Origin of the sequence: Erwinia sp. OLFS4 (assembly GCF_002752165.1) — a bacterium.
Classification (GTDB): Bacteria; Pseudomonadota; Gammaproteobacteria; order Enterobacterales; family Enterobacteriaceae; genus Izhakiella.
On sequence record NZ_MOMB01000001.1, the window covers coordinates 115,344 to 173,014 of the forward strand.

A 57,671-nucleotide genomic window follows, 5' to 3' on the forward strand; every position below is an offset into this window, starting at 1 on the left:
AGCAGGGTGGCGAGACGCGGTAAAGGTTCTGCGGTTTCTGGCGCAATGCGCATATTCAGCTTGGCGGCAAAGCGGATTACGCGCAGCATCCGCACCGGATCTTCCCGGTAGCGGGTTTCCGGATCGCCTATCATGCGTATGATGCCCTGCTGTAAATCCTGCAGGCCGCCAACATAGTCGCGTACCGTAAAGTCCGCCACGCTGTAGTAGAGGCTGTTAATGGTCAGATCGCGGCGCTGGGCATCGTCTTCAATCGAGCCAAAGATATTGTCACGCAGCAACATGCCATTCTGGCCGCGCGATGCGCTAACCGTTTGCTGCTCGGCTTCGTGGTGGCCGCGAAACGTTGCTACTTCAATGATCTCCGGGCCAAACATCACGTGAGCGAGACGAAAACGACGCCCGACCAGACGGCAGTTGCGAAACAGCTTGCGCATTTCTTCCGGCGTCGCGTTAGTGGTGACGTCAAAATCTTTGGGTTTTTTGTTCAGCAATAAATCACGCACGCCGCCGCCGACCAGATAAGCTTCAAAGCCGGCTTTATTCAGTCGGTAGAGTACCTTGAGGGCATTTTCACTGATATCTTTGCGCGAAATGTTGTGGCGATCGCGGGGAATAACCGTCATCGGTGAGATGAAGGGTTTGCCCGCGGATACCGCGTCATTGCGATTCAGAACCTTACGGCAAAAATTGGCAACTCGGGTAAAAATGGGACACCTCGACAGTGACTAAGTAACCTTGCGGTAAAAAACAGCGGCTAATCATAGCTCAGTGTGCATCATTTGAGAATGCTGTTGTCACTGAGCGGGATTTTCATGATATCCCATTGCGCCACCGCTGCGTGCAGCAGGGCATCAACCGTCATATCTTCAGCGCCTTCCGGGAGCCGCTGACCTAAAAAAAGCAGTGCCTGACACAGCGTGTTACGCGGGTCGTCATGGGTTAACGCCGGTGCATGGTTTTGTTTTGACAGCTTACTGCCTGCGTGATTCAGCGCCAGCGGCAGATGTAACCAGCGTGGTGGCGACCAGCCCGCCTGTTGATACAGCGCAATCTGGCGCACAGTGGGGACGATTAGATCGGCGCCGCGCACCACTTCCGTCACGCCCTGATAATGGTCATCGACCACCACCGCCAGATTATAAGCAAACAAGCCGTCGCGCCGATGGATGATAAAATCTTCTTCTGCCAGCGCCCGGTCACCAACAATAGTGCCGCGCCGTTGGTCGATAAACTGCCGTACCGGCTGGTCAACGCGCAGCCGGATTGCCGCCTGCTGCGCCGTACGCTGACGGTTACGGCAGTAACCATCGTAATATCCGCCAATCTGCTGGATGCGGCGACGGCTACAGTTGCAGTAGTAGCTGTGGCCATCGCGCATCAGCTGCTGGAGTATTTCGCGATATGCTTCGTGGCGCTGCGATTGCCAGAGTACCTCACCGTCCCAGTGCAAACCGTAATGTTCCAGCTGGCTAAGGATCTGATACGCTGCGCCGGGCACTTCCCTTGGCGGGTCGATATCTTCAATTCGCACCAGCCAGCGGCCCTGGCAGGCTCGTGCCTGCAGAAAGCTACCCAGCGCAGCGATCAGCGATCCAAAATGGAGGTGGCCGGAAGGAGAGGGAGCGAAACGACCGGTATAGCGGGACATTATTTGCTGTGTATGGTGTTCCGCAGCAAAGGGTTTTGCTGCGGAACCTGAGGCAGATTAACCAGCCATCTGCTTTTCGCGGATTTCGGCAAGAGTTTTACAATCGATGCATAAATCGGCGGTCGGACGCGCTTCAAGGCGACGGATACCAATTTCAACACCGCAGGATTCACAAAAGCCAAAATCATCATCTTCCACTTTTTTCAGCGTCTTCTCGATCTTTTTGATCAGTTTACGCTCCCGGTCACGGTTGCGCAGTTCAAGGCTGAACTCCTCTTCCTGCGCAGCACGGTCAACGGGATCGGGGAAGTTGGCTGCTTCATCCTGCATGTGAGATACCGTGCGATCCACTTCATCACGCAGCTGGTTGCGCCAGGCTTCAAGAATTTTCTTAAAGTGGCTCAGCTGGGCCTCGTTCATATACTCTTCGCCCGGTTTCTCCTGATACGGCTCCACCCCAGCGATGGCGAGAATACTCAGGGACGACGTTTTACGGTTTTGCCCTTCTTGCATGTTGTTTCTCCTGGATAACACGCACAATCGATCCCCAAAGGGGAAAAAACAGGCCGCTATAAATAGCAGAAGCAGATAAAGATGGCAATTATTCCTGAACAAAGCTTGACAAGCCTGTGAGTAAACGCGTATTGCGCGCAATTGCCAGATTATCTTATAACAGTAAAGTGCCTGATATATTACAACGTTACCGTAACAGAGGATGTAAGTCTGATCTCTGAACGGGAAAGCAACGCTTTATATGCCAGCACTTCAACACCCTGTTGCTGAGCCTGTACCAGTAGTTCTGCGTAGCGCCCATCAATATGGCGGGCGGGGGAAACGTCCTCAATTCCCGAGTGCATGACGGCAAATAACAGTACCGCCCGATGGCCTTCTGCCGCGACGCTTATCAGTTCGCGCAGATGTTTCTGGCCACGTGCAGTCACCGCATCCGGAAAATACCCTTTACCCTGCTGTAACAGCGTCACGGATTTGACTTCAATATAGCAGTTAACCCGATCTTCTGCCTGTAACAGGAAATCGATACGACTGCGCTCACTGCCATAACTGACTTCGCCTTTCAGCGTAGAGTATCCGGCCAGTTCCGCAAGTTGCCCGGCCTGCAGTGCTTCTCTGACCAGCGTATTCGCCCGCAGAGTATTGACGTTAATCCAGTGTCCCTCGCGGGTTTGCGTCAGTTCCCAGCTGTGGGGATATTTACGCGTGTCGCGCATGCTGGTGGAGTACCAGACGGTATCACCAGGGGTGGCGCAGCCGGTCATTGCACCGGTATTGGCACAATGTAACGTCAGCTTTTCCCCTTCTGCGGTGATCACGTCGGCAAGAAAGCGTTTATAGCGGGCGATAAGCGTCGCCGGTCGCAGGGCAGGGGAAAACTCCATAGATTAATCCAGTGTCCAGTGTTGTAAGGCCTGATAACGGGTCCGTCCCTGACTGAAGCCGGCGCTATACAGGGTGAAATGTGTCACGGCAAATTGCCAGCTAAAACCCGGTGCAGGAAGGGAAATTTTTGTCTGTACCTGGCGTAGCAGTGTGATATGTGGATGAAAAGGCTGTGGGCTTTGCGGACACCCTGCGCGCGCGCACCGGGCGCGTAGCAGGGCCGCCAGCTGCAGCAGGCCGCGCGGTGCCCGTGCCGGGCCAAGCCATACCACACCTGAGCGCAGCCAGTGACCGGCATCATCCAGCGTCAGCTGAAATCGGGGCTGGCGGATGCGGCTGGCCTGGGCGATGAGTGCCGCCTGTTTTTTACCGCTGACCTCGCCGGAAAACGCCAGCGTCAGGTGCAGGTTCGCTGCGGCAACCGGGCGTCCGATGTCGGCGCTGAACTGGCTGGCCCGCCAGTTGACCAGCGTTTGCTGTAACGCGGCCGGCGGGGTCAGGGCGAAAAACAGACGGGTACTATCGGACATTTTCAGGCTCCGGCTCGCAGTCATAAAACCAGATGCTACAATGCCCGCCAGATTGAGGCCAGTCCAGGGAGTCACCAGGTGAGCGTATTACCCGTTAGCGAAGTGTTGTCCGACGTGCTGCAGGCGCTGGAACAGCATAATCAGGTTTTACTGGCAGCGCCGACCGGCGCCGGGAAATCGACCTGGTTGCCGCTGCAGTTATTACAACAGGCAACGTTAGCGGGACGCATTATTATGCTGGAGCCTCGCCGGCTGGCGGCTCGCAACGTCGCTCAGCGGCTGGCGGAACAGCTGGGGCAATCGCCTGGTGGCACGGTTGGATACCGTATGCGCGGCGAGCGGGCCATTGGCGCGACAACCCGCCTGGAAGTGGTGACGGAGGGGATTCTTACACGGATGTTGCAACGTGACCCGATGCTGGAGGGCGTTTCGCTGGTTATTCTTGATGAATTTCATGAACGTAGTCTGCAAGCTGACATGGCGCTGGCGCTGTTGCTGGATGTCCAGCGGGGTCTGCGTGACGATCTAAAAATTTTGCTGATGTCCGCCACGCTTGATAACAGTCGCCTTCAGGCGATGTTGCCTGAGGCGCCGCTGATTGTGTCAGCAGGGCGTAGCTGGCCGGTAGCGCGTCGTTATGTGCCGCTTGATCCTGGCCAGAGTTTTGAGCAAAACGTCACGCGACAGGCCTGTCAGCTGCTTAATGATGAACCCGGTTCGTTACTGCTGTTTTTACCCGGGGTGGCGGAAATCCGCCGCGTGGAACGGGCGCTGCAAACCCGTCTGGGCCAGGCGGTGGATATCTGCCCTTTATACGGTGCTTTGCCGCTGGCCGAACAGCGTAAAGCTATTGTTGCGGCGCCGGCCGGGCGGCGCAAGGTGGTGCTGGCCACTAATATTGCCGAAACCAGCCTGACGATTGAAGGTATCCGGCTGGTGCTGGATAGCGCACAGGAGCGGGTGGCGCTGTTTGAGCCTCGCAGCGGGCTGACCCGTCTGCAAACCCAGCGCATCAGCCAGGCGTCAATGACCCAGCGTGCCGGCCGGGCCGGGCGCTTATCGCCGGGCGTTTGTGTGCATCTGATTAGTGCAGAACAGGCCGAACGTGCTGCCGGGCACAATGAGCCTGAAATTTTGCACAGTGACCTGAGCGCTTTCTGGCTGGAACTGCTGCAATGGGGGTGTCACAGGGTGCAGGATTTATGCTGGCTGGATACGCCACCAGAGAACAATCTGCAAGCAGCCCGTCAGCTATTGCGACAACTGGCGGCCACCGATGAACATCATCATCTGAGCCATAAGGGGCGTCGTATGGCACTGCCCGGCACCGAACCACGACTGGCCGCGCTGCTGGTCACCGCCGCTGAGCAGTCAGCAGAAGTACGGATGACGGCGGCGCTGCTGGTAGCCATTCTGGAAGATCCGCCGCGCAGCACCCGCGGCGATCTGCTGGATGCATTCTGTCATCCACAGCCACACTGGCAGCGGCGGGCGCGTCAGCTGGCCGGAGATGCGGCAGGGGCTTCAGTGGATGTGGGGGCCATTGCTCCTTTGCTGGCGACGGCATTTGCTGACCGTCTCGCCCGGCGGCGGGCAAACGACGGACGCTATTTGCTGGCTAATGGCAGCGGGGCTGCACTGGAACCTGATGCGCCATTGGGACGCTATGAATGGCTGTTTGCGCTGGGGTTGTTGTTGCATGATGGTCAGCCTGATGCACGGCTGTTGCTGGGGTTTGGTGTTGATATTGATCGGCTAATTGCACAGCAACCGGATCTTTTGCAAACGCAGACCCAAGTGGAATGGGATGACGCGCGTGCCACGCTGCGCGCCTGGCAACGGCAGCAGATTGGTCAGCTGGTATTAAGATCGCGCCCGCTACCGCAACCAGAACCGGCGCTGTTACATCAGGCCATATTGCGCTGGATTGAGCGTCGCGGACTGGCGGTGTTGCCGTGGAGCAGCGCGGCGCAGCAACTGCGCATCCGTTTACTTTGTGCCCATCGTTGGTTGCCGGAGCAAAACTGGCCGTCAATGACCGATGCTGATTTACTGGCTAGCCTGCAACACTGGCTGCTGCCTTCAATGACCGGCGTTAAGGATATGAAAGGGTTGCTGGCTTTGGATCTGCACCAGGCACTCTTACACTTGTTAACATGGCAGCAGCGTCAACAGCTGGATACTCTGCTACCAACTCATTACACTGTGCCGACGGGCAGCCGGCTGCCGATTGAATATGATGCGGACAAACCGCCGTTGCTGGCGGTGCGAATACAGGAGATGTTTGGCGAAGCGAACACCCCCAGTATTGCGCAGGGGCGTGTCCCCCTGGTCCTGTCTTTACTGTCACCTGCACGGCGTCCGTTACAAATTACCCGCGATCTGTCTGCTTTCTGGAAAGGGGCATACGCTGAGGTACAAAAGGAAATGAAGGGGCGTTATCCGAAACATCCCTGGCCGGACGATCCGGCCAGTGCGCTGCCAACGCGGCGCACAAAAAAACACCCGCCGGCGCGATAAGCGGGGAAGAAATTCAGACGGTTCCACTTCTGTCTGATAGTAAACCGTTAGAGAGTATGCCGGCCCGATTACAGGCCAGCCCTGGAGAAAAGTAAGTTATGTCCGGGAACGATCGCCAACCCATCGGCCGCAAGGGAAAACAACCCAGACCGCCGCGTAAGCGTGCACAGCACGGGCGCCAGACGGAAGATGAATATGATGATATCGATGATGAACAGGAAGAGGAGGTAACATCCGTGCCGCGTAAAGGTAGAGGCGGACCGCCGGGGAGAAAACGTCGCTGGCTGGGGCTGTTTATCAAACTTTTTTTGATTTTCATCGTGGTGATTGTTGCCTATGGCGCATGGCTGGATTCAGAAATCCGCAGCCGTATTGATGGCAAAGTCTGGCAGCTGCCAGCCGCCGTTTATGGCCGGATGGTCAGCCTTGAGCCTGGTATGTCCTACAGCAAGAAAGAGATGGTTGCTTTGCTGGAAGGGACGCAGTATCGCGAAGTATCGCGTATTACCCGGCCCGGGGAGTTTACGGTACGCGGCAATACTATTGATATGCTGCGGCGTCCGTTTGACTTCCCTGACGGTAAAGAGGGACAGATCAATGCGCAGCTGAGTTTTAGCGGCGACACGCTGACAGAGATTAAAAATCTCGATAACGGTCGTAGCTTTGGCTATTTTCGTCTCGATCCGCGTCTGATCACCATGCTGCAGTCGCCAAATGGTGAGCAGCGCTTGTTTGTTCCGCGTGCCGGGTTTCCCGATTTGCTGGTAGATACCCTGATTGCCACTGAAGACCGCCATTTTTACCAGCATGACGGCATCAGTCTTTACTCTATTGGCCGCGCTTTTCTGGCAAATATCACCGCCGGGCGCGCGGTGCAGGGCGGCAGTACCTTGACCCAGCAGCTGGTCAAAAACCTGTTTCTGACCAACGAACGTTCATTATGGCGTAAAGCTAACGAAGCCTATATGGCACTGATCATGGATGCGCGCTACAGCAAAGACCGTATCCTGGAGCTTTATCTCAATGAGGTTTATCTCGGTCAGGCCGGTAGCGATCAAATCCGCGGTTTTCCGTTAGCCAGCCTCTATTATTTTGGTCGTCCGGTTGATGAACTGAGTCTGGATCAGCAGGCGCTGCTGGTGGGGATGGTGAAAGGCGCGTCATTATATAACCCCTGGCGTAATCCGAAGCTGGCGCTGGAGCGGCGTAACCTGGTATTACGCTTATTACAACAGCAGAATTATATCGATCAGGATCTCTACGATATGCTTTCTGCCCGCCCGCTCGGTGTGCAGCCCAAAGGCGGCATTCTGACTCCTCAGCCTGCGTTTATGCAGATGGTGCGTAATGAACTGCAGGCAAAACTGGGTGATAAGGTTCAGGATCTATCCGGCGTGAAGATTTTTACCACGCTTGACCCGGTGTCACAGGATGCGGCAGAAAAAGCGGTGGTTGATGGCATTGCCACCCTGCGTAAACAGCGGGGTCTGAATGATCTTGAAACTGCAATGGTGATTGTTGACCGCTTCACCGGTGAAGTGCGGGCAATGGTTGGCGGCGCAGACCCCCAGTTTGCCGGTTATAACCGCGCCTTGCAGGCGCGCCGTTCCATTGGCTCGCTGGCCAAACCGGCTACCTATCTTACCGCGCTCAGCCAGCCGGATAAATATCGGTTGAGTACCTGGCTGGGTGATAACCCGGTGGCCCTCAAGCTGCCAAACGGTCAGGTATGGCGACCACAAAATGACGATCGCCGTTTCAGTGGCCAGGTAATGCTGGTGGATGCCCTTACCAATTCGATGAACGTGCCGACGGTTAATCTGGGCATGACGCTGGGACTGGATTCGGTGGTGAAAACCTGGACGCAGCTGGGCGCACCGAAAGATCAGTTGCAACCGGTTCCTGCCATGCTGCTCGGTGCCCTTAATCTGACGCCGGTGGAAGTGGCGCAGGCGTTTCAGACCATTGCCAGCGGTGGAAACCGGGCAACCCTGTCGGCGTTGCGTTCGGTGATTGCTGAAGATGGTCAGGTGCTTTATCAGAGCTACCCGCAATCGGAGCGTGCAGTGCCGGCTCAGGCGGCTTATCTCACCATGTATTCGCTGCAGCAGGTTGCCCTGCGTGGTACTGCCCGGGCGCTGGGTGCGCGTTTCCCTAATGCACATCTGGCGGGCAAAACCGGTACCACGAATAATCTGGTGGATAGCTGGTTTGCCGGCATTGATGGTAAAGAAGTGGCGGTGACCTGGATTGGTCGTGACAATAATCAGCCGACAAAACTGTATGGTGCCAGTGGGGCGATGCAGCTTTACCGTCACTATCTGGATAACCAGATGCCGTTACCGTTAGTACTGACGCCCCCGGAAGATATCGCCACAATGAATGTGGATCAGAACGGTAATTTTATCTGTGATGCCAGCAGTAGCGGTGGGCGTACGTTGCCGGTATGGACCATTGATGCCAACGCGCTTTGTCAGCAACAACAGCAGCAGATTCAGCAGCAACAACAACAACAACATATGTTGCCGGATCAGCAGCAGAATGAGAAAAAAGACGGTGATGGTGTTGCCGGCTGGATTAAAGATATGTTCGGTAGCAAGTAAGCGTTTTTTTGCTTATCAGCCAGGCGTGAAAGCGCCTGGCTTTTTTTTACATAAGGTAACAAGTTGTTGAATTTTTAGGAAAATATGCAGAGAATTGTTGATCATAGATCACGAATTCGGCCTGGTGGTTTTGTTACTATGCGAACGCTTTATTATCTCAATAAGGAATTAAGGATGAAAAAATCAGCGTTAGGTGTGGCACTGATCGCCGCCTGCGGACTGTTCGCTGCTGCGTCGACCTCCGCCGCCGAATCCACCGGGACAAAAGATGAAGCTTCATGGCATAAAGTCACCGGCCCGACCTTCCACGATGCGGCACAGGCGTTCAGTAGTAAGGTTTATTTGCCGCCGCCACCGAAAAAAAACGATCCGCTATTTGCGCTGGATATTGCCGAATATAAGGCAGGCTATGCGCTGAAAGGGACACCGCGCTGGAAACAGGCCACGGTTGATGCTGATATGAGCACGCCAAATGTTGCCCGGATTTTCTCTAAACCTTTGGGTATTACCATTTCGCCAGAAACCACACCGGAACTGTATCGTATTATCGATTTCCTTAACGTTGATGGTGGCGATTACGCGCCGGAAACGGCGAAAGTGTTCTACCATCGCGAACGGCCATTCGTTTACTTCAAGCATCACAGCTGCCAGTCACCGGCTGAAGAAGAGTCTCTGCGCAGCAATGGTTCTTATCCTTCCGGCCATACTACCTACGCCACCGCCATTGCGCTGATACTTTCCCAGCTGCGGCCGGACCACGGCGATCAACTGATTAAACGGGCCTGGGAATTTGGCCAGAGTCGTGTAATTTGTGGTGCCCACTGGCAAAGCGATGTTAATGCCGGTCGTGTGGTCGGTGCCGCCGAGTATTCCCGTCTGCAAAGTCTGCCTAAGTTCCAGCAGGCGATGAAACAGGCGCAGGAAGAAGTCGACAAGCAGATCAAAGAAACCAGCAAATCATAATCCCTCCGCTGGTTCAGCATTGCTGGGCCAGCGTGCGTTTTCCTTACTTCCCCCGATCTTTGTGTATAACGCTTGCAGGAAAGATACTGTTCTCATATTATCCAACCATTCTAATAATCATTCGCGTTTACGTTTGCAATAACTTACATCAGAGAACAAAAAAAAATGGCTAAGTGGCATACACAAACTCCTTGTTTTACACCCAATACCGCTAAAAAACCGCTAACATTCCTGATTGCGCTGGCAACCGGCAGTCTGGTGCTGAGTGGCCAGACGTCGGCTGCTGAACAGACCATGACTGTACAGGCGACGGCGAACGATGCGGCGGCTGAAAACGCCTGGGGACCGGCCGCGACCATTGCTGCCAAGCGCACTGCCACCGCAACCAAAACCGATACGCCGATTGAAAAAACACCGCAGTCGGTATCTGTGGTGACCCGTCAGGAAATGGAGCTGCATAATATCAATACGGTAAAAGACGCGTTTAACTACACGCCCGGCGTGGCGAGTAATCGCGGTAGTTCCGATGTTATCGATGCCCTTTCAATACGTGGTTTTAATGATATTAATACCAATCAGTACCTTGATGGACTGAAGCTGCAGAGCGATAACTACTCTGAGTTCGCCATTGATCCTTATTTCCTTGAACGTGCTGAAGTTTTGCGCGGACCGGCCTCAGTGCTGTACGGTAAAAGTAACCCCGGTGGTGTGGTTTCGCTGGTCAGCAAGCGTCCGACGCTGGAAACGCTGCGCGAGGTGCGCTTCCAGATGGGTACCGACAACCTGTTTTCCACCGGCTTTGATTTTGGTGGTGCGCTGGATGATAACGGCGAATTCTCATATCGCCTGACCGGCCTGGCTCGCGACGCTGAGGCTCAGCAGAAAGCCAATAAAGAAAAACGCTATACCATTGCCCCTTCCTTCAGCTGGCGCCCGGATGAAAACACCACTTTCACTTTCCTCAGCTATTTCCAGAACGAACCTGAGACCGGCTATTATGGCTGGCTGCCACGTGAAGGTACCGTGGTGCCATTTGTTGATGCCAACGGTAACCAGCATAAGCTGTCAACCGACTTTGATGATGGTGACGGTAACAAAATCTCCCGTAATACCAAAATGGTGGGTTACAACTTCGAGCATAACTTTAACGATACCTGGACCGTGCGCCAGAATCTGCGTTATGCCGATCTGAAAACGGATTATTTCACTATCTATGGTAATGGCTTTAATGCGGCAACCAGTGAAATCCTGCGCGGTTATGCCAAATCACAAGAGGAACTCAACGAGTTTGCCGTTGACACCCAGGCCCAGGCCAGGTTTTCTACCGCTGCGCTTGATCATACGCTGTTGATGGGGGTCGATTATCAGCGCACCCGCAACGATATTAATGCGATTTTTGGCACCGCTACGCCGCTTAGCGCTATCGACCCGCATTATGGCAATAATCAGATGGTAGGAAGTGGCTTTCCTTATCGTTATCTGAATAAACAAGAGCAAACCGGCCTGTATACTCAGGATCAGATGGAGTGGAATCGCTGGGTGCTGACGCTGGGTGGTCGCTATGACTATGCCATGACTTCAGCGCTGAACCGTACCAGTGAAAGCGAAACGAAAAACCATGATCAGGCTTTTACCTGGCGCGGTGGTTTGAATTACGTGTTTGATAACGGTATCGCGCCTTACTTCAGCTATAGCGAGTCCTTTATTCCAACGCCGGGTACCACGGCTGCCGGTCAGCCCTTTGACCCTTCACGGGCTAAACAGTATGAAGCCGGGGTAAAATATGTGCCGAAAGATCGTCCGATTGTTATCACCGGGGCACTGTTTCAGCTGACTAAAGATAAGAACCTGACCACCGATCCGGCGAATTCCGGCTTTAACGTGCAGAGCGGTGAAATTCGCTCGCGGGGCATTGAGCTGGAAGCCAAAGCGGCATTAACCGCGAACGTTAACATGGTGGCGTCTTATACCTATACCGATGCGGTTTATACGCATGATACGAAGTATCAGGATCGCACGCCGGTGCAGGTGCCTAAACATATGGCCTCGTTGTGGACAGATTACACCTTTCATGAAACCGCGCTGTCTGGCCTGACCTTTGGGGCAGGGGTGCGCTATGTTGGTGAAAGTCAGGGGCTGTATCAGTTCCAGAGCGGCGCTGAGCAGAATCAGAACTTTGCCGTCGCCGGCTATACCACCGTCGATGCGCTGGTTAAATATGATCTCGGCCGTTTTGGTCTGCCTGGCTCGTCAATTGGTGTTAATGTCAATAACCTGCTGAACCGTGAATATGTTGCCAGCTGCTATCATGAGTATGATTGCTACTGGGGACACGATCGTCAGATTATTGGTACCGCGACTTTCCGTTTCTGATGTAAAACCGGGCGCGCAGTGGTGCGCCCGTCGACAGATGATAACCATGCCACAACAATGTGTTCAGGACACCACTTTTACCCTCGATCGGGCCGGTTTCAGTGTACCCGGTCGTATCTTGCTGCATCCGCTGTCTGTTACTTTTCTCGCCGGGCAGGTATGTGGACTGATTGGACATAACGGATCGGGCAAATCAACGCTGCTGAAAATGCTCGGTCGCCACCATGCGGCCACCTGCGGGGAAATCCGGCTAAATCAGACGCCGCTCAGTGCCTGGCGCAGTAAGGCGTTTGCCCGTGAGGTTGCTTATCTGCCGCAGCAATTGCCTGCGGCAGAAGGGATGACGGTACGTGAGCTGGTAGCTATCGGGCGCTACCCCTGGCATGGTGCGCTCGGACGCTATAGCCTGGACGATCGCCAGCACGTAGAGGAAGCAATTGCACTGGTGGGATTGCAACCGCTGGCGCAACGGCTGGTCGACAGTCTGTCCGGTGGCGAACGTCAGCGCGCCTGGCTGGCTATGCTGGTCGCGCAGAACAGCCGTTGCCTGCTGCTGGATGAACCGACCTCGGCGCTCGACATTGCCCATCAGGTGGAGGTGCTGGCGCTGATACAGCGTCTGAGTCATCAGCGCGGATTAACGGTTATTGTGGTGCTACACGATATTAATATGGCGGCCCGTTATTGTGATCAGCTGTTGGCGTTGCGCGGCGGTAACCTGATCGCCCAGGGCCCGCCGGGTGACATTATGACCACCGGGGTGCTGGGTGAAATTTACGGCATCCCTATGGGTATATTGCCGCATCCTAATCAGGGTGCCCCCGTCAGTTTTGTTTACTGAGTGACAGGATGTTGTGATGCCGGATTCATTTCGCCGCCGTTTTATCACCGCGCTGGCTTGTTCTCCTCTGTTATATCACTTGCCACTGGACGCGGCAGCCACGCCGCCGACGGTTGATATCAGCCGCATTGTGGCGCTGGAATGGCTGCCGGTGGAGCTGTTGCTGACGCTGGGTGTCACACCTTATGCCGTGGCCGAAATGGCTGGCTACCGCGCCTGGGTTGCCGACCCGGTTATCCCGCAAGGATGCATTGAGGTTGGTTTGCGTACCGAACCTAATATGGAGCTGATTACCGAACTGCAACCCTCGCTGATTTTGCATTCACAGGGGTACGGTCCGGCAAAATCGATGCTGACGCCGATTGCGCCCTCTCTGGCTTTTCCTTTTAATGATGGTCGCGGCAAGCCACTCTTAACCGCACGGACTTCATTGATGACGCTGGCCGGGTACATTGGCCGGGAATCTCAGGCACAACAGCATCTTGCGGCGCTGGATACCCTGCTCAGCCAGTTACGCCACAAGCTGGCCGGTCGGGTAACGCGACCGCTATTGTTAATGTCGTTACTTGACGATCAGCATGCACTGGTTTTCGGGCGTGGCAGCCTGTTTCTTGACGTAATGCAGGCGCTGGAACTGCCTAACGCCTGGCAGGGCGAAACCAACTTCTGGGGCAGTGCGGTGATTGGCATTGAGCGTCTGGCTGACCTGCCGGAGGTTGACGCACTGTGCTTTGCCCATGCCGACGACGCGACAATGCAACGCCTCAGCCAGACGCCGTTATGGCAGGCGATGCCTTTTGTACGGGCCGGGCGCTTTAAGCGCATTCCTGCCGTGTGGTTTTATGGCGCAACCTGGTCTGCGATGCGTTTTTGTCACTTGCTGAATCAGGCGCTGGAGGCGGCATGAAAGGTGATTACCGCACCGGCTTACTGACACTGCTGCTGTTGCTGATGCTGGCGCTGTGGTTAACAATATATAACTTTCACGTCCATTTACCCTTTAGTCAGTGGCGCCAGGCAGTTAGCCAGCCCGATAACCAGCAGATTAGCCAGATGGTATTTCATTTTAGTTTGTTACCACGGCTGGCCATGTCGCTACTGGTGGGGGCGGGACTGGGTCTGGCTGGGTTGCTGTTTCAGCAGGTGTTACGTAATCCGCTGGCGGAGCCGACTACCCTCGGGGTCTCTGCCGGCGCTCAGCTGGGTCTGACGGTGGCGACATTGTGGGGCGGTGGGCTGATTGCGCCCTCAATCGCAGCGTTACTGGGGGCACTGTTACTCGGCGCGCTGGTATTTGGCGTCGCCTGGGGAAAACGCCTGTCGCCGGTGACATTAATTCTTGCCGGGCTGGTGCTTTCTCTATATTGCGGGGCGGTTAACCAGCTGATTGGTCTGTTTTATCATGAACGTTTGCAAAGCGTGCTGTTGTGGGGAACCGGTACCCTGAACCAGATGGACTGGCAGGGGGTGAACTCGCTGTGGCCCCGGGTAGTTATTTGCTTTGTGCTGGCATTGTTACTGCGACGGCCGCTGATGTTGATGAGTCTGGATGACGGCGTGGCAAAAAATCTCGGCCTGGCTTTGTCGCTGGTGCGCATCATGACGCTGACGCTGGCGATTGTACTGAGTGCCCAACTGGTTAATGCCGTCGGTATTATCGGATTTATTGCTCTGTTTGCCCCGTTACTGGCAAAATTGCTCGGTGGCCGGCGCCTGCTGAGCCGTATGTTACTGACGCCGCTGATTGGTGCGATTATCTTATGGCTGGCCGACCAGTGTGTCATCTGGCTGACAGATAACTGGCGGGAACTGTCCACCGGTACGTTGACAGCGATTATTGGCGCGCCGCTATTGCTGTGGCTGTTACCCCGTTTGCACAGCGGTATGGCTCCGCCCCCGCTGGATCAGCACAATAGCATGATGCCTGAGCGTCACGCGCTAGTGCGCTGGGCAGGGGTGATGCTGATACTACTGATTATCATGCTGGTGGTCGCCCTCAGTGTTGGTCGTGGTGCACAGGGCTGGCTGTGGGCCAGCGGTGAACTCTGGCAGCAGCTGCTGCCCTGGCGGTTTCCACGTACCCTGGCGGCGCTTTCTGCCGGTGCCATGCTGGCGGTAGCCAGTTGCATGGTTCAGCGTCTGACCGCGAATCCGATGGCCAGCCCGGAAGTGCTGGGGATCAGTTCTGGGGCGACCTTTGGCGTGGTTGTTATGCTGTTTCTGGTGCCTGGCGATGCTTTTGTCTGGTTGTTCAGCGCGGGCAGTCTGGGGGCGGCTGTTACGCTGTTTATTATCCTGCTGGTGGCGGCGCGGGGTGAATTTTCGCCAACCCGGATGCTGCTAGCCGGCATGGGCCTGAGTACCGCATTCAGCACCCTGCTGGTGTTATTTCTGGCAAGCGGCGATCCGCGGATGGCGGTGCTGATGACCTGGATTGCTGGTTCCACTTATAGCGTCACGCTGTCGCAGGCGCTGCATACCGCCGCGGTTGCCCTGATCCTGATCGCCCTGGCGCCGTTATGTCGCCGCTGGTTAATGATACTGCCACTTGGCAGCGTCACGGCCCGGGCGCTTGGTATTGCGCTGACACCAAGCCGGATAACAATTTTATTGCTGGTGGCGATGCTCACCGCCGCGGCAACCCTGACGGTCGGTCCCTTAAGCTTTATTGGTCTGATGGCTCCACATATGGCGCGGATGATGGGATTCCGCCGCACTCTGCCGCAGCTGGTGATCGCAACCTTACTGGGTTGCGGGCTGATGATTCTGGCTGACTGGTGTGGACGTATGGTGATTTTTCCGGCGCAGGTCCCGGCCGGTCTGCTGGCAACCTTTATCGGCGCGCCTTATTTTGTCTGGTTATTGCGCCGATCCTGAATCTGCTGGCCGATGGATGCGGATTTAGCGGCGGGCATAAGCAAGACTCCGGGAGAGCAGCGCATAACCGACGGCTTCCCCGGTGCCGTCAGGCCGCTATTTTAGACGGGAAAATACCCGGCGGGCGGCATCAATGGTGTGATTAATGTCCTGCGCGCTGTGCGCCACCGACATGAAACCGGCTTCATAGGCTGATGGCGCAAAATACACCCCTTCTTCCAGCATCAGATGGAAGAAACGTTTAAAGCGCTCCTGGTCACAGCGGGTGACGTCTGCATAGCAGGTGACGCGTGGCGCATCGGTGAAAAACAGACCGAACATGCCGCCCACATTGTTCACCACTAACGGAATAGCCTGCTCTTTTGCCGCATCCAGCAGGCCTTGTGCCAGCTGATTAGTCAGTGCTGTCAGGGTTTCATGCACGCCGGTGCGGGCAATTTCGCTCAGGCAGGCGTGGCCGGCCGCCATGGCGATCGGATTACCGGAAAGGGTTCCCGCCTGATAGACCGGACCGGTGGGCGCCAGCGCCATCATGACATCACGCCGGCCGCCAAAGGCTCCGACCGGCATGCCGCCGCCAATGATTTTGCCAAGGCAGGTCAGGTCGGGAATGACATCATAGTAAGCCTGAGCCCCGCCAAGGGCGACGCGAAAACCGGTCATGACTTCATCAATAATCAGCAGTGCACCGAATTCGTCACACAGGCTGCGCAGGCCGGGTAAAAAAGTCGGTTCGGGCAGGATACAATTCATGTTGCCGGCAACCGGTTCGACGATAATACAGGCAATGTCCTGCGGATAGCGCGCAAAGGCGGCCCGAACCGAATCCAGATCGTTATAGGTACAGGTCAGCGTATGTTTGGCGAAATCTGCTGGCACGCCGGGCGAGTCAGGCTGGCCAAGTGTCAGGGCGCCGGAGCCAGCCTTCACCAGCAGATGATCGGCATGGCCGTGGTAGCAGCCTTCAAATTTAATCAGCTTATCCCGTCCGGTAAAGCCGCGCGCCAGACGGATAGCGCTCATGGTGGCCTCGGTCCCTGAGTTAACCATACGCACCATATCCATGCTGGTTATCAGTCCGGTCACCAGATCGGCCATGGCAACTTCAATGGCCGTCGGGGCACCAAAACTCAGGCCGTTTTCGGCGGCTTTAATGACCGCATTGCGGATGGCAGGGTGATTATGGCCCAGCACCATCGGACCCCAGGAGCCAACATAGTCGATGTAAGCTTTGCCGTCGACATCATACAGATAAGCGCCGTCCGCCCGTTCAATAAACAGCGGCGTGCCGCCAACGCCGGTGAAAGCACGCACCGGTGAGTTGACGCCGCCGGGAATGAGTTGTTGCGCCTGGGCGAACAGGTTTTCTGACTTACTCATGGAATCACTCCTGAATCCGAAAAGGAATATGTGGTTTATTCTAAGAAAAGTCGCGGGGTGGGGGAAGGTTTGCCGCAATAACGGCACGTTTTAATAAAGATTGTGCTGAACTTTTGCCCTTTTCATCGTTATGATGCCGGGAGTAAAGTCATTAGCCGCTTAATTATGAATCCTGAAAAACAAGCAGAAGAGAGCCAGCAGGCAGCGCTACGGGGTCGCAGCGACTTTCTTCGTAAGGTGTTGCGCCGCGATCGCACGCCGGTAAACGTATTGCTGCTGGCCGCGCTGGTTGGGGTGCTCGCCGGGTTGCTCGGGGTCGCTTTTGAGAAAGCCGTCAGCATGATTATCGCCTGGCGTCTGGGCATATTGTCACCCGGGGCATCGTGGCTGGCACTGCGTTATCCGCTGGCGGTGATGTTGTCAGCTCTGCTGGCACTTATTGGTTACTGGCTGGTACGACGCTTTGCGCCGGAAGCCAGCGGGTCGGGTATTCCTGAAATTGAAGGCGCGCTGGAAGAGCTGCGGCCGGTGCGCTGGTGGCGGGTCATTCCGGTGAAATTTATCGGCGGTCTGGGGACGCTTGGCGCCGGTATGGTGCTTGGCCGCGAAGGTCCCACCGTCCAGATGGGGGGGAACCTCGGTCGCATGGTGGTGGATATCTTTCGTATCCAGCATGCGGAAACCCGCCATACGCTGCTGGCAACCGGTGCTGCTGCTGGCCTTTCAGCCGCCTTTAACGCGCCGCTGGCCGGTATTCTGTTTATCATCGAAGAGATGCGTTTGCAGTTTCGTTACAGCCTGATTTCTATTAAGGCTGTTTTTCTTGGCGTGGTGATGTCCTGCATCGTTTATCGCTTGTTCAACGGTGCTGGTGCGGTGATTGCCGTCGGGCGACTGGGGGATGTGTCGATAAAATCCCTCTGGCTTTATCTGCTGCTGGGTTTATTGTTTGGCGCGCTTGGCGTTGGTTTCAACGCGCTGGTGTGCCGGATTCAGGATCGTTTTTTGTCGTTTCACAGTCGCGGAATGCGCTATACCTTACTCAGCGGGGCGCTGCTGGGCGGGTTGTGTGGTCTGCTTGGCATGATTGAACCGGAAGCGGCCGGTGGCGGTTTTAATCTGATCCCGCTGGCGGTTGCCGGTCATTACACCCTTGGCACACTGTTGTTTATTTTTATCTCGCGTGTCGTAACCACGCTGCTGTGTTTTTGTTCCGGTGCGCCGGGCGGTATTTTTGCGCCGATGCTGGCACTGGGTACCCTGGCAGGCACCGCTTTTGGCATGGCCTGTAGCGCGTTGTTACCCAGCTGGTCGCTGGATGCGGGTACTTTTGCCATCGCCGGAATGGGTGCGTTGTTTGCGGCATCGGTACGCGCGCCGTTAACCGGTATCCTGCTGGTACTGGAAATGAGTGATAACTATCAGCTGATTTTGCCGATGATCATTACCTGCTTTGGTGCCACGCTGGTTGCACAGTTTTGCGGTGGACAGCCACTGTATTCGACGCTGCTGGCACGTACGCTTGCCAGACAGCAACCGCAGACGACCACCGCACAGGCTGCTTATTCTGCTCCACGATCAAACTTGCCAGCACAGGATGGGTAGCAGATAATAAACCTATGATGGTGGCACTGCGACCTGAGTAGACTGGAGTAAGATATGAGTGACGATGTAGCGCTGCCGCTGGAATTTACCGAAGCAGCGGCAAAAAAAGTCAAAAATCTGATTGCTGATGAAGACAATCCTGCACTGAAATTACGGGTTTATATTACCGGTGGTGGTTGCAGCGGCTTTCAGTACGGTTTTACTTTTGACGACCAGATTAACGACGGCGATATGACCATTGAAAAAGCCGGCGTGGCGCTGGTTGTTGATCCGATGAGTCTGCAGTACCTGGTCGGTGGGGCGGTAGATTATACCGAGGGTCTGGAAGGCTCGCGTTTTATCGTAACCAATCCGAACGCCAAGAGTACCTGCGGCTGCGGTTCTTCTTTCAGCATCTGAACACTCTGCCCTGGCACGGATGTGCCGGGGCGTCAGTTTGGGTCACGTTTTCCTTAGCGCACAATGCGTCCAGTCACGGTCTTTCCTTTGATAGCTCTGCCGTCACCTGCTGATTGCGAGTGACAGCAACAGAACCGATAACGCTGGCTGCCCTGCTAACCTCGTTTCAGGTGGTTTAGCAGTGTTTCCACCATCAGAGATGACTGGCTGGCGGCGGTAACCAGAAATTCGTCAAAGCTAAGGTGGGATTCCTTATCGGCAACGTCCGAGATGGCGCGGATAATCACGAAAGGCACGGCAAACTGGTGGCAGACGTGGGCAATCGCGGTGGATTCCATCTCCACGGCAATCGCCTGCGGGAAGGTTGTACGGATGCGTGCCAGCGGTCCGGCGCCATTAATAAAAGCATCTCCGCTGACAATCAGGCCGCGAACGGCATGCAGGGAAAGCTGGGTAATGCATTGCTCTGCGGCGGCAATCAGTTTCTCATCGGCTGTAAACGCCGGTGGACAGCCGGCCATCTGCCCGGGCTGATAACCAAACGCGGTGACATCAGCATCGTGATAGCGTACTTCCTCTGAAACCACGATATCGCCAACGTTCAGGCTGGCAGCCAGCCCGCCGGCTGAACCGGTATTGATAATGAAATCGGGTTGGCACAGTTGCAGTAGCAGCGTGGTGCCGAGTGCGGCGGAAACTTTACCGATGCCGGACTTCAGCAGCGCAACGTCGATCCCGTTCAGGGTCCCGGTATAAATTTCGCAGCCGGCCAGGCGGATAGTCTGACGGTTTTCGATTTTTTCGCGCAGCAAAGTGACTTCCTGCTCCATTGCGCCAATAATGCCTGCTTTCATAGCGTTACTCACTAATGTTATAAAGTTGCCTGGGATTGCCACACAGTTTACCAGTAGCGGCTGGCAGGACACAGTCTGAAATGGCGGTGGATGATGCCGGTCGCGGGTTGAACTGATTATGCGCAGAATGAAAGGAGCCAGAAATGAGCGTAATCGATTTCAGGAAAAAAATCAGTTACCAGCGTCGCTATCGTGCGGCACAGGGTAATAAAGATGAGCATGAAATTCTGCGCATTTTTGAAAGCGATCGGGGTCGGATAATTAACTCTGCGGCAATACGCCGTTTACAGCAGAAAACCCAGGTTTTCCCGCTGGAGCGTAATGCCGCGGTTCGCTCACGGCTGACCCATTCGCTGGAGGTGCAGCAGGTTGGGCGCTATATCGCCAAAGAGATTCTCACCCGGCTGAAAGAGCAGCACGGTCTGGCGAAGTACGGTCTGGAGACCCTGACCGGGCCTTTCGAAAGCGTGGTAGAGATGGCCTGCCTGATGCATGATATTGGCAATCCGCCCTTTGGCCATTTTGGCGAGTCCGCCATTAACGACTGGTTTCGTCAGCATCTGGCTCCTGACTGGTCGGTCGGTGTGGCGGCCGGCGATCCCTGTTTAGTTGGCATTTTGCGCTATTGTGATGATGGTCTTAATGATTTGCGTGCAAAGATTCGTCAGGATTTAAGTTTTTTTGAAGGGAATGCTCAAGCTATTCGTCTGGTTCATACGCTGATGAAAATGAATCTCACCTGGGCGCAGGTCGGCTGTATTTTAAAATACACCCGACCGGCCTGGCATCGTGGTGAACTGCCCGCCGGCTATAACTATCTGATGAAAAAACCAGGCTATTATCTGGCGGAAGAAGCTTATGTATCTAATTTACGTAAGGCGCTGAATCTGCAGGATTATAATCGTTTTCCGCTAACCTATATTATGGAAGCTGCTGACGATATTTCATATTGCGTTGCTGACCTGGAAGATGCGGTTGAGAAAAATATTTTTACCGTCGAAAAACTTCATCAGTATCTTTACCAGCTCTGGCCTCAGCATAAGAAAGGGGATTTATTTGATCTGGTGGTGAATAATGCGCTGGATAAATCCAAAGCAAACCGTCTCAGCCGCAGTAGTGAAGATCAGTTCTTTATGTATTTACGGGTTAATACCGTTGCCTGTCTGGTACCCCAGGCGGCAGGCTGCTTTATTACGCATCTTGAGGCAATCTACCAGGGGAATTTTAATCAGGCGTTGCTGGAAGATGAGAGTCCGCATAGCCAGCTACTGGAGATTTTTAAAAAAGTGGCAATTCGCCACGTATTTAATCATCCGGATGTGGAGCAGCTGGAGTTACAGGGCTACCGGGTTATTAAAGGGCTGCTCGATATTTACAGTCCGTTGCTGGCGTTAAGTCACGAGGAATTTAGCGAACTGGTTGAAAAGGACACACTCAAACACTATCCAATTGAAACCCGACTCTTCCATAAGCTGTCAACGCGTTTTCGTCTTGCTTACAGCGAAGCGGTGGCAAATATTAGCCCGTTGGCCGACGATTTCCCCCTCTGGGAATATTATTATCGTGCGCGCCTTATTCAGGATTATATCAGTGGTATGACCGACCTTTACGCCTGGGATGAATACCGCCGCATGATGGCGGTGGAATAGCGCCGTGGCATGAAGAGTTTTGTAAAGTTAAAATATAATTTTTTACTTTTACCAAACACTTAAACATACACTACAGGATAAAAATCAATCCTTGACTTTGAGGGCCAGCAATATGGCCTGGCGATTAGACACAGTAAGAGAAAAGAGAAATGAAAAAAACAGCACTAGTATGTAGCGCTCTGGCTTTGAGTCTGTCTTTGGCGATTAGTCCGCTGAACGCAATGGCCGCAGAAACGGCTTCCTCTTCCGGCCAGCAGCTGCCAAGTCTCGCTCCGATGCTGGAAAAAGTGATGCCATCGGTGGTGAGTATCAGCGTTGAGGGAAGCGCCCCGGTAAAAACCGCGCGCATGCCGCAACAGTTCCAGCAGTTTTTTGGTGATAACTCGCCATTCTGTCAGGACGGCTCGCCTTTCCAGAATTCTCCAATGTGTCAGGGTGATAACGGTACGGATACTCAACAGCAAAAATTTCGCGCCCTCGGCTCCGGCGTCATTATCAATGCTGATAAAGGCTATGTGGTGACCAATAATCACGTGGTGGCTAACGCCAGCAAAATCCAGGTGCAAACCAGTGATGGCCACCGCTATGATGCCAAAGTTATTGGTAAAGACCTGCAAACCGATATTGCCCTTCTTCAGCTAAAAGATTTTAAAAACCTGACAGCGATTAAAATCGCCGATTCAGATAATCTGCGGGTCGGTGATTATGCCGTGGCGATCGGTAACCCCTATGGCCTGGGCGAAACGGTTACCTCCGGTATCGTATCTGCCCTTGGCCGTAGCGGCCTGAACGTTGAAAACTACGAAAACTTCATTCAGACCGATGCGGCGATTAACCGCGGTAATTCCGGCGGTGCGCTGGTTAATCTGAATGGCGAGCTTATCGGCATTAACACGGCGATTCTGGCACCGGATGGCGGTAACATCGGTATCGGTTTTGCTATTCCCGGCAATATGGTGAAAAACCTGACGGCGCAAATGGTTGAATATGGCCAGGTTAAGCGCGGTGAACTGGGAATTATGGGTACGGAGCTGACGTCCGATCTGGCTAAGGCTATGAAAGTGGACGCCCAGCGTGGTGCGTTTGTCAGCCAGGTGCAGCCCGATTCGTCAGCGGCGAAAGCCGGTATTAAAGCCGGTGATGTGGTGGTGTCAATTAACGGTAAGAAAATTACCAGCTTCGCCTCACTGCGCGCTGAAATCGGCACTTTGCCGGTGGGCACTAAGCTGACGCTGGGCCTGTTGCGTAACGGGAAACCAATGACGGTTAACGTGACGCTTCAGCAAAGCACCCAGGCCAAAGTGGCCTCAGCCAATATCTTTAAAGGGATTGAAGGTGCTGAATTTGGTAACTACGAGGAAAAAGGCGTGCAGGGCGTTCGGGTGGATAGCGTAAAACCGAATTCTGCTGCCGCCAGTATTGGTCTGCATAAGGGCGATATTATCCTGGGCGTCAATCAGCATCCGGTGCATAACCTGGGTGAACTGCGTAAAATTTTTGACAGCAAGCCGTCGGTGCTGGCGCTCAATATTAAGCGTGGTGACAGCTCGATTTATCTGCTGATGCAGTAATCTGATGGCGGCCGGGAAAGCCCGGTCGCCACACGCTTTGCCCTTCCTGTATTTATCCCGCGTTTCCCTCTTTGGTCTTATTGCCTGCAGCCTGCGGCAATTGCACAATGTCAGTCTGAGTCTCCGGCCAGGCCACGAGCTTATGGCTGGTGCATCACAACAGGCATGCCGGCAGGCTATGCGCCAATTTTTTTACAGGCAGGAACGCATTATGGCTAGCGACCACCTGGACGCCCGACTGGCACAGGATATTGTTGCCCGTACCATGCAGATTATTGACAGCAACGTCAACGTGATGGATGCGCGCGGACGTATTATCTGTAGTGGTGACAGCGAACGTATTGGCGAACTGCATGAGGGGGCGTTACTGGCCCTCTCGCAGGGCAGGGTTGTTGATATTGATGAAGCCGTTGTGCGTCATCTGCACGGCGTGCGCCCAGGTATTAATCTGCCGATGCGTCTCGATGGTGACATTGTCGGCGTCATCGGCCTGACCGGTGACCCGGCACGGTTACGTCATTATGGTGAACTGGTGTGCATGACGGCGGAGATGATGCTGGAACAGGCACGCCTGCTGCATATGCTGGCACAGGATAGCCGTTTACGGGAAGAACTGGTGCTGAATCTTATCCGCAGTGAGATACTCTCACCGACCCTGACTGAGTGGGCACAGCGGCTGGGGATTGATTTACAGCAGCCGCGTGTTGCTGCCGTGGTGGAAGTTGACAGCGGACAACTGGGCGTTGACAGTGCAATGGCAGAGCTGCAACAGCTCCAGACGCTGCTGACGACACCCGACCGCGATAACCTGATTGCCATTGTGTCGCTGACCGAAGTGGTGGTACTCAAACCGGCGTTAAACGCGCATGGCCGCTATGATATTGACGATCATCGCCGTCGGGTCGATGCACTGATGACACGGATGAAAGCGCGCGGTAATTTACGCATACGTATTGCACTGGGTAATTTTTTTACCGGGCCTGGCAGTATTGCCCGTTCTTATCGTACCGCACATACCACGATGCTGGTGGGTAAGCAGCGTATGCCCGAACAGCGCAGTTATTTCTATCAGGATCTGATGCTGCCGGTGCTGCTGGACAGTCTGCGTGGCGGTTGGCAGGCAAATGAGCTGGCTCGTCCGCTGGCCAGGCTGCGGGCGATGGATAATAACGGGTTGTTGCGGCGTACCCTGCTGGCATGGTTCCAGCATAATGTGCAACCTTCAGCGACGGCAAAAGCGCTTTATATCCACCGCAATACTCTTGAATACCGTCTTAACCGGGTGTCGGAACTGACCGGCTTAAACCTCAGTCATTTTGATGACAGGCTACTGCTCTATATTGCCCTTCAGCTGGATGAACAGCCCTGACCGCGGGTTGCCACGGCTCAGTACGCTTTTTTGCAGCAGCTTTGCTGGCGGAGATACCCAGTCGCGAACCGGTGCGGGAAAGGAAAAGGCCAGTCAATCTGGCCTTCAGGCAAGCGATTAACGTCCGCTGGTCAGCTTTTCCAGATCGCTTTCAATCTCTTTAATCTTATTGGCCACCACGCTTTCCAGGTGGTGCAGATCGCTGAGAATTTTGCGTTTCAGATCCACTTCAACCTGATCACGCTGGCAGAGCTGATCCAGCTCATCAATGACATAGCGCAGGTTCGGGCTGATTTCCTGAATTTCTTTGTAGCCATGACCAATACCCTCAGCCACCACGGTTTTACGCTGGCGCGGATATTTAAACTTCACGCTTTTAGCAAAAAACTCGCCTTTGTCTTTGCGGAAGTAAATTTTCAGAATATCGTTGTTCGCTTCCTGGCGCAGGCTGTAACGGTCAATGTCATCGGGGTTTGAAATACCTAAGCTTTTCAGATTGTCGTACATAGTTATTATCCTGATGAGATAAAAGGGTGCCGCGCCCGCTTTCCTGATAATGGTTTACGCTGGATGGAGCCAGTGAACAGGGAAATTGCGCCGCTGATTTAATGGCGCGCATTATGGCCTGGGCAAAAAATAAACGCCAGATGTTAATTTTCGACGCAAATAAGCTGGGTGTGTAACGAAAAGTTTACGATTGATTTGCCTCTGCCAGCCGCAGACCGGCAGAGGCGCAGAAAATTAATCAATACTGCGCAGCAGTTCGTTAATGCCAACTTTACCGCGGGTTTTCTCGTCAACTTTCTTGACGATAACCGCACAGTAAAGGCTGTAACGGCCATCTTTGGCTGGCAGATTGCCGGAAACCACCACCGAACCGGCGGGTACGCGTCCGTAGTGGATTTCACCGGTTTCACGGTCGTAGATTTTGGTGCTCTGGCCAATGTAAACGCCCATTGAGATGACTGCACCTTCTTCCACAATGACGCCTTCAACAATTTCTGAACGTGCGCCGATAAAACAGTTGTCTTCAATGATAGTAGGATTGGCCTGCAAGGGTTCCAGTACGCCGCCGATGCCGACGCCACCGGACAGGTGCACATTCTTACCGATTTGCGCACATGAACCGACGGTAGCCCAGGTGTCAACCATAGTGCCTTCATCTACCCAGGCGCCGATATTGACGTAAGAAGGCATCAGCACCGTGTTTTTAGCAATAAAGGCACCCTGACGTACCGCCGCTGGCGGCACTACGCGAAAACCCTCTTTTTTGAAACGGGCTTCATCATAGTTACTGAACTTCATTGGTACTTTGTCGTAGAAGCGGCTTTCGGCCCCGTCAATCACCTGATTGTCCTGAATGCGGAAAGAGAGCAGCACTGCTTTTTTCAGCCACTGATGAGTCAGCCACTGCCCCTCGATTTTTTCACACACCCGCAGTTCGCCGCTATCTAACAGCGCCAGGGTCTGGTTAACGGCGTCACGGGTGGCGGCGTCAACGCTGGCGGGGGTGATGTCAGCACGACGCTCGAAGGCGTTCTCAATGATGTTTTGTAACTGTTGCATGGTTCTCTTCCTGAAATGTCATCGCCATGGCACGAGCCGGCTACACGGGTTAGCGATGACCGGTTAAAAAACAAAGGGTGGTCACACTTTATCGTTGGGATTAAGGGCTGTTGTCAATCGTTGCCGTAAGGCCTGACATAATTCGGCATCCAGCCCGCGCCGGTCGGCGTTGGCCAGAATGAATAAATCTTCTACCCGCTCACCAATGGTACTGATGCGCGCACCGTGTAAAGAAATCCCTAAATCTGCAAACACTTCGCCAACCCGCGCCAGCAGCCCCGGCTGATCGAGTGCCACCAGCTCCAGATAGGTCCGGCGTTCGGTATGGGCAGGTAAAAAATTCACTTCAGTGTCCACGTTGAAATGGCGTAAACGCGAATAGGGCCGGCGTGGACGCGGGGCCTGCCAGTTGGTTTGGGTAATGGCTTGCTCTAAATCGTGGGCAATTTGCCGGTGTCGGTCAGGCGCCAGCGGATTACCATCGGGTTCAAGGACGATAAAAGTATCCATCGCCATGCCATCGCGACTGGTGAAGATCTGTGCGTCATGTACGCTGAGATTGCGTCTGTCCAGTTCTCCCGCGACGGTTGCAAACAGATAGGGCCGATCCGGACTCCAGATAAAAATTTCGGTGCCGCCACGGGTAACCTGCGGGCTGACCAGCACCAGCGGCTGGCGGAGATCGTGCTGCAATAAATGACGGGCGTGCCAGGCGAGCTGATTGGGGCTGTGGCGCAGAAAATAGTCGGCGCGGCAGCGGCTCCAGATATGATTTAACGCCTGTTCATCAATGTTATCCATACGCAACAAGGCCAGCGCCTGCAAACGATGATGACGCACCCGTTCGCGCAGATCCGGGCTGTTTTCCATGCCGCGTCGTAGCTGTTTTTCCGTGGCGAAAAACAGTTCGCGCAACAGGCTTTGCTTCCAGCTGTTCCACAATGTTTCATTGGTGGCACAAATATCGGCAACCGTCAGACAGAGGAGATAGCGCAGGCGATTTTCATTGCCAATAATTTCGGCAAACTGCTGGATCACCGTCGGATCCTGAATATCACGTCGCTGAGCGGTCACCGACATTAACAGGTGATGGCGCACCAGCCAGGCTACCAGCTGGGTTTCGCGGGCGCTGAGACCATGCAGTTCGGCAAAAACCTCGGCATCCTGTGCGCCGAGAATAGAGTGATCGCCGCCGCGGCCTTTGGCTATATCATGGAATAAGGCAGCCATTAGCAGCAATTCCGGCTGCGGCAATCGTAGCCAGATTTCAACACACAGAGGATGGGCCGGGCGCGTTTCTTCGCGGGCAAAACTTTCCAGCTTTTGCAGAACGCGAACGGTATGCTCGTCGACGGTATAGGCATGAAACAGATCGAATTGCATCTGGCCGACAATGTTGCCCCATTGCGGCATATAGGCCCAGAGCACGCTGTGACGATGCATGGGCACCAGCGCCCGACTGACCGCACCGGGGTGGCGCAGGATGGCAATAAATAACCGGCGGGCTTCGGGGTAGGTACAAAGCGGTTGCGTCAGGCGGCGGCGAGCATAACGCAGCTGGCGCAGCGTGGCGGAATAAATGCCGCTGATGGCTGGCGTACGCACCATGATGTGAAACATGCGCATAATGGCCACCGGATCGCGTTCAAACAACGTCTCATCTGACAGATCGATCAGATTGCCGCGCAGCTGAAACTCTTCATCCAGCGCGCGCGGTTTTTCGGTGGTTTTCAGCGCCAGTATCGCTTCTTCAAACAGCTGCAATAGCATCTGGTTAAGCTCACCTACGCGATGCATTACGCGGTAAAAGTCTTTCATCATACGTTCAACCGGCTGATTGCCTTCGCCTTCATAACGCAGCCTTTGCGCGACGCTGAGCTGGCGATCAAACAACAGACGGTTATCGTATCGTGACAATGACAAATGCAGGGCAAAGCGTACGCGCCACAGGAAATCCTGGCACTCGTTGAGTTCATTGCGTTCAGCTTGTGTCAGGAAGCCAAAGCCGACCATTTCATCGAGCGATGTGGCGCCAAAATGACGGCGTGCGACCCACAGCAGTGTGTGAATGTCGCGCAGTCCGCCAGGGCTACTTTTGATATCTGGCTCCAGGTTGTAGCTGGTACCGTGATAGCGTTGATGGCGCTCCTGCTGTTCCGCAACTTTGGCCGCAAAAAAACGCGGCGACGGCCAGAAACCGTCGCTGAATATGTGTTTTTGCAGTTCAAGATAGAGCGCCACGTCGCCGGTGAGCATACGTGATTCAATCAGGTTGGTGGCAACTGTTAAGTCGGATAAGCCTTCCAGCAGACACTCTTCGAGGGTGCGCACGCTATGACCGACTTCCAGCTTAAGGTCCCAGAGCAGGGTAAGTAACGCGCAGCTGCGTTGCGCTGCGCGCTCCTCTAATGGCGTGCGGCTAAGGATCAGCAGATCGATATCTGACAAGGGATGCAGTTCGCCGCGTCCGTAACCGCCGACGGCGACCAGCGCAACATTCTGATAGTTTTCAAAACCAAAAAAACGCCACAGGCGGCGCAGCAGGCGATCAATAAATAACGTGCGGGCATTAATCAGTATCTCAGTATCGACACTGGCATCAAAGGCCGCCGCCAGACACTGATGGAAAAGCTCCAGCTGTTGCTTCAACGCATCACGCGTGAGCTGTGCGTCGTCCCAGTCGAGTGGCGCGTGGGTAAAGGCGTTGATACGACTAAGTTCAGTTTGCTCAATACACATAACGGCGCAGCTCCGTCAGGATTGCCGGTCAGCCCGGATAATAAAAGCCGGTTCAGCGTGTTGCGATTGGCCGGTGTATTTGTCGCCGGCCGCTGGCAAATAGCGCGTTGTGGCACATTAATGCGTGTTTACCTGTTGCTACCTTCAGGCCGCTGGTGCAGGCCAGTTAAGCTTTATGCGCTGGCAGTGAGAATACGCGCAATAGTGTCATCCTTGCGCAGCGTCATAATTTCGCAACCTGTTTCCGTTACCACAATGGTGTGCTCATACTGTGCTGACAGGCTACGGTCTTTGGTTTTTACCGTCCAGCCATCTTTCATGCTGCGGATACGGTAGTCACCGGCGTTAACCATTGGCTCTATGGTAAACGCCATGCCGGCCTGCAGTACTACGCCGCCATCATCGGCATCGTAATGTAACACCTGGGGTTCTTCATGGAAGCCTTTGCCAATGCCGTGACCGCAATATTCCCGGACCACGGAGAAGTCCTGTGCTTCAACATACTGCTGAATCGCCCGACCGAGTTCCCGTAAACGGATGCCCGGACGGACCATACGCAGGGCCAGATAGAGACTTTCCTGTGTAATACGGCACAAGCGTTCGCCCTGAATGGTAGGCTTACCGACGAGAAACATTTTGGAGGTATCGCCGTGGAATTCATCTTTAATCACGGTAACGTCAATGTTGACAATATCACCGTCTTTGAGCAGCTTGTCATCGCTGGGAATACCGTGACATACCACATCATTGACCGAGATACAGACTGATTTCGGAAAACCATGATAGCCAAGACAGGCGGAAATGGCGTGTTGCTTGTCGGTGATATGCTGATGACAAAGGCGGTCAAGTTCGCCGGTAGACACACCTGGCTTGACAAAAGGTTCAATCATTTCAAGGACTTCTGCCGCCAGTTGACCGGCGACACGCATTTTTTCAATATCTGCAGGAGTTTTAAGGGTAATAGCCATTAATGTTGTCCGCTGATGTCGACATTTTCGACAATAATCATCATGGGGTAATGTTAACAGGCGGCTCAGGCGCTGCCAATTGTCGTTTTGGCTCTCCGTGCGCAGAAACTGCGCCAGTAAAAGTTGGCGTCAATGCTGTCTTTATGGTATAAAGCGCGCCGACGAATCTCTGTTCGGTTCAGGCCGGCTGAGAAACGCATAAATCTCATTATGTGTCTAAAACACACATGTATCGACACATACACCGGGGTGCCTTGCGGCCTGAAAGGGCAAAAAGGTCGGTTGTATGGGATACATGGAGGCTCAACCCCAGACAAATTTATTTAGAGGTAATCATGGCAACTGTTTCCATGCGCGACATGCTCAAGGCTGGCGTACACTTCGGTCACCAGACCCGTTACTGGAACCCGAAAATGAAGCCTTTCATCTTCGGCGCCCGTAATAAAGTACATATCATCAACCTTGAAAAAACCGTGCCAATGTTTAACGAGGCGCTGGCGGAACTGCACAAAATCGCCGGCCGTAAAGGTCGTATTCTGTTCGTTGGTACTAAACGTGCTGCCAGTGAAGCGGTAAAAGATGCTGCGCAGAGCTGCGATCAGTTTTTCGTTAACCACCGCTGGTTGGGTGGCATGCTGACTAACTGGAAAACCGTTCGTCAGTCAATTAAGCGTCTGAAAGATCTTGAGACTCAGTCTCAGGATGGCACTTTCGACAAGCTGACCAAAAAAGAAGCGCTGATGCGCGGTCGCGAACTGGCCAAGCTGGAAAACAGCCTGGGTGGTATCAAAGACATGGGCGGTTTACCAGACGCGCTGTTTGTTATTGATGCCGATCACGAGCACATTGCTATCAAAGAAGCCAACAACCTGGGTATTCCGGTGTTTGCTATTGTTGATACTAACTCCGATCCGGACGGCGTTGATTATGTTATCCCAGGTAACGATGATGCTATCCGTGCTGTAAGCCTGTATCTGACTGCCGTGGCGACGACCGTCCGTGAAGGTCGTTCTCAGGATCTGGCTGAGCAGGCTGAAGAGAGCTTCGCGGCGGCTGAGTAATTAAGGCTTGCTCTGACTCAGAGCCCTTAAACGATCGAGAAGGGGCCTGCATTGGCCCCTTTATTTTTATCTCTGCTTTGCCTGAATACACACAACCGGCAGGGCAGAATGTTTGCCGATACCCGGTTTCTGTCAGGGCTTGCGCATGGCGCTGCTGGCAGAAGCTACGCTAACCGAGGATGAAAGAATGGCTGAAATTACCGCTGCTCTGGTAAAAGAACTGCGCGAGCGCACTGGCGCTGGCATGATGGATTGTAAAAAAGCGCTTGGTGAAGCCAATGGTGATATTGAGCTGGCCATTGATAACATGCGTAAATCTGGCCAGGCGAAAGCGGCTAAAAAATCTGGCAATGTGGCTGCTGATGGCGTGATCAAAACGAAAATTGATGGCAACTACGGCGTTATTCTGGAAGTGAACTGCCAGACTGACTTTGTGGCCAAAGATGCCGGTTTCCAGGCCTTTGCGGATGAAGTGTTATCTGCCGCTGTTGCTGAGCGCATCACCGATGTTGACGCGCTGAAAGCAAAATTTGAAGAAAAGCGCGTTGCGCTGGTGGCAAAAATTGGTGAAAACATCAATATCCGCCGGGTGTCTGCGCTGGAAGGTGCTCAGCTTGGTAGCTATCTGCACGGCGTGCGTATTGGCGTACTGGTGTCCGCGAAGGGTGGCGATGATGAGTTAATCAAACAGATCGCAATGCATATTGCAGCCAGCAAACCGGAATACGTTAAACCAGAAGATGTTTCTGCCGAAGTGGTTGAGCGTGAACACCAAATCCAGCTGGAAATTGCCATGCAGTCTGGTAAGCCACGTGAAATTGCCGAAAAAATGGTTGAAGGCCGCATGAAGAAATTCACGGGTGAAGTTTCTCTGACTGGCCAGAATTTTGTCATCGACCCGGCTAAAACCGTCGGCCAGGTGCTGAAAGAGAAAGGCGCTGAGGTGGTAAACTTTATCCGCTTTGAAGTGGGTGAAGGCATCGAAAAAGTCGAAAGTGATTTTGCTGCTGAAGTCGCAGCGATGTCTAAGCAGTCATAAGCGACTGCAGTAAAAGGACCGCCATCAGGCGGTTCTTTTTTGTCTGAAAATCGTGTTTACAGGGCGTTACGCCACGCATTTTCAGTCTCATCCCAATAGTAATTTGAGTTGGCTAACGGGATGATGGTTCTGTTTTAACGTTTCTCAATTCAACGCTAGCTTTCAGGAAAAATTGACCATGGCGACCAATGCAAAACCCGTTTATCAACGTATTCTGCTGAAACTCAGTGGTGAAGCGCTACAAGGTGCAGAAGGTTTCGGTATCGATGCCAGCGTTCTCGACCGTATGGCACAGGAAGTTAAAGAACTGGTGGAGTTAGGTATACAGGTTGGGGTCGTTATTGGTGGTGGTAATTTGTTCCGGGGAGCCGGTCTGGCAGAAGCAGGTATGAACCGCGTGGTCGGCGATCATATGGGAATGCTGGCGACGGTGATGAATGGTCTGGCAATGCGTGATGCGTTACATCGGGCTTACGTTAACGTGCGTCTGATGTCGGCGATCCCGCTTAACGGCGTATGTGACAGTTACAGCTGGGCTGAGGCGATTAGCCTGCTGCGCAACAACCGGGTGGTTATATTTTGTGCCGGTACCGGCAATCCGTTTTTCACCACCGATTCCGCTGCCTGCCTGCGCGGCATTGAAATTGAAGCAGATGTTGTGCTGAAAGCGACCAAGGTTGACGGCGTGTATTCTGCCGACCCGGTGAAAAATCCGGATGCAACGCTGTATGAGAAATTAAGCTACAGCGAAGTGTTAGAACGTGAACTGAAAGTAATGGATCTGGCCGCTTTCACCCTTGCCCGTGACCATCAGCTGCCTATCCGGGTGTTCAATATGAACAAGCCCGGTGCATTGCGTCGTGTGGTTATGGGTGAAAAAGAAGGCACGCTGATTACGCATTAATATCAGTCGCGGCATAAAATAGGGTATATTCTGCCTGCGTCTGCTAAAACGGACTCTGCTTCAGAGTTCTGACGATAAGACATCAACGGGTTCTGGCGGTTCAGAACCTGCCTGGTAACCAGAATTTAAGGGTTCCAACGTGATTAACGACATTAAAAAAGATGCTGATACGCGCATGGATAAATGCGTAGAGGCATTTAAAAACAATATCAGTAAGATTCGCACAGGTCGTGCCTCTCCTGCCATTCTCGATGGTATTACGGTTGAGTACTACGGTGCGCCCACGCCGTTGAAACAGCTGGCCAGCATTACTGTTGAAGACTCACGCACGCTGAAGGTAAATGTGTTCGACCGTAGCGTTAGTGCCGCGGTAGAAAAAGCGATCATGACATCCGATCTGGGGCTGAATCCAAGCTCTGCTGGGAGTGATATCCGGGTTCCGCTACCGCCGCTGACTGAAGAACGGCGTAAAGACCTGATTAAAATTGTGCGTGGTGAAGCGGAACAAGGCCGGGTATCGGTGCGTAACGTGCGCCGTGATGCCAACGATAAGCTAAAAGCCCTGCTGAAAGAGAAAGAGATCGGCGAAGATGAAGAGCGTCGTGCTCAGGATGAAGTGCAGAAACTGACCGATGCCAGTATTAAAAAAATTGATGCTGCGCTGAGCGAAAAAGAAACGGAGCTGATGGACTTCTGAGTCCGTTGTGTTGCTGTCAAACGCCGTACCGAGAGTCCCCAGATACGGGCGGCTGTCGTGCGGCGTTTTACGTTGGGTACCGGCGCTTTCTGCCTGGCCGGCAAGGCAGAGACGCTGGAGGGTAAAATCATGGAAGAGACTATGGGTGGCAAAATGAAACAATTGACAATTCTGGGATCAACCGGTTCTGTAGGCACCAGCACGCTGGCGGTGATTAAAGCAAATCCTGAGCATTTTCAGGTAAAAGCGCTAGTGGCAGGCAGTAACGTCGCCATGATGGTTGAGCAGTGTCAGATGTTTCATCCCGCCCAGATTTGTATGGCAACTGACGCGGCAGCAACAGCCGTGCGTCAGCAGTTACGCGAACGAGATATAGACACCGAGGTGCTGAGTGGCACAAGCGCTGCCTGCGAGCTGGCGGCACTAAGTGATGTTGACATGGTGGTGGCGGCGATTGTCGGCGCTGCCGGTTTGTTGCCGACGCTGGCGGCGATCCGTGCAGGGAAACAGGTACTGCTGGCTAACAAAGAATCGCTGGTGACCTGCGGCCGTTTATTCCTTGATGCGGTCAGGACTTCCGGCGCTCAGCTGCTTCCTCTGGACAGCGAACACAACGCGATTTTTCAGAGTTTGCCCGCTTCCCTTCAGCGTCAGTTAGGTTACGCTTCTCTGAAGGATAATGGCATTGATAGCATTATCCTCACGGGGTCTGGTGGTCCTTTTCGTGATGCGCCGATGGACATGTTAAAGCATGTCACACCTGAACAGGCTTGTGCCCATCCGAACTGGTCAATGGGGCGTAAGATCTCCGTTGATTCGGCCACTATGATGAATAAAGGTCTGGAATATATCGAAGCCCGCTGGCTGTTTAATGCATCTGCTGCACAGATGGAGGTGATTATTCATCCTCAATCGGTGATTCATTCGATGGTGCGTTACTGTGACGGCAGCGTTCTGGCGCAGCTGGGTACGCCAGATATGCGTACGCCAATTGCTCATGCGATGGCCTGGCCTGAACGTGCGTCTTCCGGCGTGACGCCGCTGGATTTTGCCAGCATCCAGGCACTGACGTTTGCTGCGCCTGACTATATACGCTACCCCTGTCTGAAACTGGCCATTGATGCCTGTAATACCGGCCAGGCGGCAACCACCGTACTGAATGCCACAAATGAGGTTGCGGTGGCCGCGTTTCTTGACGGACAGATACGCTTTACTGATATTGCCGCATTAAATGTATCGGTGCTGGAACGGTTACAGCTTGCCGAACCAGCAAGCGTCAATGAGGTGGTGGAAATTGACAGCCAGGCACGTCAGGCCGCGCGTTCTGCGCTGGCGCGTTTCAGTCTCTGAGTGACCCGGCAGCGCAACTGACGGTATTTGTTCACGCTGGTTGGAGATGATATAGTCTCTGGCTTATGTTATGGATGACCTTGAATTTGCGTGGTAAAACCGCCGCAGCCACGGTTATTTTGTGTCAGCAGGTGAGATATTTCAGAAACCACTCTTTCTGATTTAAGGAATGTTAACGCGTTATGTCGTCCACTCATGTAGTAAAATCCGATGACCCGACAGGGGCAACGCCCCGCCATGTGGCCATCATTATGGATGGCAACGGTCGCTGGGCTAAAAATCAGGGGAAGTTGCGAATGCTCGGCCATCGGGCTGGTGTAAAATCCGTTCGCCGTACCGTGAGTTATGCCCTCAACAGCAACATGGATGCGTTAACGCTCTATGCGTTCAGCAGTGAAAACTGGAATCGGCCGCCGCAGGAAGTGCTGGCACTGATGGAACTTTTCATCTGGGCGCTGGACAGTGAAATAAAGAATTTACATAAAAGCAATGTCCGTTTGCGGATTATTGGTGATATCAGCCGGTTTAATGCTCGTTTGCAGGAACGAATTCGTCGCGCCGAAGAACTGACTCAGCAAAATAATGGACTGACCCTAAACATCGCTGCCAATTATGGTGGACGTTGGGATATTATAAACAGCATCAGACATATCGCCGGCCAGGTGCAGGAAGGGCTGATTCGTCCCGATCAGATTACTGAAGAGACGCTGGAACAGCACCTTTGCATGCACGATTTACCGCCTGTCGATCTGGTGATTAGGACCGGGGGAGAACATCGCATCAGTAACTTTTTGTTATGGCAAATTGCCTACGCGGAATTTTACTTTACTGAGGTTCTCTGGCCTGATTTTGACGAACACGTTTTTGAAGGTGCACTGAATGCTTTTGCACAACGCGAACGACGTTATGGTGGCGCAGCACCAGGCGGTACCTGAATGCCCTGGGGGTAACCTTTGCTGAAGTCTCGCCTGATCACAGCGTTGATATTGATTCCCATTGTGATTGCTGCACTGTTCTGGTTACCTTTGGCTGGATTTGTAATTACCACTCTGGCCATTTGTATGCTGGCTGCCTGGGAATGGGGGCAACTGGCCGGTTTTAGCTCACGGACACAGCGTATCTGGCTCGCGCTGGCGTGTGGATTTCTGCTGGCGCTGATGCTGTTTACGCTGCCTGCTTATCAGCGGGCGTTGCATGTTCCCCAGGTTGAAGCTTCGCTGTGGGCTTCAATGTTGTGGTGGATACTGGCGCTGGCGCTGGTTATTTTTTACCCTGCTTCCGCCGGATGGTGGCGCGGGTCCCGCATTTTACGACTTCTTTTTGGTATTCTTACCATTGTGCCCTTTTTTTGGGGCATGATGACCCTGCGCCAGTTCGGTTATGATAGTAATCATTATACCGGTGCCTGGTGGCTACTCTACGTTATGTTTCTGGTCTGGGCGGCCGATTCCGGTGCTTATCTTTTTGGTCGCTTATTTGGAAAACATAAGCTGGCGCCAAAAGTGTCACCGGGAAAAACCTGGGAAGGGTTTATCGGCGGTCTGTTGACCTGCGCACTGATTTCCTGGTTATTTGGTCTCACCGCGCCGCTGGCGATAGCCCCGATGACATTGCTAATGTGTTCATTAGTCACCGCGCTGGCTTCAGTGCTGGGCGATTTAACGGAAAGCATGTTTAAACGCGAAGCGGGCATTAAGGATAGCGGCAACCTGATACCAGGTCATGGTGGTATTCTGGATCGAATTGATAGCCTGACAGCGGCGGTGCCGGTATTTGCCTGCCTGTTGTTGCTGGTTTTCAGAACCCTGTAAGGTTTCTATGCTAAGCATTCTTTGGAGTCTCGCCGCTTTTATTGTTGCCCTCGGCATCCTGATTACCGTGCATGAATTTGGTCACTTTTGGGTGGCGCGCCGGTGTGGTGTACGAGTTGAGCGTTTTTCGGTTGGTTTTGGAAAAGCCTTGTGGCGGCGCCGCGATAAGCAGGGTACCGAGTTCGTCATTGCAGTTATCCCTCTCGGCGGCTATGTCAAAATGCTTGATGAGCGGGTGGAGGCGGTGGCGCCGGAATTGCGTCATCTGGCGTTTAATCACAAAACCGTGACTCAGCGGGCGGCAATTGTTGCCGCTGGCCCGTTGGCCAATTTCATTTTTGCTCTCTTTGCCTACTGGCTGGTTTTTATTATCGGGGTGCCAGGAATTAAACCGGTTGTTGGCGAAATAATGAGCGATTCTCTGGCCGCAGAAGCGCAAATTTCACCGGGAATGGAACTTAAAGCGGTAGACGGTATCGAAACGCCAGACTGGGATGCTGTGCGCATGGCGCTGGTTGCTGATATTGGTAACCGCCAGGCAACCCTCAGTGTGGCAGCATTTGGCAGTGATGCTACGGTCGATAAAACGCTCGATTTGCGGCGCTGGCAGTTCGAACCGGATAAACAGGACCCCGTGTTGTCGCTGGGGATAGTCCCGAAGGGACCGCAGATTGAAACCGTACTGGCAGAAGTGCAGAACGGATCGGCTGCCAGTAAAGCGGGTTTGCAAGCTGGCGACAGGATCGTTAAAGTCGATGCTCAGCCTTTAGTGCAGTGGCAAACTTTTGTTGCCACGGTGCGCAATAACCCAGGCAAGCCGATTGCACTGCAGGTGGAGCGTCAGGGGGAGATTCGTGAGCTGACGCTGATCCCGGATGTGAAACCGGGTCGGACGGTTGAAGGATTTGCCGGCGTGGTTCCGCGAGTGATCCCGCTGCCGGATGAGTATAAAACGGTGCGTCAGTTTGGTCCTTTCGCTGCGGTAGGGGAGGCGGGCGCAAAAACCTGGCAGCTGATGAAGTTAACTGTCGGTATGCTGGGAAAACTGATTACGGGTGATGTGAAGCTGAACAACCTGAGTGGCCCTATCTCGATAGCACAGGGGGCGGGGATGTCAGCGGAATATGGCTTGATTTATTATCTGATGTTTTTAGCGTTAATTAGCATAAACCTCGGGATTATCAATCTGTTTCCATTACCTGTACTAGATGGTGGGCACCTGCTGTTCCTGCTGATGGAAAAAATCAAAGGCAGACCGGTGTCAGAGCGAGTTCAGGACTTCAGTTACCGCATCGGTTCAGTTTTGCTGGTGCTGTTAATGGGGCTTGCACTATTTAATGATTTCTCACGGTTGTAATGTCAGGGACGGGAGACCGCGGCGACTGACGATGTCGCTGGTTACGGTCTGTGTGGCAGGCGTAAATCTGTCGCCCCGGTTTGACCCGGCAACTGTGGAACCAGTTAGGAAGAATGCATAACAACGATGGCGATGAAAAAGTTGCTCATAGCGTCGCTGCTGTTTAGCAGCGCTACCGTATACGGTGCGGATAACTTCGTAGTGAAGGACATTCATTTCGAAGGCTTACAGCGAGTTGCCGTCGGTGCGGCATTGCTGAGTATGCCCGTACGCGTCGGTGATACGATCACTGATGATGATATCAGTAATATCATTCGATCCTTATTCGCCACCGGGAACTTTGAAGACGTTCAGGTATTACGTGATGGTAATACCCTGATTGTTCAGGTCAAAGAACGCCCCACCATTGCCAGCATTACTTTTTCCGGCAACAAAGCGGTCAAAGATGAGCAGCTTAAACAGAATCTCGAAGCATCGGGGGTTCGCGTTGGCGAAGCGCTGGATCGCACCACCCTCTCGGCGATTGAAAAAGGGCTGGAAGATTTTTACTACAGCGTAGGTAAATACAGCGCCAGCGTTAAAGCTGTGGTGACGCCGTTGCCCCGTAACCGGGTTGATCTCAAGCTGGTCTTTACCGAAGGTGTTTCGGCCAAAATTCAGCAGATCAATATCGTGGGCAATAAAGCCTTCAGCTCTGACGAGCTGATATCACGTTTTCAGCTGCGTGATGAGGTGCCATGGTGGAATCTGGTGGGCAACCGGAAATATGAAAAGCAGAAGCTGGCCGGCGATCTTGAAACGCTGCGTAGCTTCTACCTTGACCGTGGCTATGCCCGCTTCAATATCGATTCGACGAACGTCAGCCTGACTCCGGATAAAAAAGGTATCTACATTACCATTAATATCACTGAAGGCGACCAGTACAAAATTTCCGGTAGCGTGGTGAATGGCAGCATGGCCGGACACTCTGCCGAAATCGAAGCGCTGGCACATATTCAGCCTGGCGAACTGTATAGCGGCGCCAAAGTGACCAAAATGGAAGACGACATCAAGAAACTGCTGGGTCGCTATGGTTACGCATATCCGCGCGTGGCGACGCAGCCAGAAATTGATGATGCCAACAAGACGGTGAAACTGCATGTCAGCGTGGATGCCGGTAATCGCTTTTACGTTCGTAAAGTGCGCTTTGAAGGCAATAGCACCTCTGAAGATCAGGTTTTGCGGCGTGAAATGCGTCAGATGGAAGGGGCATGGCTGGGCAGTAACCTGGTTGAGCAGGGCAAAGAACGCCTGAATCGCCTTGGTTACTTCGATACTGTCGATGTCGATACCCAGCGCGTACCAGGCACCGCCGATCAGGTCGATGTTGTGTACAAAGTAAAAGAGCGTAATACCGGGACCTTTAACTTTGGTGTCGGGTACGGTACGGAAAGTGGCGTCAGCTTCCAGGTCGGTGTTTCCCAGGATAACTGGATGGGAACCGGTAACACCGTTAGCCTGAGTGGAACCAAAAACGACTATCAGACCTACGCTGAATTTGCCATGACCGATCCTTACTTTACGGTTGATGGCGTCAGTCTCGGTGGTCGTCTGTTCTATAACGATTTTAAAGCGGATGACGCCGATCTTTCTGACTACACCAATAAAAGTTATGGTTTAGACGGCACGTTAGGTTTCCCGATTAACGAAAATAACACGCTGCGTGTCGGCCTGGGCTATGTGCATAACGACCTGTCTAACATGCAGCCGCAAATTGCGATGTGGCGCTATCTTGACTCCGTAGGCCATCATCAGGATTTGAATGATAAGGGTACCTACTCCGCGGATGATTTCACGTTCAACTACGGTTGGACTTACAATAATCTGGACCGTGGTTTCTTCCCGACCGCAGGTAACCGCACTAACCTCAACGGTAAGATTACCGTGCCGGGCTCAGATAACAGCTTTTATAAGCTGACACTCGATTCGCAGCAGTATTTGCCTATCAATCAGGACCGCACCTGGGTGGTACTGGGTCGTGGTCGCCTGGGTTACGGTGGTGGACTGGGTAATAAAGAACTGCCGTTCTATGAAAACTTTTATGCCGGTGGTTCCAGCACGGTACGTGGTTTCCGTTCTAATACCATTGGTCCGAAAGCGGCTTACTATAACGTCAACTCCGACAAGTGTTCGGGCAGCAATGCTCTGTGTGAATCGGATGACGCCGTCGGTGGTAATGCTATGGCCGTGGCCAGTCTTGAGCTGATCACCCCGACGCCGTTCCTGAGCGAGAAATATGCTAACTCAGTGCGAACCTCATTGTTCGTCGATGCCGGTACCGTCTGGGATACCGAATGGCAGAACACGGATGCAACCCGTAACGCCGGTATTCCTGACTACAGCACGCCTGGGAATATTCGTATGTCTGCGGGGCTGGCTTTACAATGGATGTCGCCGCTTGGACCGCTGGTGTTCTCTTATGCCCAGCCGTTTAAGAAATATGAGGGCGACAAATCCGAGCAGTTCCAGTTTAACATTGGTAAAACCTGGTAATGCGGCTTAGCATAAAAGCATTATTGATGAGTATCGCCTGAGAAACTGACGGTCAGCACAGACTCGCCGGTTATTTCAGGCAAAACTGTGTCATTGACACAAACGTTGAGGGTAAGGAGTTTATAGTGAAAAAGTTGTTGTGTGCCGCAGGTCTGGGTATCGCTCTGGCGGCTTCCGCTGGTGCGCAGGCCGCTGATAAAATTGCAGTGGTAAACGTTTCCAGCATTTTCCAACAGTTACCGCAACGTGCGACGGTTGCGAAGCAGCTTGAAACTGAATTCAAAAGCCGTGCTACCGAATTACAAGGTATGGAGCGCGATCTGCAAACCAAAATGCAGAAACTGCAGCGTGATGGTTCAACCATGAAAGCGTCTGAACGTAGCCGCATGGAAAAACAGGTCATGGCAGAGCGCGAAACCTTCTCTTCTAAAGCGCAGGCTTTCGAACAGGATAACCGTCGTCGCCAGATGGAAGAACGTAACAAGCTTCTGAGCCGTATTCAGGATGCCGTGCAGAAAGTTGCCGATAGCGAAGGCTACGATGTGGTTGTCGATTCGAATGCGGTAGCTTACTCAGCTAAATCTAAAGATATTACGGCTGACGTTCTGAAACAGGTTAAATAATACATGTCTCTAATTCGACTGGCTGATTTAGCCCAGCAGTTGGATGCAGAATTGCACGGAGATGGCAGCGTTGCCATCTCCGGCATTGCTTCTATGCAATCCGCCCAATCCGGTCAAATCACGTTTCTTTCTAACAGTCGATACCGCGAACAGCTGGCTGAATGCCAGGCGTCTGCCGTGGTATTAACGCAGGACGACCTCCCCTGGTGTCGCAGCGCCGCGCTGGTGGTGAAAAATCCTTATCTTACTTTTGCCCGCATGGCGCAACTTCTTGATACCACGCCGAAACCTGCTGATGGTATAGCCGCCAGTGCGGTGATTGATGCCAGCGCCCGGCTGGGTAAAAACGTTGCGGTGGGGGCTAACGCCGTGATTGAGTCCGGCGCAGAACTGGGTGATAACGTCATTATTGGCCCGGGCTGTTTCGTGGGTAAAAAGGCCCGTATTGGTGCCGGGACCCGGCTCTGGGCCAACGTTACGATTTATCATGAAGTGCAGTTAGGCTGCGATTGTCTGGTCCAGTCCGGTACGGTCATTGGTGCCGATGGTTTTGGCTATGCTAACGATCGCGGTAACTGGATTAAAATACCGCAGCTTGGGAGCGTGGTGATTGGCGATCGGGTTGAAATTGGTGCCTGTACCACCATCGATCGCGGTGCGCTTGATAACACCCTTATTGGTAATGGTGTTATTATCGATAATCAGTGTCAGATTGCGCATAACGTCGTTATTGGCGACAATACCGCTGTAGCGGGTGGCGTCATCATGGCGGGCAGCCTGAAAATTGGTCGTTACTGCATGATCGGTGGGGCGAGTGTTATTAACGGCCACATGGAGATTTGCGATAAAGTAACGGTCACAGGAATGGGAATGGTCATGAGACCTATCACCGAACCTGGGGTATACTCCTCCGGTATTCCACTACAACCCAATAAAACCTGGCGTAAAACGGCAGCGCTGGTAATGAATATCGATGATATGAGCAAACGGCTGAAAGCCGTTGAACGTAAAGTCGGTAAAGACTGAACATTCATCCCGCACTGACCGGCTTCAGACCTTCTTACGGAAGCAAGGAAGCCAGGCATATGGAAAATGATTTGCGGCCTGCTGGCGATGAGCCGTTGCAGGCCGTGTTATTGATGCCATCAGATTTTTTAGGACAGGAAGAGTATTTTGACTACTGAAACGCATACTCTGAAAATTGAAGAGATTATTGAACTGCTTCCGCATCGTTACCCGTTTTTGCTGGTCGATCGCGTGCTTGAGTTCGAAGAGCACAAATATCTGCGTGCGGTTAAAAACGTTTCCGTCAACGAGCCGTTTTTTCAGGGGCATTTTCCTGGTAAGCCTATTTTACCCGGCGTTTTGATTCTTGAAGCGATGGCCCAGGCGACAGGTATCCTGGCGTTTAAAAGCGTTGGCAAGCTGGAGCCGGGCGAACTTTATTATTTTGCTGGCATTGACGAAGCGCGTTTTAAACGTCCGGTGATGCCAGGCGATCAGATGATCATGGAAGTCACTTTCGAGAAAACCCGCCGTGGTCTGACGCGCTTTAAAGGCGTGGCCACCGTTGACGGTAAAGTTGTGTGTGAAGCTACTATGATGTGCGCCCGCAACCGGGAGGCCTGATTCTGTGATTGATAAAACCGCCGTTATCCACCCCAGTTCTGTTATTGAAGAGGGCGCTGTTATCGGCGCTCGCGTGCATATTGGCCCGTTTTGTTTTATTGGTGCCAACGTAGAAATCGGCGAAGGCACGGTGCTGAAGTCTCATGTGGTTATTAATGGCCACAGCAAAATTGGCAAAGACAACACCATTTACCAGTTTGCCACTATTGGCGAAGTCAATCAGGATCTGAAATATGCCGGTGAGCCGACCCGTGTAGAAATTGGCGACCGCAACAGTATTCGCGAAAGCGTGACGGTGCATCGCGGGACTGTCCAGGCTGACGGTCTGACCAAAGTAGGTAACGATAACCTGCTGATGGTGAATGCCCATATCGCGCACGATTGTGTCATTGGTAACCGTTGCATTCTGGCAAACAATGCCACGTTGGGTGGGCATGTGACCATTGATGACTACGCAATTATTGGCGGCATGACGGCGGTGCATCAGTTCTGCACAATTGGTGCACATGTTATGGTTGGCGGCTGTTCCGGTGTTGCGCAGGATGTGCCGCCTTTTATTATTGCGCAGGGCAATCACGCCACGCCTTTTGGCATTAATCTGGTGGGGTTACAGCGTCGAGGTTACAGCAAAGAGGCACTTCACGCGATTCGTAATGCCTATAAAGTGCTTTATCGCACGGGTAAATCACTGGAAGAAGCTAAACCGGAAATTGCCGCTATTGCGAGAGCGCACCCGGAAGTACAACCATTCTATGATTTCTTTGCCCGTTCGACCCGTGGTCTGATTCGCTGAGTCTATGTCACTGAAACCGTTAACTTTTGCACTGGTCGCTGGGGAAACCTCCGGCGATATTCTGGGCGCGGGTCTGATACGCGCTCTGAAAGCGCGCCATCCGCAGGCACGTTTTGTCGGTGTCGCTGGCCCTTTGATGCAGGCGCAGGGCTGTGAGGCCTGGTATGAGATGGAAGAGCTGGCGGTAATGGGGATCGTCGAAGTCCTGGGCCGGCTGCCGCGCTTACTGCATATCCGGCGCGATCTGCTGCAACGGTTTAGCCGCTTACAGCCAGATGTCTTTATTGGTATTGATGCGCCAGACTTTAATATTCCTCTTGAAGGCCGGCTGAAACAGCGCGGTATTCGTACCGTTCATTATGTTAGTCCCTCGGTATGGGCATGGCGACAAAAGCGGGTTTTCAGGATTGGGCGTTCAACGGACCTGGTGCTGGCTTTTCTGCCCTTTGAAAAAGCCTTTTACGATCGCTTCAATGTACCCTGTCGCTTTATTGGTCATACCATGGCCGATGCGATGCCGTTACAACCCGACAAACGGGTGGCGCGTCGTGAACTGGGTATCGCGGACAATGCGCACTGCCTGGCGCTGCTGCCCGGTAGCCGCAGCGCGGAAGTTGAGATGCTCAGCGCCGATTTTCTCAAAGCGGCGGCACTGTTACGCCAGCAGCTCGGGGCGTTAGAGATTGTGGTCCCACTGGTGAATCCGCGCCGGCGCCAGCAGTTTGAAGCGATTAAAGCCGAGGTGGCACCGGACCTGCCGCTGCATTTGCTGGATGGTAAAGCGCGTCAGGCAATGGTGGCCAGCGACGGCGCCATTCTGGCATCCGGTACCGCTGCTCTGGAATGTATGCTGGCAAAGTGTCCAATGGTTGTTGGTTATCGCATGAAGCCCCTGACGTTCTGGCTGGCAAAACGACTGATAAAAACCCCCTGGGTTTCACTGCCGAATCTGCTGGCCGGTCGCGAGCTGGTACCAGAGCTGTTGCAGGACGCCTGCCAGCCTGAGGCGTTGGCAGCGGCCCTGCAGCCGCTGCTGGCAGCCGGAGAAACACGCGATACGCTGCTTGCCACCTTCACCGAACTGCATCAGCAAATCCGCTGGAATGCCGATGAGCAGGCCGCAGAAGCTGTGCTGGAGCTCTGCCAATGACCCCCTTTGTCTATCCTGCTGCCTCCTGTATTGCCGGTGTTGATGAAGTTGGTCGCGGGCCGTTAGTCGGCGCGGTGGTTACTGCCGCAGTGATCCTCGATCCTTCCCGGCCGATAGCCGGTCTGACTGACTCGAAAAAACTGTCTGAAAAACGCCGGCAGATTTTGTCAGAAGAGATTAAGGCAAAAGCGCTCAGCTGGAGCCTTGGCCGAGCCGAACCGGAAGAAATCGACCGCCTGAATATTCTGCATGCGACTATGCTGGCGATGCAGCGGGCGGTTGCCGGTCTGTCGCTTACCCCCGATATGGTGCTGATTGATGGTAACCGCTGTCCGGCGTTGCCGGTACCCTGCCAGGCGGTGGTAAAAGGCGATAGCCTGGTGGCCGAGATAAGCGCTGCTTCAATCCTGGCAAAAGTTGCGCGCGATGGTGAAATGGCCGAGCTGGATAAACTGTTTCCTCAGTATGGGTTTGCTCAGCACAAAGGTTATCCGACCGCGCTTCATCTGGAACGGTTGACGCAGTATGGGGTCACGTCGCATCATCGTCGTAGCTTTGCCCCGGTACGTAATGCGCTGCTGGACGCACAGGTGCGTGCCGCCGCGCTTTCCGGCCTGTAATTCCCTTTAAATACGGGTAACGGTAGAAAATGGCTGAACCTCGTTTTATTCATCTGCGCGTGCATAGCGACTATTCAATGGTTGATGGCCTTGCCAAAACCGGGCCATTGATAAAGAAAGCCGCTTCGCTGGGTATGCCGGCACTGGCAATCACCGACTTTACTAACCTGTGCGGGTTGGTGAAATTCTATGGCGGTGCCCATGGTCTGGGAATGAAGCCGATTATTGGTGCCGATTTTCTGATGCGCAGTGAGCTGATGGCGGATGAGCTTGCTCAACTGACGGTACTGGCGGCGAACAATGTCGGTTACCAGAATCTGACTTTGCTGATATCACGTGCCTATCAGCGTGGTTATGGGGCAGAAGGACCGGTTATCGATCGCGGCTGGCTGGTGGAACATCGTGAAGGCATTATTTTGCTTTCCGGCGGCCGCTGCGGCGATGTTGGAAAGATGATTATCCGGGGTAACAATACGCTGGTTAACGAATGTCTGGCCTTTTATCAGCGTTATTTTGATGGCTGCTATTATCTTGAGTTAATTCGTACCGGGCGCGCAGACGAAGAAAACTATCTGCATGCGGCGGTTGCCTTAGCCATTGAGCAGAATATTCCGGTGGTGGCAACCAATGAAGTCTGTTTCCTTGAAGAAGGCGATTTTGATGCCCATGAAATTCGCGTAGCGATTCATGACGGCTACACGCTTGACGACCCCAAACGGCCAAAAAAGTACAGTGCTCAGCAATATCTGCGCAGCGAACAAGAGATGTGTGAGCTGTTTTCAGATATCCCGGAAGCGTTAACTAATAGTGTGGAAATTGCTAAGCGCTGTAATGTCACGGTACGACTGGGTGAATATTTCCTGCCACAGTTTCCGACAGGGGAACTTTCTACCGAAGATTTTCTGGTGAAGAAATCACAGGAAGGCCTGGAAGAGAGGCTGGCCTTCCTCTATCCGGATGAGGCTGAACGTGCGCAGAAACGCCCGCCGTATGATGAGCGGCTGGACGTTGAGCTTGGCGTGATTAATCAGATGGGCTTCCCCGGTTACTTCCTGATAGTGATGGAATTTATCCAGTGGTCAAAAGATAACGGTATTCCGGTTGGTCCGGGACGCGGTTCGGGCGCGGGTTCTCTGGTGGCTTATGCACTGAAAATTACCGATCTTGATCCGCTGCAGTTCGATTTACTGTTTGAACGTTTCCTCAATCCGGAACGTGTTTCGATGCCTGACTTTGACGTTGATTTCTGTATGGAGAAACGCGACCAGGTCATTGAACATGTTGCGGATATGTATGGACGTGACGCGGTTTCGCAGATCATTACCTTTGGTACTATGGCGGCCAAAGCGGTCATTCGCGACGTGGGGCGCGTGCTGGGGCATCCGTATGGCTTTGTTGATCGTATTTCTAAACTGGTCCCTCCCGATCCGGGGATGACGCTGGAGAAAGCCTTTGAAGCCGAGCCTCAGCTAGCAGAAATTTATGAGGCCGACGAAGAAGTCAAAGCGCTGATTGATATGGCGCGCAAGCTGGAAGGCGTCACCCGTAATGCCGGTAAACATGCGGGTGGCGTGGTGATTGCGCCGACTAAGATCACTGATTTTGCGCCACTCTATTGCGATGAAGAAGGTCATCATCCGGTTACTCAGTTTGATAAAAACGATGTGGAATATGCCGGGCTGGTTAAATTTGACTTCCTTGGCCTGCGTACGCTGACGATTATTAACTGGGCGCTGGATATGATCAACGCGCGGCGGGCAAAACAGGGTGAGCCGCCGGTTGATATTACGGCGATTCCGCTCAACGATAAAAAAAGCTTTGATATGCTGCAACGGGCGGAAACCACGGCGGTGTTTCAGCTTGAATCGCGTGGCATGAAAGACCTCATCAAACGTCTGAAGCCTGACTGTTTTGAAGATATGATCGCGCTGGTTGCGCTGTTTCGTCCGGGGCCGCTGCAGTCGGGCATGGTTGATAACTTTATTGACCGTAAACACGGCCGCGAAGCCATCTCGTATCCTGATATCCAGTGGCAGCATGAAACCCTCAAGCCGGTGCTGGAACCTACCTATGGCATTATTCTCTATCAGGAACAGGTAATGCAGATAGCGCAGGTGCTTTCCGGCTATACCCTGGGGGGGGCGGATATGTTGCGTCGCGCCATGGGTAAAAAGAAGCCTGAAGAGATGGCCAAGCAGCGTTCTGTATTCCAGCAGGGTGCCGAGAAAATGGGCGTCGATGGCGAGCTGTCGATGAAAATCTTTGACCTGGTGGAAAAGTTCGCCGGCTACGGTTTTAATAAATCACACTCGGCAGCTTATGCGCTGGTTTCGTATCAGACGCTATGGCTGAAAGCCCATTATCCTGCCGAGTTTATGGCCGCCGTGATGACTGCAGATATGGATAACACGGAAAAGGTCGTCGGACTGGTGGATGAATGCTGGCGGATGGGGCTGAAAATCCTGCCGCCGGATATCAACTCCGGCTTGTATCATTTCCATGTGAATGATGAAGGGGAAATTGTTTACGGCATCGGCGCGATTAAAGGCGTCGGTGAAGGGCCGATTGAAGCGATTATTGAAGCCCGTAATCAGGGGGGCTACTTCCGTGAGCTGTTCGATCTCTGTGCCCGTACCGACACCAGAAAGCTTAACCGCCGGGTACTGGAAAAACTGATTATGTCGGGCGCCTTCGATCGACTTGGCCCACACCGTGCTGCATTAATGAGTGCCCTGAATGATGCCCTGAAGGCCGCAGATCAGCATGCAAAAGCGGAAGCGATAGGGCAGGCGGATATGTTTGGCGTACTGGCAGAGGAGCCGGAGCAGGTTGAGCAATCCTATGCCAGCGTCACGCCCTGGCCGGAACAGGTGCAGCTGGATGGCGAACGGGAGACTTTAGGTCTTTACTTAACGGGCCATCCGATCAATCAGTATCTGAAAGAAATTGAGCGTTATGTCGGGGGCCTGCGTCTGAAGGATATGCACCCGACCGAACGTGGCAAAATTACCGTTGCGGCCGGCCTGGTACTGGCCGCACGCGTGATGGTCACCAAGCGTGGCAATCGTATCGGTATTTGTACTCTTGACGACCGCTCGGGTCGTCTGGAGGTTATGCTGTTTACCGATGCACTGGACAAATACCAGCAACTGCTGGAAAAGGACAAAATTCTGATCGTCAGCGGACAGGTCAGCTTCGATGACTACAACGGCGGTCTTAAAATGATGGCCCGCGAAGTGATGGAGATTGATGAAGCTCGTGAAAAATATGCGCGCGGGCTTGCTATCTCGCTGACGGACAGGCAAATTGATGACCAGCTATTAAACCGTCTCCGTCAGTCTCTTGAGCCTCACCGCTCGGGAACGATTCCGGTACATCTTTATTACCAGAGGGCGGATGCGCGTGCAAAGTTACGTTTTGGCGCAACCTGGCGCGTGTCTCCCAGCGATCGTCTGTTGAATGAATTACGTTCGCTGATAGGATCGGAGCAGGTGGAACTGGAGTTTGATTAAAACAGGAACATTATGAGTCTTAATTACCTGGATTTCGAGCAGCCAATCGCAGAACTGGAGGCGAAGATTGATTCCCTCAAAGCGGTTAGCCGACAGGATGAAAAACTGGATTTTAATCTGGATGAGGAAATAAAGCGTCTGCGCGAAAAAAGCGTAGAGCTGACACGCAAAATCTTCTCCGATTTAGGTGCCTGGCAAATTGCCCAGCTGGCTCGCCATCCGTTACGTCCTTACACGCTGGATTACGTTCGTCATATTTTTACCGATTTCGATGAACTGGCCGGCGATCGGGCTTATGCCGATGATAAAGCCATTGTGGGTGGAATAGCCCGTCTTGAAGGACGTCCGGTGATGATCATTGGCCATCAGAAAGGCCGTGAAACCAAAGAAAAGATTCGCCGCAACTTCGGTATGCCGGCGCCGGAAGGATACCGTAAAGCACTCCGCCTGATGGAATTTGCCGAACGCTTCAGGCTGCCGATAATCACCTTTATCGACACCCCCGGGGCTTATCCTGGGGTGGGGGCTGAAGAGCGTGGCCAGTCTGAGGCGATTGCCCGTAACCTACGGGAAATGTCGGGGCTTAAGGTTCCGGTTATTTGTACCGTGATTGGTGAAGGTGGCTCAGGTGGCGCGCTGGCTATTGGTGTTGGTGATAAAGTTAATATGCTGCAGTACAGTACTTATTCGGTGATTTCGCCGGAAGGATGTGCATCAATTTTGTGGAAAAGCGCTGACAAGGCGCCGCTGGCGGCCGAAGCAATGGGAATCATTGCGCCGCGGCTGAAAGAGCTCAAGCTGATAGATGCGATTGTGCCGGAACCGTTGGGTGGCGCGCATCGCGATCCGATTACAACCGGCGAATCGTTGAAAAAGCAGCTGCTTGATGATCTGGCCGACCTCGACGTGTTAAGCGTTGAAGAGCTGCTTAATCGTCGCTATCAGCGACTGATGAGTTACGGCTACGCCTGATTTTTTCATTGTCATATACATCGCCATAAAAAAGGACCGCCGGTGCGGTCCTTTTTTATGGCGACCGTTCAGAGCCTATAGCCAGAGCGGAGTTTTCAGCCGCCAGCCGCACGCATTATCAATACCTGTTCGCTATGCTTAAAACACACAGGCAAGAAGACCAGGAGGCGTTGTGAACATTATTGCCATTATGGGACCACACCAGGCGTACTACAAAGACCAGCCCGTACGGGAACTCGATCAGGCACTGCAGGCCAGGGGTTTTCAGACCATTTATCCGCGGGATGCCCGTGATTTGCTGGCATTAATTGAACGTAATCCGCGGCTGTGCGGTGTGATCTTTGACTGGGATGAATACAATTTTGATCTGTGTAGTGAAATTAATCAGCTTAACGAATACCTGCCGTTATATGCCTTTATCAACAGCGATTCCTCTCTGGATGTTTCGCTTAACGAAATGCGCATGGCACTGTGGTTTTTTGAATATGCCTTAAACGCAGCCGATGCCATTGCCTTGCGCATCCGCCAGTACACCGATGAATATATTGATAACATCACCCCGCCGCTAACCAGGGCGCTATTTACTTATGTGAAAGAGGGAAAGTATACCTTCTGTACGCCGGGACACATGGCTGGCACGGCTTATCTGAAAAGTCCGGTAGGGACCTTATTTTATGATTTTTTCGGTGCCAATACGCTAAAAGCAGATATTTCTGTATCCGTGACGGAACTGGGATCTTTGCTCGACCATTCCGGACCGCATCTGGAAGCTGAAGAATATATTGCCCGGACTTTTGGCGCTGAACAGAGCTATATGGTGACTAATGGTACATCCACCGCCAATAAAATTATTGGCATGTATGCGGTACCGGCTGGCAGCACGGTTCTGGTTGACCGTAATTGCCATAAATCTCTCACCCAGATGCTGATGATGAGCGATATTATTCCGGTCTGGCTAACGCCAACCCGTAATGCATTAGGGATTTCTGGCGGTATCCCGAAACGGGAATTTAGCCGTGAGAGCATCGCGCTGAAAGTGGCGCAAACGCCACGTGCCAGCTGGCCGGTGCATGCGGTTATCACCAACTCAACCTACGATGGGCTGCTTTACAACACGCAGTACATTAAAGAAACGCTGGCAGTGTCATCATTACATTTTGATTCGGCCTGGGTGCCCTATACCCATTTCCATCCAATTTGTGCCGGAAAAAGTGGTATGAGCGGAGAGAGAGTGGCCGGAAAAGTCATCTATGAAACCCAGTCAACACATAAGTTACTGGCGGCTTTTTCACAGGCGTCATTGATCCATATTAAAGGAGATTATGACGAGCAAACCTTTAATGAAGCTTATATGATGCACACCACCACGTCACCCAGCTATCCCATTGTGGCGCGATTGAGACCGCTGCGGCGATGTTGCGTGGTAACCCAGGGCGACGACTTATTCAGCGTTCAGTTGAACGGGCGCTGCATTTCAGGCGCGAGGTGCAGCGATTGCGTGAAGAATCAGACAGCTGGTTCTTTGATATCTGGCAACCTGATGGAATTGATGAAGCTCTGTGTTGGCCAATCCAGCCGGGAGAAGAAGCGTGGCACGGCTTTAATGATACCGATGCTGACCATATGTATCTTGATCCGATTAAAGTCACCATCCTGACGCCGGGTATGAATGCGCAGGGAGAGATGGCTGATGAAGGTATACCGGCGGCACTGGTGGCGCGTTTTCTTGATGAGCGCGGTGTGGTTGTGGAAAAAACTGGCCCTTATAACCTACTTTTTCTGTTCAGTATCGGCATTGATAAAACCAAAGCGATGGGATTATTGCGCGGACTGACGGAGTTCAAGCGCGCCTATGATCTCAATTTGCGGATAAAAAACATGCTCCCCGATCTGTATGCCGAAGATCCGGATTTTTATCACAACATGCGTATTCAGGACCTGGCCCGTGGCATTCATTCACTGATCCGCCAGCATGATTTACCCGCGCTGATGCTGCAAGCGTTTGCCGCGCTGCCTGAGATGGTTTTGACGCCGCATCAGATGTTTCAGCAGCAGGTAAAGGGTAATGTCGAAACCATAGAGCTGAACCAGCTGGAAGGACGGATCTCTGCCAGTATGATCCTGCCTTATCCGCCAGGCGTCCCGGTAGTAATGCCAGGAGAAAGGATTACCCGGGCCAGCCGGGCGGTGCTGGACTTTTTACTGATGCTGTGCAGCATCGGTGTGCATTATCCTGGTTTTGAAACCGACATCCATGGTGCCACGTTGACTGACGATAAGCGTTATCTGGTCAGAGTCATGCGCGATGCTGCAGCCGTATGAAATGGCAAGATATCGCTTCCTGAATCGCGCAGGCAGGCTGGAAGATAATAGTCTGCCTGAATTGAAATATATGCATAAAATGGGTGAGTAACTTGCACTGGTAATACCAGTGAGAATCTAGTAGAGTTGTTCTAATAGTGAACACTGTAGTTGAGGATCGGTTCCATTTATTTTTTACTCTGAAAAAAAGATAACGGCCCGCATATTCTAAAATGATATAACTTATTCTATATATGCATATAAGGCTGTACTATAATTGATCAGAAGTCTGCTTCATCTTAATGGAGGGAAATAAAGAGATAAAAACGGCAACTGATACCACTACGTATTGATAATAAAAGGTTTTTTTATACGCAGTAATTGAAGTATAGCGATAATCCTGCCCAATAAAAGCGAATACCTCCCTGCTGAATTTTCTATTTTTACTATTAGTTGATCGTGTTTAACCAGGATAATAAACCTCATTACTTGATTAAGTTTGTAAAGATGTTTATTGTTCTTGGAAAAATACGTATCGACTTTAGTTAAACCTAAAGAAGATCGTGAAAATATTTTAATATAAATTAATTTTACAAAATCTTGCCAGTGGGTAAAGAAATGGCGGAGCTTTGCCAGAATAAAAACCCAGCAGACCCATCCATAATTTTAAAAATATTCTTAAGGTTCGATTATTCTCTATATTATGAGGAGGGAAAAGATTATGTATTCATGGTATCTGGCATGTCATAAGCGTGGAAAAACAAATCTTCTTAAAGTACAAATGGCATTGGAATATATGGGTGCAACAAGTTTTTCGCCGTTAGTTTGTGTGAAGAAAGAGAGAAAGGATAGAGAAGGTAAGCACAGGCTTAAAATGGAAAGTATTTTCCCTGGCTACTTTTTTGTTAATCTAAATCCCAGTAATCAAAAAATCTTTGATGTTGAGAAACTACCAGGATTCAGTCACTTTGTAAGAACTGGTGTAGAGATAAAACCTATAAGAGATAATATTGTAAAACAAATAATGCGCTTACCATTCTGTTCTGTATTTGAAGATAAAAGTGACAGTGAAGAGGATAAAAACATCAACCATGAACTTATTAAGATTGCCAGTCTGAGTGATAAAGATGAGCGCGTTACTCAACTTTGCAACTACGTACAAAATTTCTAATATTACAGCATACAAACAATCTCTTGAACATAGGTGATATGGTGAAGCGGATTATACTTATAGTTATAATGATGATCTTTTCAGGTAGTGTTTTTGCATTGCAAAATTACAATGCTCACGGCAATAGCATGAATATTAATGAAATGAATAAAACAACAAAAGGAGTGAAAGCTTCATTACAATCTGCAAGTGAAAATACGGCAGGATTTGAAAAAGAACTGAAGCAATTCCAAAGAATTCAAAGGGAAGGTGAGTATCTTAAATTAAGGTTAAAGAACAGAGAGCTGATGAATCAGCTGGGAATCAAAGACAGAGATGATATCTTTGACAATGACAGTACTACCATAGATAAAAGTAAAAAAGAATTGAAGAACCTTTTTCTGTTATCAACATTTAAATCTGGAAAAGAGCAGGAAAAGGCGAAAGTGTTTATATCAGGAAAAGGTGTCAGGATCATAAAGAGTGGTGACTATATAACAAATGATGTCAAAGTGATAGCGATAAAAAACGGTCATGCGAAACTGGAAGTAATACCATATGGTGATATTTATGATATGAACCAACTTGGCGTATTCTGAATTTTATAACAACCGGAGCATTACGACGATGTTATTTAGGCTAAGTGTGATATGTATGACCCTGCTGACAGCCGGGATGTCTGGCTTTTGTTATAGTAAAGATAGTGTCGATAATTCTCTGGTAACGACATTAAATGCTATTAATTTAAGTAATGTAAAAAAAGAAAACGATAAAAAAATACTTAACTTACTGTCTAAATTGGACAGCTATCAAAGTAATAATTTAAATCTAACCACCAGTGATAATGATTTATACACAGCCAGAAGTGCTGATTCAACCAACATAGCACCGGCTGACGATGATAGTCAGGATGTACTGCAAGAAAAAAAAAAGAGCGTAACGGAAAGTACTGAGTCTGCTAAAAATGACGGTTTTTCTGTAAATGCAGCTGGGCAAAGTATTGACAGCAGACAGCCAGGGAATGTTAATCAACCTGCGCAACCGGAAAAAGAAACATTGTTAATTAATAATAAAGTTAATAACAGAAAAAATAATGAGAATGACGGTGCGCAGAAAAAAGATTTGCAAGGCCAGATTGATGATCTCAATGACAAGATTGAATCGATGCATGATCAAATTGTGATGCTAATCAACCTGCAAAAGCTATCATATGATAATAAATCTATTTCCGATGAATTAGAAAAAAATCGCGTTCCACAAGCAAGTGCTGGCACTGGCAGTCAAAGCTATCTGGATGTTTATGCTAAACGAAAAGGCGTTAAAATCTCGCCAGCTGGATTTGCCTATAAAATAATAAAAGCAGGTAGCGATAAGATTGATCAAGGGGCTCTTTTCTCCCTGACTCTTACGGAGAAAAATACCGGAGGAAAAGTCCTCAGTCAGGTAAAAGACATTCCACTGCGCTACAATGAACAATTACCAGTGATTATTTATAAAGCCATTGACTTTATCGGTTATGGCGGTTCAATCCAGGTTGTTGCATTAGCCAATAAAAGCTATCCACATGGTGATTATCCAAAAGGTACCGGGCCATTTACCCCGCTGACCTATATGATAAATGTGGATAAATTAGATTAGTAGTGGTCAATGCCGGGGATCTTTATGTCAGAAATTAATGAAGAAAAAATAATAAATGAAAACGAATATCATAAATTTTTTCAGGAGGATAAATTAGTTATATCTGCCAGTGATAGAAAATACAAAATTCCAGATGCACTAAAAAAAATATGTGTGTTGTTCTCAGACGGCGATGTATTGATTGAGAAAAACAGCAAGAATAATTTAAGTCTGAGAACTTATATCACTGGATGTACCCGGCGAGGCTATGAAATAAAAAATCTCTATCTTACTGATATGTCGCTTATCAGAAGACTTTATGAGAATACGCAAACGGCTGAACAAACAAAGTTACGTGATGAGCAACCAATGGAGAGGATCGCATCCTTGTTGCTCAAAGATGCCTGTCAGGTTGGAGCCAGTGATATACACATTGAGGTTGGCGAGTACGAGGCTGCTATTTTTTTTAGGGTTAATGGCGATATGCAGAAGATCAATGAAATTGATGCGACAACCGCTCATTCATTGCTCTCAACACTGTACAATGCGGCAGACAATGCGGATGCAACCTACAAACTTTTTGCTTATCAGTCGGCAAGGGTGACCAACGGTGGACGGCTGAAAATGCCTCCTGAGTTGCAGTCATTACGTCTGCAATTCAATCCATTAACATCCGGCGGGCGCTATATGATAGCGCGCTTACTCTATGCGAATAAGTCACATCAAAATGAAATTGATATGATGGGCATGGGGTTCCATAAAGCGCAGGTCGATATTCTGATTGAGCTGATGCGAGAACCTGAAGGGGTAAATATCATTGCCGGCCCGACCGGTTCTGGTAAATCTACTACGCTGAAGGCTATTCTTGAAAAAATATATATAGATAAAGAACGAAAGATAAACATTATCAGTGTGGAAGACCCGCCAGAGTACCAGATTGAAGGTACCACACAATTACCGGTAACCAACGTTGAAACGGAAGAAGAACGCGGTATGGCATACAGTAAAGCCATTGTATCAGCGCTACGTTCTGACCCGGATATCATCATGCCCGGAGAAGCCAGGGATGCTGCCGTTATTAATCTGGTTTTTACCGCCGCAATGACCGGGCACCAGGTGTGGACATCGATCCATGCTAACAGCGCCATGGCGGTGATAAGCAGATTACGTGACCAGGGGGTAGAAAAATACAAACTGACCGATTCTAAATTATTGATGGGTATTGTTTCACAGCGATTAGTTAAAAGGTTATGCGATAAATGCAAAATACCTTTTACTGAATCATCACAGGCTGGACGATATGGTATCAGTTATGAAGGTTTATTAAGTGAATATGATGGCGTCATTGATAAAGTTTTTGTAAATAATGCGCAGGGATGCCCATGTTGTGCAAAAGGATATACTGGAAGGGTAGTTGTCGCTGAAATCATAAAAACAGACTTTAAAATTCTTGACCTGATTTATGAAAATGAAATTGAAAAAGCCTATCAATACTGGACCGAAGAAATAAAGGGCCTGACAATATACGAACATGGCTGGCTGAAAGTCATTCAGGGTTGCATTGACCCCTATGATGCTAAACTACGAATAGGAAATGGTGTTTTAAATCACAATCGTGCAACCTATTTGATAAATCATTTTCTTGATTAATATAATCAGTTTCGGGATCTATTATGATAAGCTGGTCAGATATAGAAGCATTTTCTAACAGAATGTCGTTTTCATTCAGTAAAAGAAAACGTATATACAGTAAAATTTCGCGATTTATAGATAATGGTGTTCCTTTAATATTAGCATTGGATACATTATATGAGCATATTACATCAGGAGGGAAGAAGAAAAAGAAAATTGAAGCAATTGCAATAAATTCCTGGCGGATGAGAATGCGTAACGGCATGAGCTTTAGCCAGTCATTAAAAAACTGGGTAGGTGAAGAAGAAATATCTGTTGTACATTCTGGTGAGATATCTGGTCGTCTGAGTCATGCTCTTAATAATGTAATCCAAATGGGGATGGCAAAAAAAGAAATTAAGAAGTCCTTATTTGGTTTAATTTATCCAGTGGTTCTTCTTGGATGTCTTATTTTTTATCTTACTATTTTTGGCACCAGGGTTGTTCCTGCATTTGAGAAAATACTTCCGGTATCACATTGGGTTGGAACAGGCTTGCAGATGGAGAAGCTTTCTCAATTTGTTATGTACCAGATGAAGTATTATATCGCTGGCGTTATTATGATTATATTAATGATACTTGTATCATTGAGCCGCTGGACCGGAAAGATAAGAACAAAGTTTGATTATTTCCCCATATGGACAACTTATCGAACAGTAATTGGCTGTCAGTTTTTGATTTCATTTTGTGCATTGTTACAAGCGGGTGTAGCGACACCAGAAATAATTAAAATATTAAGCCGTTATGCTAACCCGTGGTACAAAGAAAAATTGATGAAAACACATGCAGAGCTGTTAGGTGGTGCGTCTAACATCGGGGAGGCACTGGCTAAAACAAAACTGCGTTTTCCGAGCGATGAAATTATTATTGATTTACGTGCTTATGCGGGGCTGGATGGTTTTGAACATATGTTGTCGGAGCTATCATCACAATGGCTGGAAGTAGCAGTAGAGAATATAAGATATCAAATGGAGTTTTTTAAAAATATAGTTATTGTGACAATGGGACTGACTTTTATGTGGATAG

Annotated in this window: 45 protein-coding genes and 1 pseudogene (2 of these 46 cut by a window edge); 35 read left to right on the forward strand and 11 right to left on the reverse strand. The window is 51.7% G+C overall.

Annotated elements, in window-relative coordinates; genetic code table 11:
- The 5 genes from pcnB to thpR form a co-directional block, all read right to left on the reverse strand.
- Positions 1-710 carry the 5' portion of a polynucleotide adenylyltransferase PcnB gene (pcnB, locus tag BL249_RS00480; protein WP_206746961.1) on the reverse strand. Its footprint begins 685 nt before the window's first position, so the window shows 710 of its 1,395 coding nt (coding positions 1-710); the start codon lies at positions 708-710; its stop codon lies beyond the left edge, outside the window.
- Positions 711-778: 68 nt separating this feature from the next.
- Positions 779-1,651, reverse strand: coding sequence for a tRNA glutamyl-Q(34) synthetase GluQRS (gluQRS, locus tag BL249_RS00485; RefSeq protein ID WP_099706464.1), 873 nt, complete (start codon positions 1,649-1,651; stop codon positions 779-781).
- A gap of 57 nt (positions 1,652-1,708) precedes the next feature.
- Complete coding sequence (gene dksA, locus BL249_RS00490; protein ID WP_099706465.1) at positions 1,709-2,164, reverse strand: RNA polymerase-binding protein DksA; 456 nt, start codon at positions 2,162-2,164, stop codon at positions 1,709-1,711.
- Positions 2,165-2,343: 179 nt separating this feature from the next.
- On the reverse strand, positions 2,344-3,048 hold the full coding sequence (sfsA, locus tag BL249_RS00495) for a DNA/RNA nuclease SfsA (protein ID WP_099706466.1): 705 nt from the start codon (positions 3,046-3,048) through the stop codon (positions 2,344-2,346).
- A gap of 3 nt (positions 3,049-3,051) precedes the next feature.
- Complete coding sequence (thpR, locus tag BL249_RS00500; RefSeq protein WP_099706467.1) at positions 3,052-3,579, reverse strand: RNA 2',3'-cyclic phosphodiesterase; 528 nt, start codon at positions 3,577-3,579, stop codon at positions 3,052-3,054.
- A gap of 78 nt (positions 3,580-3,657) precedes the next feature.
- On the opposite strand from thpR, the gene hrpB reads away from it, so the two are divergent.
- From hrpB to fhuB, 7 genes are all read left to right on the forward strand, one after another.
- Complete coding sequence (gene hrpB, locus BL249_RS00505) at positions 3,658-6,099, forward strand: ATP-dependent helicase HrpB (RefSeq protein WP_099706468.1); 2,442 nt, start codon at positions 3,658-3,660, stop codon at positions 6,097-6,099.
- A gap of 98 nt (positions 6,100-6,197) precedes the next feature.
- Positions 6,198-8,702: a bifunctional glycosyl transferase/transpeptidase gene (gene mrcB, locus BL249_RS00510; RefSeq protein WP_099706469.1), complete on the forward strand. Its 2,505-nt coding sequence runs from the start codon at positions 6,198-6,200 to the stop codon at positions 8,700-8,702.
- 174 nt (positions 8,703-8,876) lie between these two features.
- Entirely contained in the window at positions 8,877-9,665 is a 789-nt protein-coding gene (locus BL249_RS19180) for an acid phosphatase (RefSeq protein WP_099706470.1), read from the forward strand.
- A 165-nt stretch (positions 9,666-9,830) separates the two neighbouring features.
- The gene (fhuA, locus tag BL249_RS00520; protein WP_099706471.1) at positions 9,831-12,038 is read left to right on the forward strand and encodes a ferrichrome porin FhuA; all 2,208 of its coding nucleotides are present in this window, start codon (positions 9,831-9,833) and stop codon (positions 12,036-12,038) included.
- A gap of 46 nt (positions 12,039-12,084) precedes the next feature.
- Positions 12,085-12,879, forward strand: a complete 795-nt coding sequence (gene fhuC / locus BL249_RS00525; protein ID WP_099706472.1) for a Fe3+-hydroxamate ABC transporter ATP-binding protein FhuC — start codon at positions 12,085-12,087, stop codon at positions 12,877-12,879.
- Positions 12,880-12,895: 16 nt separating this feature from the next.
- A complete protein-coding gene (gene fhuD / locus BL249_RS00530) occupies positions 12,896-13,786 on the forward strand; it encodes a Fe(3+)-hydroxamate ABC transporter substrate-binding protein FhuD (protein WP_099706473.1) in 891 nt (296 codons plus the stop codon).
- Positions 13,783-15,756 (forward strand): Fe(3+)-hydroxamate ABC transporter permease FhuB, encoded by a 1,974-nt coding sequence (gene fhuB, locus BL249_RS00535; RefSeq protein ID WP_099706474.1) that lies wholly within the window; start codon positions 13,783-13,785, stop codon positions 15,754-15,756. The genes fhuD and fhuB overlap by 4 nt, the downstream gene beginning before the upstream one ends.
- Before the next feature lie 96 nt (positions 15,757-15,852).
- Here the strand turns inward: fhuB and hemL are convergent, their stop codons facing one another.
- Positions 15,853-17,136, reverse strand: a complete 1,284-nt coding sequence (gene hemL, locus BL249_RS00540; protein WP_099706475.1) for a glutamate-1-semialdehyde 2,1-aminomutase — start codon at positions 17,134-17,136, stop codon at positions 15,853-15,855.
- 165 nt (positions 17,137-17,301) lie between these two features.
- Here hemL and clcA point away from each other — a divergent pair, with 165 nt between their 5' ends.
- Both clcA and erpA read left to right on the forward strand, forming a co-directional pair.
- Positions 17,302-18,741, forward strand: coding sequence for a H(+)/Cl(-) exchange transporter ClcA (gene clcA / locus BL249_RS00545; RefSeq protein WP_099706539.1), 1,440 nt, complete (start codon positions 17,302-17,304; stop codon positions 18,739-18,741).
- 54 nt (positions 18,742-18,795) lie between these two features.
- Entirely contained in the window at positions 18,796-19,140 is a 345-nt protein-coding gene (erpA, locus tag BL249_RS00550; protein WP_099706476.1) for an iron-sulfur cluster insertion protein ErpA, read from the forward strand.
- Between the two features lie 155 nt (positions 19,141-19,295).
- Here erpA and mtnN read toward each other — a convergent pair whose 3' ends face one another.
- Entirely contained in the window at positions 19,296-19,994 is a 699-nt protein-coding gene (gene mtnN / locus BL249_RS00555; protein WP_099706477.1) for a 5'-methylthioadenosine/S-adenosylhomocysteine nucleosidase, read from the reverse strand.
- A gap of 143 nt (positions 19,995-20,137) precedes the next feature.
- Here mtnN and dgt point away from each other — a divergent pair, with 143 nt between their 5' ends.
- The 3 genes from dgt (at position 20,138) to BL249_RS00570 (ending at position 24,583) form a co-directional block, all read left to right on the forward strand.
- The gene (dgt, locus tag BL249_RS00560) at positions 20,138-21,643 is read left to right on the forward strand and encodes a dGTPase (RefSeq protein WP_099706478.1); all 1,506 of its coding nucleotides are present in this window, start codon (positions 20,138-20,140) and stop codon (positions 21,641-21,643) included.
- A 149-nt stretch (positions 21,644-21,792) separates the two neighbouring features.
- The gene (gene degP, locus BL249_RS00565) at positions 21,793-23,214 is read left to right on the forward strand and encodes a serine endoprotease DegP (protein ID WP_099706479.1); all 1,422 of its coding nucleotides are present in this window, start codon (positions 21,793-21,795) and stop codon (positions 23,212-23,214) included.
- Between the two features lie 211 nt (positions 23,215-23,425).
- Positions 23,426-24,583: a CdaR family transcriptional regulator gene (locus tag BL249_RS00570; protein WP_099706540.1), complete on the forward strand. Its 1,158-nt coding sequence runs from the start codon at positions 23,426-23,428 to the stop codon at positions 24,581-24,583.
- Positions 24,584-24,700: 117 nt separating this feature from the next.
- Here the strand turns inward: BL249_RS00570 and BL249_RS00575 are convergent, their stop codons facing one another.
- The 4 genes from BL249_RS00575 to map form a co-directional block, all read right to left on the reverse strand.
- Positions 24,701-25,090, reverse strand: a complete 390-nt coding sequence (locus BL249_RS00575) for a DUF3461 family protein (RefSeq protein ID WP_099706480.1) — start codon at positions 25,088-25,090, stop codon at positions 24,701-24,703.
- 234 nt (positions 25,091-25,324) lie between these two features.
- A complete protein-coding gene (gene dapD / locus BL249_RS00580; RefSeq protein WP_099706481.1) occupies positions 25,325-26,149 on the reverse strand; it encodes a 2,3,4,5-tetrahydropyridine-2,6-dicarboxylate N-succinyltransferase in 825 nt (274 codons plus the stop codon).
- A gap of 81 nt (positions 26,150-26,230) precedes the next feature.
- Positions 26,231-28,888 carry a bifunctional uridylyltransferase/uridylyl-removing protein GlnD gene (gene glnD, locus BL249_RS00585; protein ID WP_099706482.1) on the reverse strand — a complete coding sequence of 886 codons (2,658 nt, stop codon included), beginning with the start codon at positions 28,886-28,888 and terminating at the stop codon, positions 26,231-26,233.
- 173 nt (positions 28,889-29,061) lie between these two features.
- Positions 29,062-29,856 carry a type I methionyl aminopeptidase gene (gene map / locus BL249_RS00590; protein ID WP_099706483.1) on the reverse strand — a complete coding sequence of 265 codons (795 nt, stop codon included), beginning with the start codon at positions 29,854-29,856 and terminating at the stop codon, positions 29,062-29,064.
- 335 nt (positions 29,857-30,191) lie between these two features.
- On the opposite strand from map, the gene rpsB reads away from it, so the two are divergent.
- The 23 genes and pseudogenes from rpsB to BL249_RS00705 form a co-directional block, all read left to right on the forward strand.
- Positions 30,192-30,917 (forward strand): 30S ribosomal protein S2, encoded by a 726-nt coding sequence (gene rpsB / locus BL249_RS00595; RefSeq protein WP_099706484.1) that lies wholly within the window; start codon positions 30,192-30,194, stop codon positions 30,915-30,917.
- A gap of 187 nt (positions 30,918-31,104) precedes the next feature.
- Positions 31,105-31,956, forward strand: a complete 852-nt coding sequence (tsf, locus tag BL249_RS00600; protein WP_099706541.1) for a translation elongation factor Ts — start codon at positions 31,105-31,107, stop codon at positions 31,954-31,956.
- 178 nt (positions 31,957-32,134) lie between these two features.
- Complete coding sequence (gene pyrH / locus BL249_RS00605; protein ID WP_099706485.1) at positions 32,135-32,860, forward strand: UMP kinase; 726 nt, start codon at positions 32,135-32,137, stop codon at positions 32,858-32,860.
- A gap of 139 nt (positions 32,861-32,999) precedes the next feature.
- Positions 33,000-33,557: a ribosome recycling factor gene (gene frr, locus BL249_RS00610; RefSeq protein WP_099706486.1), complete on the forward strand. Its 558-nt coding sequence runs from the start codon at positions 33,000-33,002 to the stop codon at positions 33,555-33,557.
- Between the two features lie 153 nt (positions 33,558-33,710).
- Entirely contained in the window at positions 33,711-34,907 is a 1,197-nt protein-coding gene (gene ispC / locus BL249_RS00615) for a 1-deoxy-D-xylulose-5-phosphate reductoisomerase (RefSeq protein ID WP_099706542.1), read from the forward strand.
- Positions 34,908-35,089: 182 nt separating this feature from the next.
- On the forward strand, positions 35,090-35,842 hold the full coding sequence (gene ispU, locus BL249_RS00620; protein ID WP_099706487.1) for a (2E,6E)-farnesyl-diphosphate-specific ditrans,polycis-undecaprenyl-diphosphate synthase: 753 nt from the start codon (positions 35,090-35,092) through the stop codon (positions 35,840-35,842).
- A gap of 18 nt (positions 35,843-35,860) precedes the next feature.
- Complete coding sequence (cdsA, locus tag BL249_RS00625; protein WP_099706488.1) at positions 35,861-36,718, forward strand: phosphatidate cytidylyltransferase; 858 nt, start codon at positions 35,861-35,863, stop codon at positions 36,716-36,718.
- A 7-nt stretch (positions 36,719-36,725) separates the two neighbouring features.
- Entirely contained in the window at positions 36,726-38,075 is a 1,350-nt protein-coding gene (gene rseP / locus BL249_RS00630) for a sigma E protease regulator RseP (protein WP_099706489.1), read from the forward strand.
- Between the two features lie 126 nt (positions 38,076-38,201).
- Entirely contained in the window at positions 38,202-40,607 is a 2,406-nt protein-coding gene (bamA, locus tag BL249_RS00635) for an outer membrane protein assembly factor BamA (protein WP_099706490.1), read from the forward strand.
- Between the two features lie 125 nt (positions 40,608-40,732).
- Positions 40,733-41,230, forward strand: a complete 498-nt coding sequence (gene skp, locus BL249_RS00640) for a molecular chaperone Skp (protein ID WP_099706491.1) — start codon at positions 40,733-40,735, stop codon at positions 41,228-41,230.
- Positions 41,231-41,233: 3 nt separating this feature from the next.
- Complete coding sequence (gene lpxD / locus BL249_RS00645) at positions 41,234-42,256, forward strand: UDP-3-O-(3-hydroxymyristoyl)glucosamine N-acyltransferase (protein WP_099706492.1); 1,023 nt, start codon at positions 41,234-41,236, stop codon at positions 42,254-42,256.
- 147 nt (positions 42,257-42,403) lie between these two features.
- Complete coding sequence (gene fabZ / locus BL249_RS00650; protein WP_099706493.1) at positions 42,404-42,859, forward strand: 3-hydroxyacyl-ACP dehydratase FabZ; 456 nt, start codon at positions 42,404-42,406, stop codon at positions 42,857-42,859.
- Positions 42,860-42,863: 4 nt separating this feature from the next.
- Positions 42,864-43,652: an acyl-ACP--UDP-N-acetylglucosamine O-acyltransferase gene (gene lpxA / locus BL249_RS00655; RefSeq protein WP_099706494.1), complete on the forward strand. Its 789-nt coding sequence runs from the start codon at positions 42,864-42,866 to the stop codon at positions 43,650-43,652.
- A gap of 4 nt (positions 43,653-43,656) precedes the next feature.
- Positions 43,657-44,802 (forward strand): lipid-A-disaccharide synthase, encoded by a 1,146-nt coding sequence (lpxB, locus tag BL249_RS00660; protein WP_099706495.1) that lies wholly within the window; start codon positions 43,657-43,659, stop codon positions 44,800-44,802.
- Positions 44,799-45,422, forward strand: coding sequence for a ribonuclease HII (gene rnhB / locus BL249_RS00665; protein ID WP_099706496.1), 624 nt, complete (start codon positions 44,799-44,801; stop codon positions 45,420-45,422). Before lpxB ends, rnhB begins: the two co-directional genes overlap by 4 nt.
- Positions 45,423-45,451: 29 nt before the next feature.
- A complete protein-coding gene (gene dnaE / locus BL249_RS00670; RefSeq protein WP_099706497.1) occupies positions 45,452-48,934 on the forward strand; it encodes a DNA polymerase III subunit alpha in 3,483 nt (1,160 codons plus the stop codon).
- A 12-nt stretch (positions 48,935-48,946) separates the two neighbouring features.
- Positions 48,947-49,906, forward strand: a complete 960-nt coding sequence (gene accA, locus BL249_RS00675) for an acetyl-CoA carboxylase carboxyl transferase subunit alpha (RefSeq protein WP_099706498.1) — start codon at positions 48,947-48,949, stop codon at positions 49,904-49,906.
- Between the two features lie 172 nt (positions 49,907-50,078).
- Positions 50,079-52,228: pseudogene (locus tag BL249_RS00680) on the forward strand (lysine decarboxylase LdcC).
- A gap of 700 nt (positions 52,229-52,928) precedes the next feature.
- A complete protein-coding gene (locus BL249_RS00685; RefSeq protein ID WP_158233105.1) occupies positions 52,929-53,378 on the forward strand; it encodes a transcription termination/antitermination NusG family protein in 450 nt (149 codons plus the stop codon).
- Positions 53,379-53,506: 128 nt separating this feature from the next.
- Complete coding sequence (locus BL249_RS00690; protein WP_143354797.1) at positions 53,507-53,956, forward strand: hypothetical protein; 450 nt, start codon at positions 53,507-53,509, stop codon at positions 53,954-53,956.
- A gap of 55 nt (positions 53,957-54,011) precedes the next feature.
- The gene (locus tag BL249_RS00695) at positions 54,012-54,995 is read left to right on the forward strand and encodes a hypothetical protein (RefSeq protein ID WP_099706501.1); all 984 of its coding nucleotides are present in this window, start codon (positions 54,012-54,014) and stop codon (positions 54,993-54,995) included.
- 24 nt (positions 54,996-55,019) lie between these two features.
- On the forward strand, positions 55,020-56,624 hold the full coding sequence (locus BL249_RS00700; protein WP_158233106.1) for a GspE/PulE family protein: 1,605 nt from the start codon (positions 55,020-55,022) through the stop codon (positions 56,622-56,624).
- Between the two features lie 23 nt (positions 56,625-56,647).
- Positions 56,648-57,671, forward strand: the 5' portion of a protein-coding gene (locus BL249_RS00705) for a type II secretion system F family protein (protein WP_099706503.1). 56 nt of this gene lie beyond the right edge of the window; only the first 1,024 of its 1,080 coding nucleotides appear in the window; the start codon lies at positions 56,648-56,650; its stop codon lies off the right edge, out of view.

What these genes read in the sequence shown, in the direction of transcription:
- gluQRS (WP_099706464.1), bottom strand. Translation starts at nt 1,651, where the DNA reads ATGTCCCGCTATACCGGTCGTTTCGCTCCCTCTCCTTCCGGCCACCTC.
- dksA (WP_099706465.1), bottom strand. Translation starts at nt 2,164, where the DNA reads ATGCAAGAAGGGCAAAACCGTAAAACGTCGTCCCTGAGTATTCTCGCC.
- sfsA (WP_099706466.1), bottom strand. Translation starts at nt 3,048, where the DNA reads ATGGAGTTTTCCCCTGCCCTGCGACCGGCGACGCTTATCGCCCGCTAT.
- thpR (WP_099706467.1), bottom strand. Translation starts at nt 3,579, where the DNA reads ATGTCCGATAGTACCCGTCTGTTTTTCGCCCTGACCCCGCCGGCCGCG.
- mrcB (WP_099706469.1), top strand. Translation starts at nt 6,198, where the DNA reads ATGTCCGGGAACGATCGCCAACCCATCGGCCGCAAGGGAAAACAACCC.
- BL249_RS19180 (WP_099706470.1), top strand. Translation starts at nt 8,877, where the DNA reads ATGAAAAAATCAGCGTTAGGTGTGGCACTGATCGCCGCCTGCGGACTG.
- fhuA (WP_099706471.1), top strand. Translation starts at nt 9,831, where the DNA reads ATGGCTAAGTGGCATACACAAACTCCTTGTTTTACACCCAATACCGCT.
- fhuC (WP_099706472.1), top strand. Translation starts at nt 12,085, where the DNA reads ATGCCACAACAATGTGTTCAGGACACCACTTTTACCCTCGATCGGGCC.
- fhuD (WP_099706473.1), top strand. Translation starts at nt 12,896, where the DNA reads ATGCCGGATTCATTTCGCCGCCGTTTTATCACCGCGCTGGCTTGTTCT.
- fhuB (WP_099706474.1), top strand. Translation starts at nt 13,783, where the DNA reads ATGAAAGGTGATTACCGCACCGGCTTACTGACACTGCTGCTGTTGCTG.
- hemL (WP_099706475.1), bottom strand. Translation starts at nt 17,136, where the DNA reads ATGAGTAAGTCAGAAAACCTGTTCGCCCAGGCGCAACAACTCATTCCC.
- clcA (WP_099706539.1), top strand. Translation starts at nt 17,302, where the DNA reads ATGAATCCTGAAAAACAAGCAGAAGAGAGCCAGCAGGCAGCGCTACGG.
- erpA (WP_099706476.1), top strand. Translation starts at nt 18,796, where the DNA reads ATGAGTGACGATGTAGCGCTGCCGCTGGAATTTACCGAAGCAGCGGCA.
- mtnN (WP_099706477.1), bottom strand. Translation starts at nt 19,994, where the DNA reads ATGAAAGCAGGCATTATTGGCGCAATGGAGCAGGAAGTCACTTTGCTG.
- dgt (WP_099706478.1), top strand. Translation starts at nt 20,138, where the DNA reads ATGAGCGTAATCGATTTCAGGAAAAAAATCAGTTACCAGCGTCGCTAT.
- degP (WP_099706479.1), top strand. Translation starts at nt 21,793, where the DNA reads ATGAAAAAAACAGCACTAGTATGTAGCGCTCTGGCTTTGAGTCTGTCT.
- BL249_RS00570 (WP_099706540.1), top strand. Translation starts at nt 23,426, where the DNA reads ATGGCTAGCGACCACCTGGACGCCCGACTGGCACAGGATATTGTTGCC.
- BL249_RS00575 (WP_099706480.1), bottom strand. Translation starts at nt 25,090, where the DNA reads ATGTACGACAATCTGAAAAGCTTAGGTATTTCAAACCCCGATGACATT.
- dapD (WP_099706481.1), bottom strand. Translation starts at nt 26,149, where the DNA reads ATGCAACAGTTACAAAACATCATTGAGAACGCCTTCGAGCGTCGTGCT.
- glnD (WP_099706482.1), bottom strand. Translation starts at nt 28,888, where the DNA reads ATGTGTATTGAGCAAACTGAACTTAGTCGTATCAACGCCTTTACCCAC.
- map (WP_099706483.1), bottom strand. Translation starts at nt 29,856, where the DNA reads ATGGCTATTACCCTTAAAACTCCTGCAGATATTGAAAAAATGCGTGTC.
- rpsB (WP_099706484.1), top strand. Translation starts at nt 30,192, where the DNA reads ATGGCAACTGTTTCCATGCGCGACATGCTCAAGGCTGGCGTACACTTC.
- tsf (WP_099706541.1), top strand. Translation starts at nt 31,105, where the DNA reads ATGGCTGAAATTACCGCTGCTCTGGTAAAAGAACTGCGCGAGCGCACT.
- pyrH (WP_099706485.1), top strand. Translation starts at nt 32,135, where the DNA reads ATGGCGACCAATGCAAAACCCGTTTATCAACGTATTCTGCTGAAACTC.
- ispC (WP_099706542.1), top strand. Translation starts at nt 33,711, where the DNA reads ATGAAACAATTGACAATTCTGGGATCAACCGGTTCTGTAGGCACCAGC.
- ispU (WP_099706487.1), top strand. Translation starts at nt 35,090, where the DNA reads ATGTCGTCCACTCATGTAGTAAAATCCGATGACCCGACAGGGGCAACG.
- rseP (WP_099706489.1), top strand. Translation starts at nt 36,726, where the DNA reads ATGCTAAGCATTCTTTGGAGTCTCGCCGCTTTTATTGTTGCCCTCGGC.
- bamA (WP_099706490.1), top strand. Translation starts at nt 38,202, where the DNA reads ATGGCGATGAAAAAGTTGCTCATAGCGTCGCTGCTGTTTAGCAGCGCT.
- lpxD (WP_099706492.1), top strand. Translation starts at nt 41,234, where the DNA reads ATGTCTCTAATTCGACTGGCTGATTTAGCCCAGCAGTTGGATGCAGAA.
- lpxB (WP_099706495.1), top strand. Translation starts at nt 43,657, where the DNA reads ATGTCACTGAAACCGTTAACTTTTGCACTGGTCGCTGGGGAAACCTCC.
- rnhB (WP_099706496.1), top strand. Translation starts at nt 44,799, where the DNA reads ATGACCCCCTTTGTCTATCCTGCTGCCTCCTGTATTGCCGGTGTTGAT.
- dnaE (WP_099706497.1), top strand. Translation starts at nt 45,452, where the DNA reads ATGGCTGAACCTCGTTTTATTCATCTGCGCGTGCATAGCGACTATTCA.
- accA (WP_099706498.1), top strand. Translation starts at nt 48,947, where the DNA reads ATGAGTCTTAATTACCTGGATTTCGAGCAGCCAATCGCAGAACTGGAG.
- BL249_RS00685 (WP_158233105.1), top strand. Translation starts at nt 52,929, where the DNA reads ATGTATTCATGGTATCTGGCATGTCATAAGCGTGGAAAAACAAATCTT.
- BL249_RS00690 (WP_143354797.1), top strand. Translation starts at nt 53,507, where the DNA reads ATGAATATTAATGAAATGAATAAAACAACAAAAGGAGTGAAAGCTTCA.
- BL249_RS00695 (WP_099706501.1), top strand. Translation starts at nt 54,012, where the DNA reads ATGACCCTGCTGACAGCCGGGATGTCTGGCTTTTGTTATAGTAAAGAT.
- BL249_RS00700 (WP_158233106.1), top strand. Translation starts at nt 55,020, where the DNA reads ATGTCAGAAATTAATGAAGAAAAAATAATAAATGAAAACGAATATCAT.